The organism is Chitinophaga sp. CB10 (assembly GCA_001870995.2).
Taxonomy (GTDB): domain Bacteria; phylum Bacteroidota; class Bacteroidia; order Chitinophagales; family Chitinophagaceae; genus Chitinophaga.
In genome coordinates, this window is record MLAV02000021.1 from 57,672 (window position 1) to 114,762 (window position 57,091).

A 57,091-nucleotide genomic window follows, 5' to 3' on the forward strand; every position below is an offset into this window, starting at 1 on the left:
TTGTTTTTACAAATAATACAAAAGCCAAATATTTCTTACGTTTGCATTGCTTATAGCAAAAATTTGATAAACCCATGAAAAAGATCGCACTTTCCTTTTCTGTCGCAGCAGCCTTCCTGTACGGATGCTCCAGCGTTCCCATTACAGGCAGAAAGCAATTGAATTTACTCCCCGAAAGTACCATGGAGTCAATGGCGCTCCAGGAATACCAATCCTTCCTTTCCTCCAATAAAGTAGTAGCGCAATCTACCAGCAAGGACGCGGAAATGGTGAAAAGGGTAGGCCAGCGTATAGCCGCCGCCGTTACCCAGTATATGAACCAGAAGGGGCAGGGCGCTTCCATTGCGACCTACAAATGGGAGTTCAACCTGGTAGACAGTAAAGAAGTAAACGCCTGGTGTATGCCCGGCGGTAAAGTAGTGGTATATACAGGCCTGTTGCCTGTGACGCAGAACGAAACGGGTTTGGCCACAGTAATGGGCCACGAAATTGCGCACGCCATTGCCCGCCACGGTAACGAGCGCATGAGTCAGCAAATGGTTGCCCAGGGCATCCAGGTAGCCGGCGCAGTAGCGCTGGGTAAAAATCCCCAGGCAGTAAACCTCTTCAACCAGGCTGTAGGCGTTGGCGGTAACGTAGGCTTACTCGCATTCTCCCGCCAGAACGAGCTGGAAGCGGACCACCTGGGCGTCATCTTCATGGCAATGGCCGGTTACAACCCGCAGGAATCCATTCCTTTCTGGCAGCGTATGGCTAACCTGAGCGCCAGTTCCAGCAAACCGCCTGAGTTCCTCAGCACCCACCCGAGCGATGAGCGCCGCGTGGCCCAGCTGAAACAACTCATGCCGGAAGCAATGCAGTATTATAAACCTGCCGGCAGGTAATTCTTTTCCATAAAAAAGGCGACAGCCCAATCACACGAAGTGCGGAACCTTACGCGGCAAAATAGTTTTACCGTCTGCCGGGTTCCCCGCTGCATGCGGTTGGGCTGTCGTCTTTATGTGCTGGAACGCGTTTAATCGTTCATTATCTCGATGACCTTCTTGTTTTTCTGCACCCTCATCTTCTCCGGCACATGTGCCAGTATTTCGGTCTTAAACGCCTCAATCAGCGCCTGTTTGATGAAGTGCCTGTGGGTGACCAGGCTGATCTCGCGGACCGGCTCAGGAGCCTTAAAATAGCGCACCATGGACAGCTGTTTGGACGAGAGGTCCTGCAGGGATAACTCCGGCAAAATAGTATAACCCTCGTTGAGGTCTACCATGCGTTTGAGCGTTTCCACACTGCCGGTGTTGTATTCCAGGTTCTTGTACTCGCCCATGGTGAATTTATCCTTACAGATATTCAGCACCTGGTTGCGCATGCAGTGGCCTTCGTTGAGCAGCCACACTTCCTTCACGTCCAGGTCCTCCGGGCGGATCACCTTCTTTTCGTACAGGGCATGGTTGCGGGAGGCATACACGACAAACGATTCATAGAAAAGCGGATGCTCTTCCAGGTGCGGATTGTGCAGCGGCGTAGCCAGCAGGCCACAGTCCAGCAGCTCCTGCTTGAGTTGCTGCACGATTTGCTCGGTAGGATATTCCCAGATTTCCAGTTTTACTTTCGGGTATTTTTTCATGAACCCGGTCAGTATCCGGGGCAGCAGGTAAGGGGCCAGGGTAGGGATAATACCCACTTTCAGGTTGCCCTGTACTTCTTTTTTTTGATCGGCAATGATTTCGCGGATACGGGCATTCTCCTTCAGGATGATCCTGGCCTGAGAAATTACTGCCGTACCGATTTCCGTTGGTACCACCGGCAATTTACTGCGGTCAAAGAGTTTGATCCCCAGTTCATCTTCCAGCTTCTGGATCTGCATGCTCAGTGTTGGCTGTGTTACAAAACACTTCTCTGCTGCTACTACGAAACTTCTGTAAGTATCTACCGCAACAATATACTCCAATTGTACAGTCGTCATTTCCCTTGCTTTGAGGCTGTAAAGGTATTGATAAAATCTATATAACCTTAAAAAGAAATCGGGGATTTAAGAAGGCGTTAACTTCTTAAATCCCCGATCACTTATGATAATAGCTTTCGTTTAGAAGATCCTGTACCGGTACTTGATCTTTTCAGTATTCTGATACAGTTCCCGGATATTGATAGAGGCCTGGATCTCCTGCACGGCTTCGGTTTTCAGGTTCCTGAACTCCGCCTGCTTGTTGTCGATCACGCTCTTTTCAGCGAGGTTGTTGTCCTGTGCAATTTTCAGGGAGTTGTTTACCTTGGCGTAATAGCTGTCCAGCAGGGTAAAGTACTCATTGTACAGGTTCTCGAAACGTTTGGTTTGCAGCACCAGGTCTTCCAGCTGGTTGTTCACCTCTTTAAGGTTCGGGTTTTCGCGCAGCAGCGACTCATAGTCGATACGCTTGCCCTTACCGGTATATTTGGCTTCCAGCTGATTGAAGAAATCTACTACCTTTTCTTTTTTAAAGTCAAAGAAGTAGTCGTTCAGCGTTTGGCTCAGCGGCTTGTTGCCTTTCTGCGGCGGCGCAAACTTGAGGCTGGTAGCGGTAAACGACAGGTGGTCGAAAAGGTTGTCCTGCAGCAGTCCTAACTGATCCTTGTTGAAGTTGAGGCCATACTCAAATTTCTGGTTTGCATCGTTCAGGGCGGTGTAATAAACCACGTACTTATTCAGTTCCTTTTCGAATTCCTGCAGTGATTTCTGGTTAATCTGCTTGTTGTTCACGCTCACGCTGTGCAGGAAGTTCATCACAGAGTTGGCGATGGCCAGCGGCGGCGTAAGGCTCGTGAAGCTCTGGAAGATCGGGCTGTTGATGATGGACTTGGTAGATTCCACGATCTTGCTGTTTTTCTCACCCTTTTCGTCCTTGTTCTTCAGGATGATCTTCTGCACCAGGTCCACAATGCGGTCGCTCAGCGAAAAGCCGAGGGCCTTGCTTTCCGGGTTGTTCAATGACGTGATGAATACGTCCAGGTTGTTGGTAGTGGTACGTGATTTCAGGTCAATGATCTTCTTGTTCAGCAAATAATATGTTTCGCTGGCATTAATGATGTTGGACTTTATCAGCTCATATTTACTGATATTATCCAATTCCTTACCCTGCAGCAGGGCCTGAATGGAATTGGAATTCTGCCGGTCGCTATCGGTGATACGCTGTAATTCCTCAATAATGTGTTTGATAGTAGTATCCTGCGTTTTTACCGTTGGCGAGGTAGTGGCTTTGATCTCCGGGTCCTGCGCCTGCGCCCGGAATGAAAATAAGGTGAGGAAAAGAGCGGGGACTACTAGCAACCATTTTTTAACACTAAGTTTTTCAGCCAGATACACTAACGGTAATGCCTCTCCGTGTACGGGTGAAGACCCATTCTCTTGCAGCACTGCCGTTGGTAGGTGTTTTAACATGCTTTTTTGCTTTTTGTTAACAAATTTTAAAGAAAATATGATGCCAAAAACATCAACAAGCAAAGATAAATAATAAATAACAGTTAATATTAAATCATGATGGATGGCAGTCTATTATATTTTGAATTATCATCAGGTAAGTTACCTTTGCAGCTCTAAACCTACAATTAATATCCACTTTCATGCTGAATCAGAAAAAGATAGTGGTAGTGTTACCGGCCTACAACGCAGCACTTACGCTGGAAAAGACATTCCGGGAGATCCCTTTTGATATTGTTGACGAAGTTGTCCTGGTAGACGACTGCAGTAAAGACGACACCATTGAGGTGGCGAGGCAATTGGGAATCAAACATATCATCCGCCACGACAAGAACAAGGGCTACGGCGGGAATCAGAAGTCCTGCTACAACAAGGCCCTGGAACTCGGGGCGGACATTGTGGTGATGCTCCACCCGGATTACCAGTACACCCCGATGCTCATTACCGCCATGTGCAGTATTATTGCAAATGGCGTGTACCCCGTGGTGTTTGGCAGCCGTATCCTCGGCAAAGGCGCCCTGAAAGGGGGGATGCCCATTTATAAATACATATTCAACCGCTGCCTGACCCTGGCACAGAACATACTGATAGGGCAGAAGCTGAGTGAATACCATACCGGGTACCGCAGTTTTTCGGCAGAGGTGCTCCGCAACATTAACTATATGGCCGATAATGACGATTTTGTGTTCGACAATGAAATGGTTTCACAAATCTTCATGAAAGGTTACGAAATTGCCGAAATTACATGCCCGACCAAGTATTTCGATGAAGCCTCGAGCATCAACTTTAAACGCAGCGCCATTTACGGCCTGGGCGTACTGAGGGTGTCCTTGCAGCATCGCTTACATATGTGGGGCCTGATCAAAGGAAAAATTTATTTAAACTAATTATAAGAATCAGTGAGTTTAGCGCAACAGTTTTCAGTAGCCGGCAAATACCTGCGGTACTATTTGACAGCGGGCAACCGTCATGATGTTCATTCCCCGTTTGTATATTCCCTGACAGAGGAGGTACTGCGCGATAAAAAGCCGCAGGCCGCCTTTGAGGAAATTGAACTGTTGCGCAAACAACTGCTGAAAAGCCCGGATACCATCAGCGTGACGGACCTCGGGGCCGGCTCCATCGTATCCGGCGGCAACGAACGCCGCATTGCGGATATTACCCGCTACGCCGCCAAACAACCCAAATTCGGACAATTATTTTACCGGCTTATCCAACACCTGCAACCGCAGTATCTCGTGGAGCTGGGCACCAGCATGGGGTTATCCTCTTCCTATATGGCCAAAGCAAACCCTAACGCCACCGTATATACGATCGAAGGCTGCCCGAATATTGCCGCCAAAGCCCGCTCCAATTTTGACCAGCTGGGCATCCGCAATATTGAGCAGCGCGTGGGTAACTTTGATACGGTGCTGCCGGAGCTGCTGCCGCAGCTGCCCCGGCTCGACTGGATGTATGTGGACGGGAACCACCGCAAGGAACCGACCTGGAACTACTTCCTCCAAGCCCTGCCCTATGTGCATGAAAACACCGTACTGATATTTGATGACATCCACTGGACGCCGGATATGGAAGAGGTATGGCGCCGGATTCAACAGCACGAAGCCGTTACCTGTACGATAGACTTGTTCTTCATCGGCCTGGTCTTCTTCCGTAAGGACTTTAAAGTCAAACAACACTTTACGCTCAAATACTAAACTTGCAATAACCCGCCTTAGGTAGTATATTCGGTAAAACATTCCCAATATGCGCTACCTCAAGCTAATGCTGTGTTTGCTGGTAACTTTGGTAACCATTGACACCCGGGCACAAACCCCCGATGCCGGCCTGCAGGCCATTGACTCCGTTTTTAGTTATGAATCGTTTATCCGTCAGGGTGATACGCTGCGTTACCGCATGCTGACCCCGCTGCATCACGATATTCATAAGCAATATCCCCTGGTAATTTTCCTCCATGGCGCCGGCGAGCGCGGGAGCGATAACAAAGCCCAGTTGAAGCATGGGGGCAAATGGCTCGGCAGCGACAGCCTCCGGGAAAAGTTCCCGGCCTACGTCCTGTTCCCCCAATGCCCGGTGAATGAAACCTGGGCGCCGATGAAAGTAAGGTTCGATTCGGCCGGCAAACGGATGAGCTTTGAATTCCCGCTGGATGCTCCGCCCACTAAGCCGGGCGGTATGCTCAAACCGCTGATCGACAGCCTCGTAGCCAGCGGCAAGGTGGACCCGAAGCGGATTTACATCGGGGGCCTCTCCCTCGGCGGCATGGGCACCTTCTATATGATCACGAAATACCCTGACCTGTTTGCCGCCGCATTCCCTATCTGCGGTTCCGGCAATGCAGCCGCAGCGGCAAACTTCGCGAAAAAAGTACCGGTATGGATATTCCACGGCGGCGCTGATCCGGTGGTGCCGGTGCAGGCCTCCCGCGAGTATGATCAAAAACTGAAAAGCCTGGGAGCTGAATATAAATACACAGAATACCCCGGGGTAGGGCACGATAGCTGGAACAACGTCTTCGTAGAGCCGGGCGTGTTAGAGTGGCTCTTTGAGCATAAGAAACAGTAATATTTTTGCAGCCCTTTCCTTGAACAGAAAGGGCTGCTTTTTTTATGGTTTATTTTAACCAAACAACCTGTTGATGGGATTCATGGGGCTGCCCGATGATATCCCGGTAGAGGTCCGGCCTGCGGGCCTTCATATACCGGTAGCCGCCGGCCTGGGTTAGCTTCTCCGGCGTAAGTACGGCCAGAGCTATATCATCCCCCAGCTTTTTGCACTCGTCCAGGATGTTCCCAAAGGGATCGATGATCATGGAGCAACCGTTTTTCAGCTGATCATCGTCCATACCAATCGGGTTCGAAAAAACGACGTAGGCCGCATTATCGTATGCCCGTGCAGGTAACCACTTCATCAGCCAATCCCGGCCCTTCATACCTTCAAATTCCAGCCGCAGGGAAGTAGGGTCATTTTCCCGGTTTTCCCAAAGCGCTGGCGCCACAAAGCCGGCGCCCGGCCTGGTGGAAGGCGTACACATCGTCACATGCGGCATGAAAATAATTTCTGCTCCCAGCAGCCTGGTAGCCCTGACGTTTTCGATGATATTATTATCATAGCAGATGAGAATACCGCACTTCCAGCCATAGAGGTCGAATACGCAATAGCTGTCTCCCGGCAGCAGGTGCGGATTAATAAACGGATGCAGTTTGCGGTATTTCGCTATCAACCCGGTTTTATCCACACATACATAAGCTTTGAACAGCCGGTCCCCGCTGTCTTTTTCAAAAAGGCCGGCCAGGATGGCGATGTTGTGCTTTGCGGCTATCTTCATCAGCGCCTGTACGGAAGGCCCGTCAGGAATAGGTTCTGCGAGGTCCAGCATTTGCTCTTTGGAGAGCTTGCGGGCAAACGTATAGCCGGTAATGGAGCACTCGTGAAAGGCAACGGCCTGCGCGCCTTCTGCGGCGGCTTTGGCGGAGAGTTCGTCAATCCTTGAAAGATTATATGCTTTATCACCGCTTTTATTTTCAAACTGGGCGGAAGCGATTTTTAGTTTTTCCATAACGCAAAGCTATTGAGCTGCGGGGTATGCAGTTGTTAAATTGTATAAAGCTAAAGTTAAAAGTAAATTTTATAACTGCTTTCCCCACTGCAAAAAAACAGGGCCGGCCCTGAAGTATGTTACTTCCTGACCAGCCCCTTGCTGTATGTGTTATGCGCCTCTTGATTGCATTTAATTCCCACCCAGTGAGCGGTACAGGGTGATCATACCCTGGTACACGTTCCTGCGGGTAGTCACCAGCGTGAGTTCCGCTTCCAGCACGCTTTTTTGTGCGGTGATCACTTCCAGGTAATTGGCGTAGCCGGTGGTAAACAGGAGGTTGGAAGTGGCCACGGCATCCTGCAGTACGGCCACCTCTTCGCGCTTCAGCTGCCAGGTCGCCTGCTCATTTTCCACTTTACTCATGATGGAAGAAACTTCCGCATAGCCATCCACAATGGCTTGCTGATAGCGGTAGAAAGCCGTCATCGCTTCCGCCTGGGTGATATTGAACTGCGATTGCAATTGCTTTTGGTTAAACACCGGCATGGTAAGGCCGCCCAATGCGCCCCATGCAATGGATGCCGGCTGGAATAATAATCCCGCCTTAAAGGCATTGAAGCCGGTATAAGGCGTGATGGTCAGTGAGGGAAAGAAGGCAGCCCTTGCGGCTTTCACATCCGCTTTGGTGGCGGCCAGGTTCAGTTCCGCCTGTTGGATGTCCGGCCGGCGCAGTAGCGTTGCAACGGGGATGCCCTTTTGAATCGCCGGCGGAATGGCATTGGTGGTATCCGCCGTCCGCGGGACGGGCTGTGGCAGGCGCCCCAGCAGTGCGTTCAGCTGATTTTCCGTGGCTACGATCTGCTGTTTGACGTTATTTTCCAGTGCCCTTGTACTCAGCAGTTGCGCTTTGAACTGCTGTACCGCCAGCTCTGTTGCGCGCCCGCCGGCCTTTTGCACTTCCACCGTTGCTACGGCCTTTTCCTGCAGGCCAATGTTGCGGTGGATGATTTTCAGCTCGTGGTCCAGCGCTACGAGGTCATAATACAGGGTAGCCACCCCGGCCACCACCTGGGTGCTCAGGAGCCGGCGCCCTTCCGTGGTGGAAAGGTACCTGTTAAGCGCTGCTTCCTTCTGCGCCCTGATTTTGCCCCAGAGGTCTATTTCCCAGCTGCTGCGGAAGCCCACAAAAAACTCCGGCGTAGGGCTGGTAGGTATTTTCTGGTCTTTATCAATATTGGGCGAGAGGTTTGTATCGTAGTTGCCGACGCCGTTGAGGGTATAATCGCCATAGCGGTCCACCCCTGCGCTCGCCACGCCGTTCACCGTGGGCAGCCAGGCGTTTTTGGCCATGCGCAGTTGCGACTGCGCCACGATCACCCGTTGCGAAGCCGCCAGCAGGTCAAAGTTGGAGGCCAGCGCCGTATCGATCAGCGCTTTCAGGTACGGATCGTTGAACACCCGGGTAAAGCTTTTTACATCCAGTGTATCCGTAACCGTAGTTTCAGGGAGCGCCACCGGCGGCGGCGTAGTCAGTTGCTTTGGCGCGCTGCAGGCACTAACGCCCGTTGCGAGCGCCAGTGCATACAGTCCTTTGCGTATATCAAGTTGATGCTTATTCATTCGTATAGTTATTTAATTCCACGCCGGCCTTTTTACGCGTCATGGAGGCAAAGAGTACGTAGAGCCCTGGAATGACCAGTACCCCGAAAATGGTTCCGATGAGCATACCGCCTGCGGCAGCCGTACCAATGGAACGGTTACCCATAGCGCCCGCGCCGCTGGCGATACACAGCGGTATCAGACCGGCGATGAATGCGAAGGAGGTCATGAGGATAGGCCGCAACCTGGATACTGCGCCGGTAATGGCGGATTCCAGTATGCTGGCGCCATGCTTGTTTTTCAGGATCGCGAACTCCACGATGAGAATGGCGTTCTTACCCAGCAAACCAATGAGCATCACCAGGGCCACCTGTGCATAAATGTTATTTTCCAGGCCCATTAATTTGAGGCTGAGGAAGGCCCCGAATATACCCGCCGGCAGGGAAAGGATAACCGGCAGCGGCAGCAGGAAGCTTTCGTATTGCGCTGCCAGCAGCAGGTACACGAACACCAGGCAGATAGCGAAGATGTAGATCGCCTGGTTACCGGACAATATCTGTTCCCTCGTCATACCGCTCCATTCGTAGCTGTAACCACGTGGCAGCGCTTTTTGCGCCACTTCCTCCACGGCGGCGATAGCCTGGCTGGAACTGTATCCCGGCGCGGCGTCGCCATTGATCATAGCGGCGGTGTACATGTTGTAGCGGGTCAGCTGGTCAGGGCCGTACACCCGTTCCAGTTTGATGAAGTCCGCATAGGACACCTGTTCCCCCTGGTCATTTTTTACATAAAGGGCCAGCAGGTCTTCCGGCTTGCCGCGGTATTTCGGATCCGCCTGTACCATCACCTTGTACATCTGGCCAAAGCGAATGAAGTTGGAGGCATAGTAGCTACCCATCAGCGTTTGCAGGTTGCTCATGGCATTGTCGATGCTCACGCCTTTTTTGGCGGCCATGGCCTGGTCCACATGGATCATATACTGCGGGAAGCTGGCGTCGAAGCTGGTGAACGCGCTCCCTATTTCTTTCCGTTGCTTCAGCGCGGCGATGAACTTATCCGTTACATCAGCGGTTTGCTTGATATCCCCCGCGCCGGTTTTATCCAGTACGCGCAGTTCAAAACCGGAGCTGTTACCAAAGCCCGGAACGGTAGGCGGCGGGAAGAATTCAATCTGCGCATCGCCGATATCGGAGGTTTGTTCCTGCAATCGCTCGATGATGTCCTGCACGGAAGCCTCACGGTCTTCCCAGGCCTTCAGGTTCACCATGCCCATACCGTAGGAGGCGCCGGCTACTTCGTTGAGCAGGGAGTAACCTGCCAGCGTGGATACGGATTCCACTTCCTTGGACTGGGCGGCAATTTCCTGGATCTGGTCCAGCACTTCTTCCGTACGTTCCACGGTGGCGCCGGGAGGCGTAGTCACGTTTACGTATATCATCCCCTGGTCTTCCGTAGGAATGAAGCCGGAAGGGAGGATGGCGCTGATGCCCCAGGTGGCCGCAAAGAAGAAGATCAGTGCGGCGAGGGTCACCAGCCGGCGGCCGGCAAATCTTTTGATCAGTGCCGCATATTTATTTTCAGTGCCGGTGTACACCTTGTTGAATCCCCGGAAGAAGCGCTGCAGCAGGCTTTTGCGGGCGGGCATACTTGGGTTGTGCTTCAGCATGATGGCACAGAGTGCAGGCGTCAGCGTTACCGCGTTAATACCCGAGATCACGATGCTGATGGCCAGCGTGAGGGAGAACTGCCGGTAGAATACCCCTACGGGGCCGGAGAGGAAGGCCACCGGTACAAACACGGCGGACATTACCAGCGTAATTGCCACGAGGGCGCCGCTGATCTCCTTCATTGCGGCGAGGGTGGCTTCCATCGGCGGGAGGTGTTCTTCGCTCATTTTTACATGGACGGCCTCCACCACCACAATCGCGTTATCCACCACGATACCGATAGCCAGTACGAGGGCGAACAGGGTGAGCAGGTTGATGGAGAAGCCCATCATCTGCATGAATGCCAGGGTGCCGATGAGGGCTACCGGCACGGCCAGTGCGGGTATCAGCGTGGAGCGGAAATCCTGCAGGAAGATGAATACTACGATGAATACGAGGATGAACGCTTCGAAGAGCGTGCGTACCACTTCGTGGATGGAAGCGTCCAGGAAGCGGGATACGTCGTAGTTGAAGTTATAGGTCATGCCGGGAGGGAAGGACGTATTTTTCATCTCTTCCATCTTGGCTTTAATGTTGGCGATTACATCGCGGGCGTTGGAGCCGGGGCGCTGTTTGATCATGATGGAAGCGGAAGGCTTGCCATCCGTTTTGGACACCATGCTGTAGGTGAGGGAGCCGAATTCGATATCGGCGATGTCCTTCAGGTGGAGCACGGAGCCATCAGCGCCGGCGCGCAGCACGATATTTTCGTATTCTTTCGGTTCAAAGAATTTACCGGTATAGCGCAGTACGTACTGCAGCATATTCGGGTCCTTATCGGAGCTTTCGCCGGTTTTACCGGGGGCCGCTTCGATGTTCTGCTTACGGATCACCTGGATCACTTCATCGGCCGAAACGTTGTAAGCGAGCATCCGGTCAGGTTTGAGCCAAACGCGCATGGCGTATTCCTTAGCGCCCATGATTTCGGCGCGGCCCACCCCGTCGATACGTTTCAGTTCCTGTAATACGTTGATGTCGGCAAAGTTGTAGATAAACTGTTCGTTGAGGGTGGTATCCTCACTCATCACGTTGAGGTAGAGCAGCATGGAGTTTACCTCTTTTTCCGTGGTTACCCCTGCTTTGATCACCTCTTCCGGCAGCTCGTCGATGACGGTGGCTACGCGGTTTTGCACGTTTACGGCGGCCTGGTCAGGATCGGTGCCTACCTGGAAGAACACCTGGATGACGGTGATACCGTCGTTACTGGATACGGACGACATATAAGTCATGCCCGGCACCCCGTTGATAGCGCGTTCCACGGGAGTGGCCACGGCTTTGGCGCACACTTCCGCGTTAGCGCCGGTATATTTAGCCGTTACCGTTACCGATGGCGGCACGATATCGGGGAATTGGGTCACCGGCAGCGTAAACAGCGCCAGGAGCCCTACGAGTGTGATAATAAGAGATATAACCAGTGATAACACCGGTCGTTTGATAAATGTCGAGAACATGGATTGTCAGTTTCGGTAATGCAGATTTTTTATAAACTCAGTAAGCTGTCCATAGCCACAGACCTTGGTGTGATCTGCATGCCGTCGCGGATGTTTCGTACCCCTTCGGTTACAATCCTGTCCCCTGGCTTGAGGCCGGACTGGACAATGTAGAAGTGTGCGAAACGGGTTTCAGGAATGAAGTTTTTCATCTTCACATTACCTGACTGGTCTACGACAAAAACATAGTTTTTGTCCTGCATTTCGAAAACGGCTTTTTGCGGAATGATCACTGCGCTATCCATTTCGCTGGCGAGTTTCACTTTGCCGCTGGCGCCATGTTTCAGTAATTTGGATGGGTTAGGGAAGCGGGCGCGGAAGGCGATGGAGCCTGTATTTTCTTCGAACTCGCTTTCCATGGTTTCGATTTTGCCCGGGTGGCTGTACGGCGTACCGTCCGCCAGTTCCAGTTCTACCAGGTTGGAGCCGGCAGCGCCTTTGGCTTGTTCCTTCTGGTAGTGGAGGTATTCGGTTTCGGATACGTTGAAGTAGGCATATACTTCCCGGTTATCGGAAACGGTGGTGAGCAGTGCGCCTTCGGTGATGAGGCTACCTTTCTTGAGAGGTATGCGGTCGATAATACCATCGAAAGGCGCGCGGATGCTGGTATAGGAGAGGCGCATTTCCGCATTGGCTACGGCGGACTGGGCTTCGTCGATCCGGGCTTTGGCAGCGGCTACTTTTGCTTTGGCTACTTCCAGTTCGGAGGCGGCGATTACTTTTTTCTCCGTGAGTATTTTCACGCGTTCCAGTTCCAGCGCGGCGGATTTGGATTCAGCCATGAGGCTGCTGAGGGCGGCTTTGGCTTTCGACAGCTCGGCCCTGTATTCTGCATCGTTGATGCCAAATAAAAGCTGACCTTTCTTTACTTCCTGTCCTTCATCCACATAAATTTTATCAAGGAACCCGTTTACGCGGGCGCGGATTTCCACGTTCTGAACTGCCTGGATATCGGCTACATAAGCGCGATGCAATACAGTGTCTTTGGCAATGAGTTTGGCTACCGGTAATGTTTTAAGATCTTCTTTCTTTTCAGCTTTTGTGGCGCAACCGGCCATAAAAAGTGCGATCAGCGATGTGTAAATCCCTGTGTATTGACGCATAACAATAAAGTATTGTACCGCAGTGGCGGTAAAAGTTTTTAAATACAGCAAATAGAAATGCAGTACCGTTCATCACGGCGTGCAGATGTGGAAAATATAAAGGTTAAACGAGGCGGGTTGCTGTACTCAAAATGGAGTAAACCTGAAAAGGAAGGAGTAATAGGCTGGCTTGTAAGGCTTGCCCAATAAGTATCTGCCGGTTTTTACCGGGGAGATGTAAATGCTTTCCTGCGCGCCGGCAGTGTCTATATAGGTGATCCTGTTGGCAACGCTGAATTGCTGGGAGGTAGCGGAAAGGTAGTATTTGGTTTTGCGCCTGTTTTTGGTGGTATGTATAGATTCCGGCGCATCTTCCTCCACATCTGTATGCAGGCGCATGTTGGCAAAGAGGTCCTCGAAATATTCCTCGCGGGCCTCAGCCAGGTCTATCTTCTGCAACAGGGTGAGCGGGTGTTTCTGGTTGGCATAACTGCGCATACCAATACCTGCCTGCATGCTCAGCAGGAGTATGGAAAACAGTATATAGCGAACCTTCAACATAGGTACAAAAATAATAAGTTATGCTTAATTTTTCCGCGCTAATGTGGTAAGCGGCAAGCGGAAAAACACAAAAACCGCTTCATACGAAGTATGAAACGGTTTTACCCACTCAGCACAGGATTGAATTGTTAACTATTTGATCGCCTGCATGGCCGATTTAGCGGCTGCGATGGTAGCGTCCAGGTCTTCGGTGGTCAGCGCATTGCACATGAACCAGCTTTCGAAGGCGCTGGGCGGCAGGTACACACCGCGTTCCAGCATGGCGTGGAAGAATCGTTTAAAGAGTTCGTTGTTGGCAGCGGAAGCAGATGCGAAATCCACGATAGGATATTCGGCAAAGTGAGCGCTAAGCATGGAACCAATCTGATTGATATGGTGCACTACGCCGGCGCCGCCGAATGCTTCGCGTAAACCGTTTACCAGGTAAGCGGCTTTTTCCGCCAGTTGCTGGTAAATTACAGGATTGTCATTGAGTGTTTTAAGCAGGGTGTAACCGGCGATCATTGCGATCGGGTTTCCGCTCAGGGTACCAGCCTGGTACACTTTACCGGCCGGAGCCAGATTTTCCATGATTTCCTTAGGTCCTGCTACGGCGCCTACCGGCATCCCGCCGCCGATAATTTTGCCAAAGGTAACAAGATCTGCGCGTATTCCCAGCAATTCCTGCGCGCCGCCGCGTGCGAGGCGGAAGCCCGTCATCACTTCATCAAAGATCAGCAGCATGTTGTGCTGGTCGCACAGCTGGCGCAAACCTTCCAGGAAGCCCGGCTGTGGCAGGATGCAGCCCATGTTGCCGGCAACGGGTTCTACGATGATGGCGGCAATCTGATCCGGATTTTCAGCAATCAGCTGCTCTACCGCAGGGAGGTTGTTGTAAGGAGCGGTCAGGGTGTCCTGCGCCACCGTGGCGGTTACGCCAGGGATGGACTGGATGCCCAGCGTTGCCACGCCGCTGCCTGCGCTGACCAGGAATGCATCCGCATGGCCATGGTAGCAGCCTTCAAACTTGATGAATTTATTTTTACCGGTATAGCCCCTGGCCAGGCGGATAGCCGTCATACAGGCTTCCGTGCCGGAGTTGACCATACGGACCATGTCGATATTCGGCACCATACCGGTGATCAGCTCGGCAATGGTGATTTCCAGCGCTGTAGGCGCGCCGAAGGAAGTGGAGCGGGTCGCATAGTCCTGGATGGCTTTCACCACCGGCTCATACGCATGCCCCAGGATCATCGGGCCCCAGGAGTTGATATAATCAATGTATTTATTACCGTCTACATCGTACATATAAGCGCCCTGCGCGCGCTCCATAAAGATAGGAGTGCCACCTACGCTCTTAAATGCCCGCACCGGAGAGTTGACCCCACCGGGGATCACTTGCTTCGCCTGCTCAAAAAGGTTTTCGCTTTTGCTATACATGCGGTGAATATTTTGATTTATAAGGATTGCATCTTAAACAGGGATGCAAGTTAATTAAAAATAATATGTCAGCCTTACTGTTGCAGCAGTTTAACGGCATCTTTCGCGAAGTAGGTCGCGATGAGGTCAGCGCCGGCGCGTTTGAGCCCGGTTAAGCTTTCCAGGATGGCTTTTTCTTCGTTTAGCCAGCCCATTTTAGCCGCTGCTTTGATCATGGAGTACTCGCCGCTCACATGGTAGGCACTAACCGGAACGGTCGTACGATCTTTCAGGATGCGGATGATGTCCATGTAGGCCATGGCTGGTTTAACCATCACGATGTCGGCTCCTTCTTCAATATCCATCATCGTTTCGCGGATCGCTTCGCGGGAGTTGGCGTAATCCATCTGGTAGGTTTTCTTATCGCCGAAGCCGGGAGCGGAATCCAGCGCATCGCGGAACGGACCGTAGAAGCAGGAAGCGTATTTGGCGCTGTAGGCCATGATGCCTACCTTGTCAAAGCCGTTGGCCTCGAGGATGTTGCGGATCGCGAGGATACGGCCATCCATCATATCGCTGGGCGCTACGATGTCGGCGCCGGCCTGCGCATGGCTGAGACTCATACGTGCCAGCACTTCCACGGTAGCATCATTCACAATTTCGGTTCCTTCTACAATGCCGTCATGGCCGTAGGAGGAGTAAGGATCCAGGGCTACGTCCGTCATCACTACCATTTCAGGAATGGCGTTTTTGATGGCGCGGATAGCGCGTTGCATTAATCCGTTCGGATTAACGGCTTCTGTTCCTTTATTATCTTTTACACTGTCCGGTGCTTTTACAAACAGCAATACGCTTTTAATACCAAGGCTCCAGAGTTCTTTGGCCTCCTGTATGGTGAGGTCGAGGGAATAACGGAAATAACCTGGCATTGAACTGATCTCTTCCTTCACATTTTCTCCCTCGGTTACAAATAGCGGAGCGATGAAATCGCTCGGAGTAAGGATTGTTTCCGCTACCATTGCGCGAATGGCGGGAGAAGTTCTCAATATTCTGTTTCTACGGATCATCTTATAATATTTTAGAATTGTCCAAAGTTATTTTGCCCACTCTCTTGGCTTGAGGTATTCTACCAGCTGGGCTTCCGGGCTGCCCGGCTCCGGGTGGAAGTCGTATTCCCAGCGGGCTACCGGCGGCAGGCTCATCAGGATCGACTCGGAGCGTCCATTGGTTTTCAGGCCAAAGAGGGTGCCCCTGTCGTGTATGAGGTTGAACTCCACATAACGGCCGCGCCTATACGCCTGCCAGCTGCGGTGCGCTTCTGTATAAGGCAGGTGCATGGTTTTTTCTACTATAGGCAGGTAGGCTTTCAGGAAGGCTTCGCCGTTGGCTTTGGAGAAGGCGAACAGCGTTGCTGCCGGCTTTTCCGCGCTGGGGCGGAGGTAATCGTAGAAGATGCCGCCAATGCCGCGAGCTTCGTTATTGCGGTGTTTATTGACGAAATATTCGTCGCAATGCTTTTTATATTTCGGGTAAAGATCGGCGCCAAACGGGTCGCAGGCATTTTTGAATGTCTGGTGGAAGTGGATACCGTCTTTTTCATCGAGGTAATAAGGCGTGAGGTCCGCCCCGCCGCCAAACCAGCTGTCTTTCAGGTGGCCGTCCTTATCATAGAGTTCGAAATACCTGAAGTTGGCGTGTACGGTAGGTACAAACGGGTTGCGGGGGTGTATCACGAGGGAGATACCGCAGGCCATGAAGTTGCTGTTGGTAACGCCGAACTGCTGGGCCATTGCTTCCGGTAATTCGCCATGTACGATGGAGGTGCTGACACCGCCTTTTTCAAACACGTTACCCTCGGCAATCACGCGGGATTTGCCGCCACCGCCGCCCGGGCGCTCCCAGAGGTCTTCGCGGAATTTCGCTTTCCCGTCGATGTTTTCGAAGGCCTGGCAGATGTCGTCCTGCAGCTGGTGTATGAAGGTGATGAAATCGTTTTTGATACTCATGATGAATTAACCGTGTGCTTTTACAGTTTCAACGAATGCTTTTGCGTGATCTACCGGTACGTTCGGGAGGATGCCATGGCCGAGGTTAGCGATATAACGTTGTCTGCCAAAGCCTTTGAGCATTTCCTTCACGGCTTTTTCGATTTCCGGGATCGGGGCGAGCAGTTTAGCCGGGTCAAAGTTGCCCTGGAGCGTTACGTTGTCGCCTGCAAACTGGCGTGCCAGCTGCGGTTTGATAGCCCAGTCGATACCGAGGCCGTGGGCGCCGGTAGCAGCCATCTCTTCCAGGGCAAACCAGGCGCCTTTGGCGAATACGATGGTAGGGCAAACGTCTTTCATGGCGGCTACGATCTGGCGGATGTAGGCCAGGGAGAAGGTTTCGAAATCAGCAGGGCTGAGCAGGCCGCCCCATGAATCGAATACCTGTACCAGATCCGCGCCGGCGGCTACCTGTGCTTTGAGGTAGGCGATAGTGGTATCGGTAATCATTTGCAGCAGCTGGTGGGCTACGGCAGGTTGCTGGTAGCAGAAGGCTTTGGCTTCATCGAAAGTTTTGGAGCCTTTGCCCTGTACCATATAGCAGAGGAGCGTCCATGGCGCGCCGGCGAAGCCGATGAGCGGAACGCGTCCTGCGAGTGTTTGTTTGGTGAGTTTGAGCGCGTCGAAAACGTAGTGGAGTCTTTCATGCACGTCCGGCACTACGAGGCGGGAGAGGTCCGCGGCGGATTTCACCGGCTGTGGTAACAGCGGGCCTACTTTTTCTACCAGTTGTACTTCCATGCCCATGGCCTGTGGCACCACGAGGATATCGGAGAAGATGATTGCTGCGTCCACGCCTACCTGGTCAACAGGCATTACAGTGATTTCGGTGGCCAGCTCCGGGTTTTCGCAGCGTTCAAAAAAGGAATATTTATCACGCAGCTTGATGTAATCAGGCAGGTAGCGGCCGGCCTGACGCATCATCCATACCGGGGTACGGGAAACGGTTTCACCTTTGAGGGCTTTCAGCAGTAAGTCATTCTTCAATGCGCTCATTCTAAGAGTTATTGTTGTTAAAGTATGATATAGATGTTTGCACCATACTGTTGGCGTCAACGTCGGTGCTAATAATGATTTTGTTGTTGGTAGCTTCTTTCAGGGCAGCGGCGGTAGTGGCGCCGATGGCAAAGCATACGGTGTCCGCGGGAATGCTGTTGGCTGAAAAGTAGCTGCTTACAGCGCTGGGGCTGAAGAAAAAGATGCCGTTGTAGTGGCCGGTCACTTTTTCGGGCATGGGATCATTGCGGTAGATCACGAATTCATTCACACGGATGCCGGCGCTGGTCAGGGTGTCCGGCAGTTCTTTGCGGTGGATGTTGCCGCAGAAGAAATTGACCGCTTTGATATCCCCACGCCGGATGATGGCTTGCGCCAGTTCGATACCGTAAGGAGCGGCGGCGATGACGGGCGATTGTGGAAATGCCTGTTCTGCGGCGGTCCGGGTGTTGCCGGAGATGCAGCAGATGTTGTTGCGGACTTCCGGCGTACCGATCATTTCCCGGAGGATGTTGACTGCGTGCGCGCTGGTAAACACCATGGGGGTGTTTGGCTGGAACGCGTGCTGTTGTAATTCCGGGATATTGATGGGCGAGATCCGTATGAATTCCTTTACCTGTATATCAATACCATGGCCGGCCGCATCCGCTATGAGCGAAGCAGGGATTGGTCTGGTGCATAATATGCGGTAATGGTCATTTGGCATTTCTTATCTGTGCTACTATTTCGGCGCCTCCTTTGGCCAGGATTTCTTCTGCTGCGTCTTTGCCGAGGCCGGCGGCATTACCTGCGGCGGACTGGCGGGAGGCGCTGTAGAAGCTGGTTCCATCAAGGTTACAAATTTCGCCTTCGAAGAAAACGGTATCGTTTTGTATATAAGCGTAGGCGCTGATAGGGGTGGTACAACCGCCCATGAGCGTACGTAAAAATTCTCTTTCTATTTGTGTGGAGAGAGCGGTGGGCGCGTGATTGAAAGGAGCGCATGCCTGCAGGCAGTACGCGTCATCCTCACGGCAAACGGCTACCACGGCGCCTTGTGCGGGCGCGGGCAGCATCCAGTCCAGCTCTATGGAAGTAGCTGGGCGTACGTTGATGCGTTCCAGTCCGGCGGCGGCGAAGATAGCGCCATCCCAGTTTTCAGCGGCCAGTTTTTGCAGGCGTGTGTTCACGTTTCCGCGTAGGTTGTGCAGCTGATGTTTAGGGAATTTACGGAGCCATTGCGCTTTGCGGCGCACGCTGCTGGTAGCGATGTTGGCGATATAATCCGGCTGATCCAGAAAATCAGTATTGGTTTTATACACCAGCAGGTCCTTTACAGGTCCTCTTTCGAGGATGGCGGCGGTAACGATGGATTGCGGGAGTTGTGTAGGTACGTCTTTGAAGGAGTGTACGGCTACGTCTATACGTCCGTTGAGGAGCGCAATGTCGAGGCTCTTGGTGAAGATGCCCTGTACGCCTATTTCGTACAGGGGTGTAACCAGGTCAATATCGCCTTCACTCTTAATGGGCACCAGCTCTGTTCTGTATCCCTGTGCGGTCAGCAGATCATTTACCTGGCGCGCCTGCCATAGTGCCAGCTGGCTTTCTCTTGTGCCTATCCTGATAACTTTATCCATTGTGTTATTCCTGGTTAACTCCTGTCTCGAAAATATCATTGATCATGGAGATGTAAAGGTCGCTCTTGTCTGTTTCCTTGCGTACTTTACCTGCCATGAGATTAATCATTTTTTGAATGATGCGGCCGGATACCTGTTCCATATCTTCCAGGTTGTAGGCGGCGCCGTTCTTTTGCTGCTGGATTTCCCGCATGTGTATTTCATGCAGTTTTTCCTTTACGGCTTTGAGTACAACGGCATGTTTGCGCATCTTGTACCAGTAGAGGAATTCCTCCATGTGCTCATTAATAATGGCAATGGCTTTAGGTACTTCGTTCATCCTGTTTTGCAGGGTTTCGTCCTGTACCTTGGAAAGTTCATCCACGTTGACGAGGGTGATATGTTCCAGTTCTGCAACCGCAGGATCTACGTTAAACGGTATAGAGAGGTCTATTACCAGTTTGGGCGTAGTGTTTTGCAGATGCTCTGCCAGCAGGGTTGGATGCGGGGCATTGGATGCCACGAGGATCACATCTGCTTCCCGGATTACCGGCAGCATATTTTCGTACGGCGCGGCTTTGAGGCCGTGCTGGGTGGCAAATTCCTCTGCTACCAGCAACGTACGGTTGATGAGCGTTACTTCTTTCACGCCCAGGTATTCGATCATGTTTTTGGTGGTGTTACGGCCGATTTTGCCGACACCCAGCAACACGATCTTCTTATCCTTGATATCAGGCACCATGCGTTCGAGCATGCGTACGGTGGCAAAGGCCACGGATACGGTGCCGGCGCTGAGTCCTGTTTCTGTTTTAATGAGTTTGGAAACCTGCAGTACACTGTTCACCAATCGCTCGAGAAAACTTCCCAGTGCTTTTTCATTTTTCGCAAACCTGGCTGCATTCCTGATCTGGCCTATGATTTCATAGTCGCCGAGGATCTGGCTGTCGAGCCCTGTTCCTACCTGGTACAGGTGTTTGATCGCTTCTTCGCCGGACTTGGTATAAGCCAGTTCCAGCAGCTGATCCCTGTCGCCATTGGTTTGTGAACACAGCAAGTCAATGAATTGCCCCGGGCTTGCGGCAAAACCGTATATTTCCGTTCTATTACAAGTGGAGAGTACAAAGAGATCGTCTAATTGCACAGTCCTGGCATGCTCCAGGAGTTGTTGGTACTGGGCCGGATTGATGGCGTATAATCCCCTGATAGCAGCGTCTGTTTTCTTATAGTTGATTCCAACGATATGAAAATTTGCTATTTCTTTTGAATGACTGACCTGCATGTTCGTGTATAAGCTTCCGGCTGCAAAAATACTGGCATACGCTGCAAACAACTGGTTTAGGCTGTCATTAGTGTGTCATTTCTACTACTGGTAATCAATACGATGAAAAAATGATTTTTATCAGGTTTTGTGTTGAAGCGTTGCAAGCAGGTGTTCAGCTACAGCGAGTTTTCGAAATAATTATTTTCCCGTGATACAATCATTACAAACGGATGACATTAGCGGCAGCTATCAGTTTCCTCTATACAAAGGTCGGCACTTTCTATCATAGTGGCTGGATTGTTTATGCAAGAAACAAGCTAAATTTGCGGCAATCTTAAAGAATAGCATGGTCAATAAATCTGAAGTAGGAATAGTTTTGATGAATCTGGGTTCTCCTGATTCAACGGCAGTACCTGATGTGAAGAGGTATTTGATGGAGTTCCTGATGGACAAGCGGGTCATTGATTACCCCTGGCTGTTCCGCAAATTGCTGGTGGGCGGCGTGATTGTACCGAAGCGCGCTCCGAAGTCGGCCGAGGCTTATCAATCCATCTGGTGGGAAGAGGGTTCGCCATTGATCGTGCTTACCAAACAATTACAAAAGGCGGTGCAGAACGATATGCAGATCCCCGTGGAGATCATGATGCGCTACGGCAATCCTACACCGGAAGCGGCGTATGACAAGCTGCTGGCGGATAATCCCGGCCTCAGGGAGGTGATCCTGCTGCCTTTGTATCCGCATTACGCCATGTCGTCCTACGAAACGGCGGCCGAATATGCCAAGGATATCTATCGCAAAAAGAAATACAAATTCAAGCTTAGTGTTATTCCTCCTTTCTACGATGAACCGGATTACATCCAAGCGGTAGCGGAGAGTATGCGCCCTTACCTGCAGGAGGACTTTGACTATGTCCTGTTCAGCTATCACGGCGTGCCGGTAAGGCATATCAAAAAGGGGGACATCACGGGCAAGCATTGCCTGCAGGTGGCGGATTGCTGCCACGTGAAATCGCCGGCCCACGAGTTTTGCTACAGGCACCAGGTAACCATTACTTCCGAGCTGGTGGCGGAAAAACTGGGATTGCCGAAGGAGAAGTGGGGAATGTCGTTCCAGTCGCGCCTGGGCCGGGAGGAGTGGCTGCAGCCTTACACTGCCGCACGCTTCGAGGAGCTGCCTAAAGAGGGCAGGAAGAAATTACTCGTGGTATGCCCCGCCTTTGTATCCGACTGCCTGGAAACGCTGGAGGAGATTGCCGTGGAAGGTAAGCATTCCTTCATGAGCAATGGCGGCGATAGTTTCAAAATGATTCCATGCCTGAATGTGCATCCGCTGTGGGTAAATGCGATCGTGAAGTATTGTACCCAGCTGATTGAAAAATAGATAAATTCCGAATCCTCATGCCAGAGCAACCCGTTTTAATTGTTGGCGCCGGTATTTCCGGGCTGAGCATCGCCTATGAACTGCAAAGGCAACAAGTGCCGTACGTGATTATGGAAGCCTCCGGCCGTATTGGCGGGGTGCTGAAATCCTTGCATGTCGATGGTTTTGAGCTGGACGCAGGGCCAAATTCCATTGCGGCTTCCCCGGAAATGCTGCAATACCTGGAAGACCTGGGTTTAGGCGATAAGATACTTGTAGCGGCAGCGGCCAGCAAAAACAGGTTCCTGGTAAGAAACAAGCAGTTGCATGCGGTATCTCCCCATCCGTTTAAAATCCTCGGTTCAAAATATCTGAGTGGCGCAAGCAAGTGGAAGCTTTTTTCGGAGCGTTTCCGCAAATCGGCGCCTGTGAAGGAAGAAGAAAGTGTGAGCGAATTCATTGGGCGCAGGTTCAATAAGGAAATTGCCGAGTATGTATTTGACCCGGTATTATCCGGGATTTACGCCGGCGATCCTGACAGGCTCAGTATTGCGGAGGTATTGCCGATGTTGCCTAAGTGGGAGCGTACTTATGGCAGCGTGACAAAGGGTTTGATGAAGGAGAAGGGAGCGCTTGGAGGAAGGAAAATTATTAGCTTGAGCGGGGGCAACGGCATGCTCGCCATGGCACTGGCCAGCCGTTTAAGCGTTCCCGTACGATTGAATTGTGCCGTCAGCGCAATTAGATCTGCCGAAGGCCAATACAAAATTACCTACATAGAAAACGGCCAGCAGGCCGAAATATCCGTGGCACGGGTGATACTGACTACCCCAGCCTATGCTACGGCCGCTATGCTGCAAGGGCTGGATGCCCCGCTGGCAAACCGTTTGAAGCAGGTGGAATACCCTGAAATGGGCGTGCTGCACGTGGGATATAATGCCGCCGCGGTGGCCAGGCCGGTGGATGGCTTTGGTTTTCTGGCGCCGAATGCAGAGCATTTACATTTCCTCGGGGCTATTTGCAATACGGCAATTTTCCCGGGAAAGGCGCCGCAGGGCAAGCTGTTGCTCACCGTTTTCACCGGCGGGGCGCGGTTACAGCACCTGCTGCGGGATACGAACGATGCCGTTCTGCAGCAAAATATCCTGGGAGAGCTCAGCGCTATACTGGGTATCAGCGAAGCGCCGGTGATGCAGCACTTTGAGGTATGGCAGCAGGCCATTCCACAGCTGAATGTGGGCCATGCCCGCCTGCGTGAGCAGGTGCGGCAGTTTGAGGCAGCCCATGCCGGTATTCATATTGCGGGCAATTATCTCCATGGGGTGGCGGTGCCTGCGCTGGTGCAATATGCGGCTTCCCTGGCTGCTACTATTGCAAAAAATTAATCATAGAAAATTTATTGAGTTATAGCTTTTTTTCTTTAAATTTCCTTATAAACTTCCACCAGATGATTGTAGGAATTTTAAAAGAAAAAAACAGGGAAACCCGTGTGTCACTAGTCCCCGAAATAGTGAAACAATTGCAACAGATGTCGGTAACCGTGTGGGTGGAGCAAGGTGCAGGCGACCATGCGTTTTACGAGGATTCCCTTTATACCGCTGCCGGCGCGGAGGTAGCGCCGCTGTCGCAGCTGCTGGAGCAGGCGGATATGATCTGCTGCGTGAACACACCGGACGCCGAAACGCTGGCTGCCATTAAGCCCGGCAGGGTGCTGGCCGGCACTTTACAACCCCTGTACAACTTATCCGCCGTGGAACAATGGGCGGCAAGAAATATCACAACCTTCAGCCTGGATACGATTCCCCGTACCACCCGTGCGCAGAGCATGGATGTGCTTAGTTCGCAGGCCAATATCGCGGGTTACAAGGCGGTATTGCTGGCGGCGTATAGCTATAGCCGTTATTTCCCCATGTTTATGACCGCTGCCGGCAGCATTGCTCCTGCCAAGGTGCTGGTGCTGGGGGCAGGCGTGGCGGGCTTACAGGCCATTGCTACCGCGCGCAGGCTGGGCGCTGTGGTGGAAGTGTTTGATACCCGGCCGGCCGTAAAGGAAGAGGTGATGAGCCTGGGCGCAAAATTCGTAGAGGTGGAGGGCGCAGCCGATGCCTCTGCCGCCGGCGGATACGCCGTGGAGCAATCGGCCGATTACCAGCAGAAGCAGCAGCAACGGATTGCGGAGAGTATTGCGAAAGCGGATATTGTGATCACCACCGCGCAGATTCCCGGGAAGAAGGCGCCCCTGCTGGTGACAAACGCCATGCTGGATAACATGCGTGCCGGCGCCGTGATAGTGGACCTGGCGGCCGCCACGGGAGGCAATACGGAAGTGACAAAGAACAATGAAACCGTGCATTACAAAGGGGTGACCATCATCGGTAATTCCAACCTGGCCGCTACTATGCCGGCGGATGCCAGTAAGCTGTACGCCAAAAACCTCTTTAATTTCCTGAAGTTAATTTTGACAAAAGAGGGCGCGCTGGCGCTCAATTTTGAGGATGATATTGTAGCAGGCGCCTGTATTACTTATAATGGGGAGATAGTAAACCAGCGGGTGAAAAGTCTCATGCAGCCTGCCTAATCAGCCGTTAGCCTATTTCCTGTTTTATCATTCCACCGGAACAACTAAAAAACAACAGCCATGGAACAGCTCTCCGTATTCATTCAGCAGCATATAGAGATGATATATGTTGTGATCCTGTCTATTTTCCTGGGTATAGAAGTGATTTCCCGCGTGCCTTCGGTACTGCACACGCCGTTGATGAGCGGCGCCAATGCCATTCACGGGGTGGTGATCATCGGGGCCATCATTGTGATGGGCAAGGCGGAAGCCGGTAACTACCTGGCGTTAATACTGGGGTTTTTAGCGGTGATACTGGGTACGGTGAACGTGGTAGGCGGCTTTGTGGTGACGGACCGGATGCTGGAGATGTTTAAAAACAAGAAGGATAAAAAATAAAACCTATACCATATGTCCAGCATACTTTCAATAATCTATCTGACAGGCTCTGTTACGTTCATATTGGGACTAAAGATGTTGAGTAAACCGGATACTGCCCGCAAAGGCAACCTGGTAGCGGCTGCGGGCATGGCGCTGGCAATTTTGGGCACCATCTTTTTGTATGAATCGGAAGGAGCGAAACTGCATAATTACGGTTGGATTTTCGCGGGGCTGCTCATTGGCTCGGTAATAGGCGTGATGGCGGCGAAGAAGGTGAAGATGACGGCCATGCCGGAGATGGTGAGTATGTTTAACGGGATGGGCGGCGCCTGTGCGGCGTTGATATCCATCATTGAGTTTGGCCATCTTGCGGGAGATAGTGGTTCTGCGGGTGCGGCGGCGATGATGAACCTGCATCGGGCAGGGGAGATGATGGAGCAGCTGGGTAGCAGCAGTCGCGAATTTATCGAGCAGCGGGAGTTGATACAATCCATGTTTAGCGTGGATTACCGGGGCACGCTGCTGATTATTTTACTGGGCCTGATCATTGGCTCTGTATCCTTTGCCGGCAGCGTAATTGCCTGGGGCAAGCTGAATGGCCGTGTGAAGGATTTTGCGTTTCCGGCCCAGCATATTGTGAACCTGATTGTATTGGGGATTATTGTGATCCTGGCGGCGGCGCTGCTGATACACGTGAACGATGTGTACCCGTTATGGGCGCATGGTGGCGGACGGGCAACGGGTTTTAGTTTGCTCTTCTATGGCGTGCTGGTATTGTCGCTGATCTACGGGGTGTTGTTTGTGTTGCCGATAGGCGGCGCGGATATGCCGGTAGTGATTTCTTTGCTGAACTCTTTTACCGGTGTGGCGGCGGCTTTTGGCGGATTTTTATACGATAATCCCGTGATGCTGACGGGCGGTATCCTCGTGGGATCTGCCGGGACGATACTGACGATACTGATGTGTAAGGCCATGAACCGTTCGTTGAAGAACGTGCTGATCGGCTCTTTTGGCGGCAGTAAAGCAGGTGCGGCTGCCGGTAAGGAGCAGGGCGCCTATAAGGAAATTTCCCTGCCGGATGCGGCCGTGGTACTGGCATATGCCAACAAGGTGATGATAGTGCCGGGGTATGGGCTGGCCGTAGCGCAGGCCCAGCATGTGTGTCATGAGCTGGAAAAGCTGCTGGAGGAGAAAGGGGTGGAAGTGAAGTACGCGATACATCCGGTGGCGGGGCGTATGCCGGGGCATATGAATGTTTTACTGGCGGAAGCGGATGTATCGTATGATAAGCTCCTGGAAATGGAGGAAGCCAACGCGGAGTTGCCCACAACGGACGCCGTGCTGGTGTTGGGTGCGAATGATGTGGTGAATCCGGCTGCTAAAACAGACGCCACGAGCCCGATCTACGGGATGCCCATATTGGAAGTGGAGAATGCCAAAGTAGTGATCGTAAATAAACGCAGTATGAAACCGGGATATGCCGGGATTGAAAACGACCTCTTTTTCCAGCCAAAAACCTCGATGTTGTTTGGTGATGCCAAGCAGGTATTACAGCAGCTGGTAGCGGAAATTAAGCAGGTGTAAAATGCGGTGGCGCAAATGTTTTATTTACATTTGCGAAAAACATTTCGTTGTCTAATACATTACCATCAGAACTTATCAATTCGCTGGAAGGATTGCCTGGTTTCAACAGGGAATCCTTTTTGCGTGTGCATGCGGCTGCCGATAAAATTACCAGTATTCGTCTGAACCCCTCGAAGCTGAGTGGCGATAAAGCTGCGCAGGTGCTGGCTTCATTGTCCGCCGGGGGCGTGACGAGGGTGCCATGGAGCGCGCAGGGATATTATTTGCCGCAGCGGCCTTCCTTTACCTTTGATCCGTTTTTTCATGCCGGGGCATATTATGTGCAGGAGGCCTCGTCGATGTTCGTGGAGCAGGCGTTGCGCGCGTTGGTGGATTTGACGCAGGACCTGAAGGTGCTGGATTTATGCGCTGCGCCGGGTGGGAAGTCGACCTTGTTGCAATCGCTGATCAGCGAGGGCAGCATACTGGTGGCCAACGAGGTGATTAAGCCGCGGGCAGCCGTGCTGGCGGATAACCTCACCAAATGGGGCAGTGCGAACGTGGTGGTAACGAATAATGATCCGCGGGATTTTTCCCGCCTGCCGGGGTATTTTGATGTGATGGTGATTGATGCGCCGTGTAGCGGATCGGGATTGTTCAGGCGGGAGCCGGAATTGATCCCGGAGTGGTCGCTGGAAAATGTGGCGTTGTGTAGTCAGCGCCAGCAGCGGATTTTGGCGGATGTATTGCCGGCGCTGAAGGAAGGAGGGATATTGATTTACTCGACCTGTTCGTTTTCCCGGGAGGAAGATGAGCAGATCATGGACTGGCTGCTGGGGAATTTCGAGTTAGAGAATATTCCCGTGCCGTTGCAGGAGAGCTGGCATATTGTGCCGGCATTTTCCGGGGAATATAACGGGGCCGGGTATAGGTTTTACCCGGATCAGCTGGAAGGGGAAGGATTTTTCATCAGCTGTTTCAGGAAGAAGAGCGGGGAAGCGGGGCGGAAGGTCAAAGAGCAGAAGAATACTTTTCTCACCGCGAAAGAAGCCGGGAAAATGGCTAACTGGATTGCCGGACCGGAGCAGTATGAATATTTGCTGCACCAGGAAGAGGTGATGGTGTTGCCAAAAAATTTAGCAAAAGATATTTCATTGTTGCAGCAACAGTTGTATATTCGCAAGGCAGGTGTGAAAGCAGGACAGTTAGGACAGAAGGAATTAATACCTGATCACCAGCTTGCGGCCAGCACATTGGTATCGGCCAACATACCAGGCGTTAACCTGAGTTTACAGGAAGCATTGCTCTATCTGCGAAAGGAGGATCCGGGGATTACCACGGATGTGAAGGGATGGGCGCTGATGCGTTACGAAGATATGAATCTGGGATGGGCGAAGATGCTGCCTAACCGGATGAATAATTACTACCCGAAAGAACTCCGGATATTAAAGGAAATCAGCGGAATGTAGTCATACTACGGGCCGTGGAATTTTCGTTTTTATCAGGTGAATTACCAGGAATTAAGTATTTTATTGCCCGAAAAAGTATAAACAGAGTTGTATGTTAAAAAGGATTTTTTCAATTGCCATCTTAGGTTTGTGCGTAGGAAGCGTGAAGGCACAGGACATGCTGCAGGCGCAGGGCCATGGTCCGGACCTGTATATTAACCATACCGTAAAGAAAGGCGAAAACTTTTATAGTATTGGCCGTGCCTACGGGGTATCGCCGAAACAAATTGCGTCTGCCAACAATACTACTTTGGACAAGGGTTTGCAATTGGGCCATGAACTGCATATACCGCTTACGGCGGCTAACTTTTCGCAGAAAGCGGATGCTTCCGGCACGCCGGTATATCATAAGGTGACGGAAAAGGAAACTTTATACCGGGTGAGTGTGAACTTTAACAAGGTGCCGCTGGATAACATCCGTCAGTGGAATAATTTCAGCGGGGATGGATTGAAGAAGGACAGCTACCTGATCATCGGGTATCTTACTACCGGTGGCAGCGGCGCTCCTGCGGTGGCGCAAGCGCCTAAGAAGCCTGCGCCGGCGCCTGCGGTTGAAGAGCAAACAGCTACGGAGAGAGAACCGGTAGCGGAGCAACCGGCGTTACCATCTCCAACGAAAGACGGCGGTAAGAAGACAGAATCACGTCCTGTGCAGGAGCAGCAGCAGCCGGAGCAGATAGCGGAAGCGCCTATCACTACTGCGCCGCCTGCGCCAAGGCCAGCGCCTGTAGCTACCGGCGATAATTTTGAGGAAGTGTATAACCAGCAAACCAATAACGGTAGGAAAGCTACTTCAGAAAAAGGCCCTGGTACCTGGTTTAAGAGTAACGCAGTAGGTAAATACTATGCACTGCACAACACGGCGCCACGTGGTACTATTCTGAAAGTTACCAACCCGCTGAATGGGAAGTCTATTTATGCGAAAGTACTGGATGTGATTCCTCAGATGAAAGCCAATGCCGGATTGATTGTGAAGCTGAGCGATGGCGCGCAGCAGGCGCTGGGTAGTGAGGAATCGAAATTTTATTGTGAGCTGAGTTACGAGAAGTAATTTTTTTGATATTGAAATGGGAAAGGACTGTCTTTTTAAGGCAGTCCTTTTTTTGTGGCGGAAGATAAGTTGGAGGTGTAAAGTGTTGGGGATGTGAAGGTGATGGCTGCGTTAGCAGGTGGATTGGGCGGGATTAATTTTGTGGTAGAAGCCCGGAAATTTGTCGACCTATATGAGTAATGTTATCCCTGTGGTTTAGTTGAGAGCTGATGTAAGTAATAAAACTGTCCTAATGCCAATGTTAATATCTACCAAAAATCGTTCGTTAATTGTTGACTGTATTGCTTTGCTGTTCATCCTGGTATTCGTATATGCTTCCTTGAGTAAGCTGGGTGATTATCAAAAGTTTCTATCACAATTAGGTCAATCAGAGATATTATCTGCTTACAGTATGCAATTTTCAATAGTTATTCCATCGTTTGAACTATTGATTTGCGCTTTGCTGTTTTTTAATCGTACTAAGTTGCTGGGGCTTTACGGCAGCTTTGGAATTATGGTATTGTTCACGTTATACATCGGGAGTATTCTAGTTCTCACGGAAGATATTCCGTGTGCATGTGGTGGGATTCTGGAAATGCTTTCGTGGGAGGCACATATATGGTTTAATATGGGATTAATAGTGCTTGCAATGATTGGAGTATTGTTGTATAGAAGTGATGTTTTTTAACTATCTAAATCTTTTGTTATGAAACAATTTAAATTTTTTGCTGTGATTATTGTATTCGCCGTATTTGGAATGGTTGCGGCGACTGGCGTTGCAAAAAGTGGGAGTGGGGCCATACCATATATTGGTTATTACAAGGCCAGCCCTGTACAATATTGGTGCGACTGGGGGTATTATGATTGGGGGTACGACTGTGACCACTGGGCATTTGGAGAAACTTGTACGATTTCTGGCTATGCGGCATTCGATGTATATGAGTATTGCACTTTTGACTATGGATCTGCCTATTACGCCAAACGTATATATTAAAAGAAAGGGAGTATGAAGAAAAAAGTGCTCATATTGACGGTAATATTTCTGAGTATTTTCTTATCATACTCTATTTATTTTTATTTAAACAAAGCGCAAAGATCCCGGCAGGGCCAATTTCAAAGAAATTTTGTGACTCCCCCTAAAGAATTGTTGAGGAAGGATTTAGACCCTGCCGGTGTTTATTATTTCGCTGGTAAAGACGAGAACTCAATATGGTTAGGGAACGAAAAGGCCCCTTTAGAATTATTGACAATAGCGATTGATAAGGGGTTTTCTGTGATTGGTAAAACTTTGCCTATACGTGCATCATTTGAGCGAGGACAATTAGCCTATGTAAATTATCCCTTTTATATTTTTATTAATGGGAGAAAGCGCCTGGTTCAATCCGGAATGTTGACCTCGTCTCAGCCAATTCATACAGATACAATTAGCCTAAGTTTCGATGTTGCCGGTGCTGCTGCTGATTCTGCTTTTTGGCTTAGAGTATCAACTGATAAGGGATTTCAATTAGGCTATTACAAACTTGGTCATACGCTTAAAGAAACCAGTGCATTAACAACTAGGGGATTGTCCGCATTGAGTCGTGATGGTATCTTATTGTATGATGAGAGGATGCATTTATCTGCCTATGTATATTTTTATCGTAACTCTTTCTTATTATTCGATAAAGAAGGAAAAGCCTCTAAAGCAGTTAATACAATTGATACTGTTTCTTTCGCGCAGGTTGATCTTGGTAAGCCAGATATGAAAGGTACTCGTAGGAAAAATACGTCCACACAATCCATCAATTATCGGGCTGATATCAGCAATAGTTATATGTACATTTATTCCAGGGCGAGAACTTCTGCTCAGGCCGATGTAAACCGTGATTCAATAGTAATCGATGCTTATGCTGTAAATGAAAACAGATACGTGTATAGTTTCCTTGTACTCAAGAAATTTAATAATGAAGTAATTCAGGATCTTCGAATTGTATATCCCTACATTTTTTTATTGGTTAAAACTAAAGTTATTATATTGAAAATGTGATTATCGTATATAGTTGATAATCAAATTATAATTTGGTGGAATCAGGAAAATGAACTTTTTTTGAAGTGTTACGTTATGAACTCTGACTCAGAGTTCCATTGCAGATTTTTCAAACGTCCATATGATTCCTCATGAGATTTCTTATTGCAGTTTTCGGAATGCTATTCCCTCAAATAATCAATGCAGCAGGATGGCAATTGTCGGACCCAGGACTAAAGATTTATACGGATAAGTTAGTGTACGCTGTAGGGGAAAAAATTTGGTTTAGTGCAATTCTAACTAAAGCAACTGTGGCTGACACTGCCGTATCTTATCGTGTTCTATACTTGTCGTTAATTAACTCTAAAGATAAATCTGTAATTAACTCTTCCCGTTATGTCATCGAGTACGGATGTTCGTCTGGTTCGTTTGAGATACCAGATTCTGCTGGTGGTAAGGAGCTTATCCTGCTGGGATATACAAATAATCTGACAAGAGATCCATCTGAGAAACCATTTATTCAAGCCATTTCTGTAAATATCCCATTGCGTCATGTTGCTTATGAACAAACAAAATCTCAACCTAATTCAACTGTAAAACTTCATACAAAGCTGCTGTGTGATTCCCTGAATTACAATAGAAGATCTAAGGTGACTTGTCGGCTGAAAATCCGGGATTCCCTGAATAACCCACTAAAAGGAATATTCTCTTTTAGCTGTGCCAGAGATCGGGTAGTTCCTATAATTGTTGATAATTACAATGATAATAATAGTCTTTTTTTGGAAGATACCATTCGAACTCAAATTGATAATAAACTGAGTGGATTATGGTTTCCCAATAAAGGTGTCGTTCAGTTATTCGGAAAACCGGTTAAGAAAAGGCAAAAGTTGGTTTATAATCATAATGGTAGAATGAAAATAATAGAGACCGCCGCTAATGGAGAATTTGAATTAAGTTTTCAGGAGTTCCTTGGTAATGATACCACCATCGCGTATTTCAGCCCAATAGGGAATATAGCTTACAATGATATGAGAATTATGCTGCCGCATGATGAAGATCGTTTAAATAACTTGATTGCCAGGCTACCGGGATTAATTATGCAACCTGTGTTAACGCAAATGCCCAAAGAAGTTGTGGATTCAAAGTTTCTTGCTGAAAATAGCAAACAGCTGAAAGAGGTTAAGATTTTGGGTAAGAATTTAAGCGATCACAGGTACTCGTCTCTAGTAGTAGACACAGGATGTGAAACGATGGTATGCACAAACCGCATTATAAATTGTGGATGCAGTAATCCTCACACTCCCGCAATTAAAGGGCAATATTATTACAAAATGTTATCACCTGATGGGCGCACAGGAGGTATGACAACTGTTAAGTACATTGGATGCAATGGCGTAACAACCAAAAGAAGTAAAGAAGTCAGGTTGATTCAGCTCCCCGAGCCATATATTGGTCTTGATTCTGTTTCCATATCAAGTCCCGAGTCTTTCAAATCCACCACCGTCTTCTGGTCACCTCTCATCGTCACCGACGACAACGGAGAAGCAGAGGTAACCTTCTACACCAACGACCTCCCCGGCAACTTCATCTGCACCGTCCGCGGACTTAGCACCTTAGGGGAATTCAAAGCGCAAACCATGTTTACTGTCAAAATGGAATGAAATCCTGGCCAAAACACCCTTGGAATCCCTGCAAATAAGTAACTCAAAAAAATGATAGCACCATTTCCGGGGGTAATGATCCTATATTGCTTATCGCAAGAACCGTTGACAACGGCATTCTCATCCGCTACTCATAAAAAAATGCCGATGCACTAATACGCATCGGCATTTTCTTTCTCCCCCTAAAAAAAATTAAAACCTATACCCCCTCAAAAATTCCACTACTCCCATTCTCTTCTTCCCTTCCAGCTGAATCTCATCCAGCACCAGCCACCCGTCCGCAGCAGCGATCTTCAGGTAAGTTTTCTGGTCTGTTTCAAACTCGCCGGGGGCAACCGTTGGTGGGGTAAGCTCTTTATGCGCTTTGTAAATCTTCAGCGTTTTGGATTGGAAGGTAGTCCATGCGGCGGGGTAAGGACTGAGGCCGCGCATGAGGTTATACACCTGGTCAATGGGTTTTTGCCAGTCCAGCTTACAGGTATCCTTAAAAATTTTAGGCGCATGTTTGATATCAGCCGGCGCTACGTCTTTCTGCGGGGTGCCTTTGGCAGTGCCGTCAGCGATGGATTTCACGGTTTTCAGCAGCAGTTCCGCACCGGTGTGCATGAGGGCGTCATGCAGTTCGCCGGCGGTTTCATCTTCTCGGATAGGCACTTCCTGGCTGTAGAGGATATCGCCGGTATCGATTTCGTGTTGCAGTTTGAAGGTGGTGACGCCGCTTACTTTCTCGCCGTTGATGATGGCCCAGTTGATAGGAGCGGCGCCGCGGTACTGCGGTAACAGGGACGCATGTACGTTAATGGTGCCTTCCTGCGGCATGTCCCATACCAGTTCCGGCAGCATACGGAAGGCTACCACCACTTGCAGGTCCGCTTTAAGAGCGCGCAATTCTTCAATAAAGGCAGGGTTTTTCAGCTTCTCCGGCTGCAGGACTTTCAGGTTATTGGCCACCGCGTATTTCTTTACGGCGCTTTCCTGCAGCTGCAAGCCGCGGCCAGCGGGCTTGTCCGGCGCTGTGATCACGCCCACTACATTAAATCCGTTCTTTACCAGTATATCCAGCGACGCCACGGCAAAGTCGGGCGTGCCCATGAAAATTATTCTCAGATCTTTAGCCATGATGCAAAAGTAAAGTTTTGCCGCCTATTCTGCATACAACAGGTATTTGGCGCGGGTAGCGCGGAATTTGGCCAGGCCAGGCTCCCAGGTCTTGCGGATCTCGGCTTCGCTCATGCCGGATTTGATCTGCTGCACCAAAATATTGTTGCCGGCCAGTTTGTTGAAGAAGGAGGTAAAGAACCTGCTCTTATCCGGCGCTTCGTTATAGGCTTTGATGATCCATTTCAACTCCAGCCTGCGGCCTGGCGCGGGTACCGTTTCCGGGGCGTTGGATAGGTCTTCCCCGTAGCAAAGCGTATCCTTCAGCGGAGGGTTTTTAGCGCCCGGCGTGCTGCACGGGGTGAAAGAGAAGCCTGTATTGGGTTGTTTCGGGCCGCCATAGACCTGGAATGGCTTGTCGGTGCCGCGTCCCAGGCTCAAAGTGGTGCCTTCAAAAAAGCATACGGAAGGGTAGAGGTTTACCGCTTTCATATTGGGGATATTGGGAGATGGCGGTACCGGCAGGGCATAATACGTTTTATGTGTATAGCGCTTGCAGGCGATCACTTCGATATCAGCTTTTACGCGGCCTTTCAGCAACTTCTCGCCGTTCAGGAAACGCGCATATTCGCCCACCGTCATGCCGTGTACCACCGGAATGGGCTGCATGCCTATGAAGGAGCGGTAGGCGGTGTCCAGGATAGGGCCGTCCACATAATCCCCGTTAGGGTTGGGGCGGTCCAGGATGAGGAGTTTTTTATGGTTCTCGGCCACGGATTCCATGATTTCCTGCAGGGAGGAAATGTAGGTATAGAAACGTGCACCTACGTCCTGGATATCAAAAATCACGATATCCACATCTGCCAGGTCCGCTGCGGTGGCTTTTCTGTGCGCGCCGTATAAGGACACGATTTGCAGTCCGGTAGCGGCATCCTTGCCGCTCGCTACCTTTTCACCGGCATCCGCCGTACCCCTGAAACCGTGCTCAGGGCTGAAAATTTTGCGGATATTTACCTTCAGTTTCAACAAGCTGTCCACCAAATGTGTATTACCTATGGTGGCGGTTTGGTTTACGAGCAGTGCCACACGTTTACCTTTCAGTTTTGGCGCCCATTCTGAAATACGGTCTGCCCCGGTAGTAACTTCACTATACTGGGCCTGTACAGCCGGAATCAGCGCCATGGCCAGCAAAGCAAATAAAATAATCCTTTTCATGACCGGAATATAGCATAAAAAAATGGTGATTCCGGATGCTTTGCTTACCTTGCGGGTATATTCTATTAACACTAAACAATTTTTTATTATGCAAGCTGTTAAAAACGGGGATACAATTAGAGTGCACTACCACGGCCGTTTAACTAACGGTACAACCTTCGATTCTTCAGAAGGAAGAGCCCCATTGGAGTTCAAGGTAGGCTCTGGTATGGTTATCAAAGGTTTTGACAATGGTGTGCTGGATATGAAAGTGGGTGACAAGAAAACCATAGAGATCCCTGTTGATCAGGCTTATGGTCAGAAATCACCTGAGTTCATCATCGATTTCCCTAAAGCCAACATCCCGGCTGATCTGAACCCGGAAGTGGGTATGCAGCTGCAGATGAGCGGCCCTGAGGGTCAGGTGATTCCTGTACGCGTAGTAGCGGTAGGTGCGGATACTATTACATTGGATGGTAACCACCCGCTGGCTGGCGAAGACCTGATCTTCGATCTGGAACTGGTTGAAATCGTATAATCAGTATATGAAGTGCTTTGAAGGGCTGTTTCTTTAGGAGCAGCCCTTTTTTTGTAACGTGCCGGGATCAGGCGCTTGTTGTTCCCGGGGACGTGCGCATCAACAGGTTTGATCTTCTCTCATCAACTCCCGGTAGCCCCTGGGCTATTCTCTTTCCCGCCTCGCTTCCTCCTTCAACACCCGGTAAGCCCTGCGGCTATTCTCCTTCCCGCCTCACCTCCTCCTTCAACGCCTCCAGGCACTCCCTGCACAGGCAGCCCTCATACCGCTCCCCGATATATACCCGCTCCTCCCCACTGAGGCGCACCGCCGTACACCAGCACTGGTGAATGTTTTCCGGCTCGCAAACCAACGGTTTCCCGCAGCGCGGGCAAATGCTGTTATTTCTTTCCTGACCGTCCATACCCAAAGGTAGCGAATCCCAAAATTACACTGGCGGCATAAGGGTATGACCGATTTTTCCTTACGTTTGCATAATGTTTACAAACTATAACTACACCGTAGATGAACGCTTTAAGCGTTACGTACAGATAGACACGCAGTCCGATCCCCTGAGCAGCAGCTTTCCTACTACCGAAAAACAGAAGGACCTGAGCCGCCTGCTGGTGGAAGAATTAAAAGCAATGGGCATTACCGACGCAGAGCTGGATGAACATGGTTATGTATTCGCTACCATTCCCGCCAATACCGATAAAAAAGTGCCCGTGATCTGCTTCTGCAGCCACGTGGATACCTCGCCTGACAGCAGCGGCGCCAACGTAAAACCGCTGGTACACCGCAACTACGACGGTAAAGATATACAGCTGCCGGACGATCCTTCCGTGATCATCCGCGCCAGCGAACACCCTTACCTGGCCAGCAAGAAGGGCGATGATATCATCACCGCCAGCGGCCTGACCCTCCTCGGCGCGGATGATAAAGCCGGCGTGGCCGAAATCATGGACGCCGCCCACTTCCTCATGACCCACCCGGAAGTAAAACACGGCGCTATCCGCATCCTCTTTACGCCGGATGAAGAAGTAGGCCGCGGGGTGGAAAAACTGGATATGAAAAAACTGGCGGCCGACTTCGGATACACCATGGACGGGGGCGAACTGGGATCGCTGGAAGATGAGAACTTCTCCGCCGACGGCGCAAAAATCGTTATCGACGGCGTGAGCGCCCACCCGGGAGCCGCCAAGAATAAACTGATCAGCGCTATCAAAATCGTCAGCGAAATCGTTGATGCGTTACCGAAAGACAGCCTTTCCCCGGAAACCACGGACGACCGCGAAGGTTTCATTCACCCGGTTCGTATAAGCGGTACCGTAGAACAGGCGGAAATCGACTTCATTATCAGGGACTTCGAAACCAACGCCCTGGAACTCCACGAAGCCTACCTGCGCCGCATCATGGAAAAAGTATTGGCAAAATATCCCGGCGCAAAAGGCGTTTTAAGGGTCAAAGAACAATACCGTAACATGAAAGAGGTGCTGGATAAGCACCCTGAAGTAACTGCCTATGCTGCTGAAGCCATCCGCCGCGCAGGCGTGCAGCCGCTGAAAATGAGCATCCGTGGCGGTACGGACGGCGCCCGTTTATCCTTTATGGGACTGCCATGCCCGAATATTTTCACCGGCGAAATGGCCCTCCACAGCAAACATGAGTACGTAAGCATCCAGGATATGCAAAAAGCCGTTCAGACAATTGTATATCTGGCACAGCTTTGGGAAGAAAAGGCATAATTTGTAATTATTTACTATTTTAACCGTTATTAGTTTAAAATCAAAACATGTTGTTAGGACTTATCACGTTATTACAGGATTCTTTATTGCTTCCCAAAGCAGATACAGTAGCGCAGGGCGTGAATGCGGCTGCCCAGGCAGCAGATAAACATATTAGCCTGCTGGAATTGCTGAAGAATGGTGGTGTGCTGATGATTCCCCTGGGATTGCTCTCCCTGATCGCGGTTTTCGTATTCGTGGAAAGATGGCTGACCATCTCCAAAGCCGGTAAGATCGAAGACAACTTTATGCCCATGATCCGTGACCAGATCATGAACGGCAATGTGCAGGCTGCCCGCTCCCTGGCGAAAAATACCAACAGTCCTATCGCACGCATGATCGATAAAGGCATCCAGCGTATCGGTAAACCAATTGAAAATATTGAGAAATCCATGGAAAATGTCGGGAAACTGGAAGTGTACCGCATGGAAAAGAACCTCGTGATACTGTCCATCATCGCCGGTATCGCCCCGATGTTCGGCTTCCTTGGCACCATCGCCGGTATGATCCAGACCTTCTTCAATATCTCCATTACTTCCGATATTACCCTGGGAACTATTGCAGGAGGTATCTACGTGAAAATGATTACGTCCGCCACAGGGCTGATCATCGGTATCATCTCCTTCATCGGATATAGCTTCCTGAACGCCCAGATAGATAAAGTTGTAAATAAAATGGAGACCGCTTCCGCAGAGTTCATCGACATTCTGCAGGAACCTACCCGCTAAAATAACGGATATGAATCTACGCAGTCGCAACCGGAAGCACGTGGAAATGGACAAGTCGGCACTGAACGATATCCTGTTCATCCTGCTGCTGTTCTTCCTGATCGTTTCCACACTGGCCAATCCGAATGTCATCAAACTGGCCCTGCCCAAAGCTACCAGCAATACCAAAGCTAAGCAAACGGTGGTGGTGAGCATTAACAGCAATCATGAGTTTTTCGTAGGTACCAACAAAGTACCCTTCGAAGCCCTGCAGCAAACGTTGGCGCCGGCGCTCTCGCATGAATCCGTAGACCCTACGGTGGTGATTAATGCCGAGAAAACCGTTCCGATCGAAGATGTGGTAAGCGTGATGGAAATTGCCCGTTCAATAGGCGCAAAAGTAGTGCTGGCAACAGCCAAGAAATAAACCGGCATGGGGTCGCGGTTATCCCGCGATCCCTGCTTTTATCATACGATCTTTCCCAAAGAAGTCCTGTTTGAGTTCGACCCCTTCAAATCCGAGCCCCTGCAATAAGGCCACTACCTCTTTCCCAAAGGCCTCATTGATCTCAAAATATAAAAACCCACCCCTGTTCAACTTTTCCAGGGCCGTAACGGCGATATGGCGGTAAAACAGCAAGGCATCGTTATCCGGCACAAACAAAGCCAGCGAAGGCTCAAAGCCCCATACCTGCTGCTGCATCTCTGCCTGCTCTTTCTGCGTGATATACGGCGGGTTACTGATGATGATGTCGTACTTGTCCAGGGCCTGCATCTGCTGCGGGTTTAAGGCATCCAGCTCAAAAAAGCTGACCTCCAGCTTCAATTCCCTGCTGTTGGTGCGGGCCACTTCCAGCGCCTCCGGGCTCACATCCGCCCCGCTCACCGTGGCGGCCGGCAGGGCCGATTTCACGGCAATCGGGATGCATCCGCTGCCGGCGCCAATGTCCAGGATGTGCAGGTTGCTTTTGCCGGCTGCATCTTTGACCACCCATTCCACCAGTTCCTCCGTTTCCGGCCGGGGAATAAGTACTGCCGGGGTGACCTTGAACTCCAGCCCGTAAAACCAGGCGGAGCCGGTGATGTACTGGATGGGTTCCAGTCGCTGTAAAGCCGCTATGGCATGTTTTAAGGCATCGTGCTGCTCCGGGGTCAACGTACGTTCTTTATGGACTATCCTGTCCAGCTTACCAAGTCCGGTGATGTGTTCCAGCACCATGTGCGCAATGCTGGCGGCCTCCCGCGCATCGTAAATATCGCCCAGGGCGCCGGTAATAAATGTGAAAGCCGATTGTATAGTCAATGCTAAAAACAATATTTTTGCAAACATACTTATAACGCTGGGGATTATGGATAGCACTTTCAATGAATTTTTTATGCGGCGATGCCTGGAGCTGGCGGCTATGGGAGCAGGTCATGCTGCGCCCAACCCGATGGTAGGGGCGGTACTGGTGCATCAGCAACGCATCATAGGGGAAGGGTACCATCAGCAATACGGGCAGGCCCACGCTGAAGTGAACTGCATCAACAGCGTGGCCCCGGAGGATAAAGACCTCATCGGGCAGTCCACCATGTACGTTAGCCTGGAACCCTGCGCCCACCATGGTAAAACGCCTCCCTGCGCTGACCTGATCGTCGCCCACCGCATCCCCCGCGTAGTCATAGGTTGCCAGGATACCTTTTCCAAGGTGGCCGGGAAAGGAATAGAGAAGCTGAAAAACGCCGGCATAGCCGTTACCACCGGCGTGCTGGAACAGGAATGCCGCTACCTGAACCGCCGTTTCTTCAATTTCCATGAAAAGAAAAAACCCTACGTTATTCTCAAATGGGCCCAAACCCGCAACGCCCTCATGGCGGCGGATGATGGCAAACCGGTCCGGATATCCAACACCTATACGGACCGGCTCGTACACCGCTGGCGCAGCGAAGAGATGAGCATCCTCGTGGGCACCGGTACGGCCATCCACGATAATCCCAAGCTCAATACCCGCCTCTGGCCAGGGAAAGACCCGGTGCGCCTGGTGATCGATAAGGCGCTGAAAGTACCGCACGAATACCATGTCTGGGACGGCAGCGTGCCTACTATTTTTATTTCAGGCCGCACGGGCGATACGGAAGGCCGCTCCGAAATCATGCAGCTGGACTTCTATGACGACCTGCTGCCGCAACTCCTGGAACAGCTCTATCATAAAAATATCACCAGCGTGCTGGTGGAAGGAGGTCCGCACGTGCTGGAACAGTTTATTGAAATGGACCTCTGGGACGAATGCCGCATCATTACCGGCAACGGCACGCTCAAAGGCGGCAAAGCAGCGCCCGTACTCACCAATGCCCTGCTGGCAGCATCCAGCGTCATTGGCACGGACCGCGTGGATATCTATCATCGCCACGCCGGCGGGATGTAATTTTTTGGTTTTTCTAAATTTTATTGATGGAGGTTTATTTTACTATAGATAAAAGTGCAGTAGCAGAATTTAAGGACAGGGGCAGCAAGTTTCTTGCTTTCGCCTTCCCGGTTAAAACAACGGACGATGTAAAAAATTGCCTGAACGAAGTTAAAAAGGAACACCCCAAAGCTACCCACCATTGTTATGCCTACCGCCTTGGTACGGATGGATTGCAGTTCCGCGCCAACGACGATGGGGAACCTTCCGGCAGTGCCGGCAAACCCATCCTGGGCCAAATTGATTCCAAACAGCTGACAGATGTACTGGTGATTGTGGTCCGCTATTTCGGTGGTACCTTACTCGGCGTGCCTGGCCTGATCAATGCTTATAAAATGAGTACGGCCATGGTGCTGCAACTGGTGCCGGTGATCCAGAAAAATGTGGAAAAGCGCTACCACCTTAGCTTTGATTATACGATCATGAACGAGGTGATGACAGTGGTAAAGCAACACAATGTGACCGTACTGTCCCAGGAGATGCAGCTCTTCTGCACGATGGATATTGGTGTACCCAAAAGCACAGAAGAGCTTTGTTTGTTGCGGTTGCAGGATATTCGCGGGTTGGAGGTGCGGCCGGTGAAATAAGCTAGCCCTCACTCTGACCTCAAACTCTTCACCGGATTCATCAGCGCTGCCTTGATCGCCTGGTAACTTATCGTAAACAAAGTCACCACCAAAGCGCTGACGGCCGCTATGATAAAGACGGACACACTAATGTCCACCCGGTAATCAAACTGTTGTAACCACCGGCGTACAAAGTAAAATGCCAGCGGCGACGCCAGCAGCGCGCTTGCCATCACCAGCAATACAAAGTCTTTCGAGAGCATGGCCCATATCTGCGCCACAGAAGCGCCGAGCGCTTTACGGATGCCTATTTCCTTAGTGCGCTGCTCCGCGGTAAACGCAGCCAGGCCCAGCAGCCCCAGGCAGGAAATGAATATGGCGAGGCCGGTAAAGAGAGTGGACAAGCGGCCGATCAGCACTTCCTGCCGGAATTTTAAATTGTATTCATCATCTGTAAACTTATAGGAGAAGGCGCTCTCAGGGCTGAATGCCGCAAAGGCTTTTTCAATCTCCTGCACGGCGGTATGCGGATTCACGTTAGCGGCTAAACGAAAGATGCCCCAGCTTTTTTCCGTAGTGATCGGTATAAACATGCTTGGCTCTGGCCTGGCGTACGGGGACTCCATCAGCGCGTCACTCACCACGCCGACAATAGCGAACCGCCGGCCCGCCCAGGAAATAGTCTGGTTCAATGGGTCTTTCAGGCGCAGGCGTTTTATAGCCGCTTCGTTCAGGATAACGGAGAGGCTGTCGGTAGCAACATCCCGGAAGTCGCGCCCGGCAACGACCTTCATGCCTACCGTCTTGAAATAATTATTGTACACGAAGAAGTTCGCCATCTCTACGGTTTCGCCCGGCAGCTTACCGGGGAATGCATCGAGGTCGTTATGGCTATAAATGGCTGTTATGGGAGAGGAGGCGGCGGTGAGGTTGGTGACCGCGCCGGATTGTATGAGCTGATGGCCGAAGGCATCGTAGTGCGCTGCCACTTCTTTTGGCAGTGGGGCTTGTATCAACAGGTCTTTATCGTAACCTACGGACCTGTTGCGGGCATAATCCACCTGGTTGTGGATAACGATGGTAGCGATGATCAACGCAATGGAGCAGGTGAATTGCGCAATCACCAGCGCCCTCCTGGAGTTGCTGCTGGATTTTCCTATCCGTAAACCTTTCAGGATCTTCACCGGGCGGAAGGAGGAGAGGATGAAGGCAGGCCTTGCGCCGGCAATCACGCTCACCACCACTACTGCCAGCAGCAGGATGACGTAGAGCAGGGGAGCGGTATAGGGGATCCTCACCGTAGTAGCCGCCATGCGGTTAAACAGCGGCAGGGCCAGCGCTGTCATTACGCAGGCAATGATGGCAGCAATGCCGGTGGTGATAAAAGATTCCACCAGGAACTGGAAGATGAGGAGCTTTCTTTCAGCGCCTACCGCTTTGCGGATACCTACTTCCTTGGCGCGTTTGGCGGACCTGGCGGTGGAGAGGTTAATGAAGTTGATGCAGGCGATCAGCAGTACCAGTAAGCCTACGATGGAGGCGGTGCGCACATTGTCGATCAGGCCGCCGGAATCTACTCCCTTCTCATATTTCCTGTAAAGGTGCCAGCGTTCCAGCGGTTGTAATATCACCTCTGAGTTCATCGCATTCGTAGAGGTAGTTTCTTTTTTTTCGATGTTCTTTATTTTGGCGGAAAACTGCTGCGGGTCCACGCCGGCCCTGAGCTTTACGAACAGCTGGAAGCCGTTGTCCCCGAAGCCGCTTTTGCGGGCTTCTTTCACATAATCGTAGGCCTGTTCCATCCGGCGCAGGGTCAGCAGGTAGGTGAACCGGAAGGTGGAATTTTCAGGAAGGTCTTTTAGTATGCCCGTTACCGTTAGGTCGTCGGTATTGTCAATACGGACAGTTTTTCCCATGGGGTCGGCATCGCCAAAAAGCGCGCGTGCAGCCGTTTCGGTAAGTATAATGCTGTAGGGGTCTTTAACGGCGGAGTTGATATCGCCGCGGATCATCGGGTACTGGAAGATGTGCAGGAATTCGTCGCCCACATGCGCGCCGTCCAGTACCACCTTTCGTTCTCCCGCTTTGAGGTTGTGAAATCCCATCCAGTCAGATTCTGCCAGGTATTCGATCTCCGGCATGTCGGATTTCAGCGTAGTGGCCAGCTTCAGGGATACGGCGTTGAAGGTGAGTATTTCCCCGTTGCTGTTGAAGTTCCTTTTTACCTGGAACACCCGCTCCTTATCAGGCACCTGGCTATCATAGGACACTTCATGGTAGGCCCACAGCCCGATGATCATCGCTATGGCAAGCCCCGTTGCCAGTCCCAGGATATTGATAGCGCTAAACCCTTTGTTGTTGCGCATATTCCGGTATGCTACCTTAATATAGTTGTTGATCATAAACAAGAGTTGGATGTGAGCGAGGATACTAACGGGATGCCAGAGTTAAGGCATGCTGATAATCAACATAATAGCATAAAAAAGCGAACGGTAACTGTCCGGTTTTGGTACAGTCGCCGTTCGCATTCGAATATAATAAATTTACCGGGAGAAGCGGTCGCTCACCACCAGGTCCTTACTGCCCGGGGTGTACTTATAAAATCCTTCGCCGCTTTTTGCGCCCAGGTAACCGGCTGTCACCATGTTGACCAGCAGCGGGCAGGGGGCATATTTCGGGTTGCCAAAGCCGTCGTGCAATACATTCAGGATGGAGAGGCATACATCCAGGCCAATGAAATCCGCCAGCTGTAAAGGCCCCATCGGGTGCGCCATACCCAGCTTCATCACCGTGTCAATTTCATTTACGCCGGCCACGCCTTCGTACAGGGAGTAGATGGCTTCGTTGATCATCGGCATGAGAATGCGGTTGGCAATAAAGCCCGGGTAATCGTTTACCACGCAGGGTACCTTTCCTAATTTTTCGGAGAGGGTAACGATGGTGGCGGATACTTCTTTTTCAGTGGCGTAGCCATTGATGATTTCCACCAGTTTCATTACCGGCACCGGGTTCATGAAGTGCATACCGATCACTTTACCGGGGCGTTTGGTGGCAGCGGCAATTTTGGTGATGGAGATGGAAGAGGTGTTGGTGGCCAGGATAGCGCCGGCAGGTGCAAACTGATCAAGTTCCTGGAAGATTTTCAGTTTCAGCTGTACATTTTCAGTCGCAGCTTCCACTACCAGGTCCACGTTTTGTACACCCTGTTCGATAGAGGTGAAAGTGCTGATGTTGGCCAGGGTGTCAGCCTTTTGGGCTTCGGTGACAGTGCCTTTGCTGACCTGCCTGTCCAGGTTTTTACCAATGGTCTGCAAAGCTTTTTGCAGGGCCGCATCGGCCACGTCGATCAGATTTACTTTAAAACCGTTTTGAGCAAATACGTGCGCAATACCATTTCCCATAGTACCTGCGCCGATGACTGCGATTTTTTGCATGGTGTATGAAACGTTTATTCGTTTATAGGATGAGATGCAATTTATGGGGTCCTCCTCTTAATCCTCTTTCCTTTTAAAATCCCCGCGCTTCCACGCCTGTATAAACTGCGCCCACGACAGCGGGTTAAAGATATTCTGGGGAGGCGGCTGGCCGGCGTAGTAGAGCGACTGGGCCTGGCGCCGCATGTACATGTTGGTGGCTTCGCGGCCGTCTACCGGCGTAATGCGGGCCAGTGCGCGCAGGTGATGCGCCTCGGTATTTTTGCGTGCGCGCTCATAGGCATCGTCCGGGATGTCCATAGTAGCAAAGGCACGTTCAAATTCTTCTTTGGTAAGATAAGGCCGGATGATGGTCGCCGGCAGGTACATGGTATCCTCCACCATCAGCTGGATCATGGAGTACGCATTGCCCGGCAGGTTGACGGGTACCTTATAGTGCTGTTTCTTAAAGCCTACGGCGGAAAAGGTAAGGGTATCGCCCTTGAATACCACGATGGAAAATACCCCCTGTTTGTTGGAGATCGTACCACGGCCCTGGCCGCGTACCATAATACTCACGGCAGGAATCGCCTTCAGGCTGTCCGCCGTCATCGTGATACCCGAAATCTGTATAATGCTGTCTTTAAATTCCGTGATCTGCGCTCTCAGGAGTACAGGAGATAAAAGGAAAATAATCAAAAGTGACAGTATGTAGGATCTTTTCTGCTCCATTGTCGCTCTAAGATATAGAAATTATTTTAAGTGTTATAATCGTACTTCCTGCGAGTTACGGAGAAGTAAATCAGAGTTGTAAATTAAGCCCCAATTGGGTTAACTTTGCCCCCTGGAATCTAATTTAACAACAATTTATGATGACTAAAGAGCAGATTTTACAAGCCCTGAGCAACGTTGAAGAGCCGGATCTGGGGAAAGACCTGGTAACGTTGAATATGGTGAAAGATATAGAGATAGACGGGAATAAGGTGAAATTTACTGTTGTGCTAACGACTCCAGCCTGTCCTTTGAAGGAGCTGATCCGCAGTGCATGTGTGAATGCCATTCACATGCTGGTAAATAAAGAAGCTGAAGTGGAAGTGGTAATGACTGCCAATGTGAGCAGCAAACGCACTGGCAACGGTGCGCTTCCCGGCGTTAAAAATATCATCGTGGTAGCCTCCGGCAAAGGCGGCGTAGGTAAATCCACCGTGGCGGCCAACCTCGCCCTGGCCCTTGGCCTGGATGGCGCTAAGGTAGGCCTCATGGATGCAGATATCTATGGTCCTTCCGTGCCCATTATGTTCGGCGCCCGCGGCGAACGCCCGATGATGGTCAGCGTAGACGGTAAAGGCATGATTGAACCGATGGAAAAATTCGGTATCAAATTCATGTCCATCGGCCTGCTGATCGAAGAGCGGGAAGCGGTAGTCTGGCGCGGACCTATGGCCAGCAGCGCCTTACGCCAGTTTGTAACGGATGTACACTGGGGCGAGCTGGATTACCTCGTAATCGATATGCCTCCCGGCACCGGCGATATTCACCTGACGCTGGTACAAACCGTACCTGTCACCGGCGCCGTAATCGTGACCACTCCGCAGGACGTTGCCCTTGCCGACGCCAAAAAAGGTATGGCCATGTTCATGGGCAAACAAATCAATGTGCCTATCCTCGGCCTCGTGGAAAACATGGCGTACTTCACACCTGCTGAACTGCCAGAAAATAAATATTACATCTTCGGTAAAGACGGCGGCCGCCGCCTCGCTGAAGAAATGGATGTGCCTTTCCTCGGCCAGATCCCGCTGGTGCAGAGCATCCGCGAAGGGGGCGACTACGGTACCCCTATCATGGCCTCCGAAGATAAGGTGACCCGCAAGGCATTCCTGGATATTGCCGGCGCCACCGCCCGCAGCATCGCCATGCGGAACGCCAACATCGCACCTACCAAAATAGTGGACGTAGTAGTATAACTACATCCCTCACATAAAAAAATATGCAGGTAATCCGCCAGACAGCGAAGCGCCTGCATATTTTTTTTGTATTTTACTGACCAATCCCAATTGTATGCTCACCGCCAAATTGAATCAGGAAACCGACTGGAACAAGATCGAAGCATTTATGCGCGAATTCAGCTTTGCGCTGGTCGTGGATACGGACGAAAATAATGTGCCACAGGCATCGCACCTGCCGCTGGTGCTCAAGCAAAAGCCCGATGGCAAATATGTGCTGCAGGGCCACGTAGCCAGGGCTAATCCCCAATGGCAGTACTTCGGCAGGCAGGATACCCTCGTCGTATTCTCCGCGCCACATGCGTACATCTCTTCGTCCTGGTATGAAAAAGAAAGAATTCCTACCTGGAACTATATGGCCGTTCACGTGCATGGCAAAGCCAGGATACTGACAGATGAAGAGCTGCACCAAAATCTCGATGAACTCGTAACACATTACGAAGCCGCTTCTAAGTGCCCTGTCAGCATTACAGATATAGATGAGAAAACTTATGCTAATAACTTTAAAGCCATCGTAGGTTTCGAAATTGAAGTGAGAGATATTAATGCAAATTATAAACTGAGTGCCAATAAAAAGGATAAAGACTACTTTAATGTCATCGCCAATCTGAAAGAAAAAGGAGATGAAAATAGTCTGCGCATAGCCGCTGAAATGCAATGCAGGCGGCCTCAAACGAATGACTAAAAAAATTTTGACCCCGGCTGGCGCTTATCAGGTTAAAATGAAATATCTTTAATTGGGCCACTTTTGCTTACCTTTGCGCCCCAAATTATACCGACTATGAATCGACAGGAATTGGTGAATCTGATTAAGGAAAGGCAATCTTATCTGTGTGTAGGTCTTGACACAGATTTGCAAAAGATTCCAAAACACCTGCTCTCTCATGCAGATCCGGTGTTCGCTTTTAACAAGGCTATCATTGACGCCACTAAGGATCTTTGTGTTGCCTACAAAATCAACACAGCTTTCTACGAAAGCATGGGTATCCGCGGCTGGGAAAGCCTGCAGCGTACGATTGAATATATTCCTTCCGGCATTTTCACCATTGCCGATGCAAAAAGAGGGGATATAGGCAACACTTCTACCCAGTATGCGAAAACATTTTTCGATACTTATAATTTCGACTCCGTTACCGTAGCGCCTTATATGGGTCGCGACAGTGTGGAGCCGTTCCTGCAGTTCCCTGAAAAATGGGCCATCATGCTGGGACTCACTTCCAACGAAGGCAGCCAGGATTTCCAGCTGCAGCAGTTTGGAGATGAATACCTGTTTGAAAAAGTACTGAAAGCCGGTATGCAGTGGGGTACGCCGGAAAACCTGATGTTTGTCGTGGGCGCCACCCAATCATCCCAGCTGGGTTATATCCGCAAACTGGTACCGGATCACTTCTTCCTCGTGCCTGGCGTGGGCGCGCAGGGCGGCAGCCTGGAAGAAATTTCCCGTCAGGCCATGAATAGGGATTGCGGCCTGCTGGTAAATGCCAGCCGCGCTATTATCTATGCCGGTAACGGTGAGGATTTCGCGGAAGAAGCCAGGAAAGTAGCCAAACAATACCAGCTGGAAATGGCCTCCTATCTGAGCCAGATCGCAGTAGGTTCACTCTGATTTTTTTTTGAGAGAAAGATAAAGAGCAGTGTTGCACAAGGCATCGGCCTTGCAGCATTGCTCTTTGTGCTTTATGCCGGTTATTTAAATACGCAGTTTTTGGCAGTCCACCAGGGTTTTATTTCGAAGGAAAGCCGCCCCGCAATTACCGCCGGGTCCGTATTCACCAGTGATACCGCTTCCAGGCTATCCTTGCAGTCCATTATGAAAATGCCCCGCAGGTTGCCATTATCCCCAAAAGGACCGGCTACCACAATTTTACCCGCCTCGGCGAGTTTGCCAATGTTTTCCAGGTGCTGACGCTGGATCTCCGCCGCAACTGCTTCGGATTGCGTTCTGTTTGGACCGGTTTTCAGGAAAACCATCCAATACCGCTTCATTTCATAGTCTGGTGCAGGTTTAGCTTTGCCCGGCAGGGCAGTTAAAGCAATGGATCGTAAAGGGGTTGGTCGAAACGATAACATTACAATGACTAAAAATCCCAACAGCAGCAGCGCAGGAATTACTTTGCTTGCCATAGCTCTCGAATTTGTACCGAATGTACTAACTTCTTATAAATTAGCGTGTTAATATTCGGAAAAATACTGTTCCTTCAAATTATTATAACTCGTATATTGCTGTAAACCAAAACCAAGGCAGTTATGAAACAAGACCTCTTTCAATCGCCCGATTACTTTAACCTGGACGCCCTGCTCACCGAAGAACACCTGTTGATCCGCGATGCAGTTAGGCAGTGGGTGAAAAAGGAAATCTCCCCGATTATTGAGGACTGCTGCCAGCAGGCTAAATTCCCGTCGCATATTATTCCCGGGCTGGGCAGCATCGGCTGTTTCGGGCCTACCATTCCCGCGGAATACGGCGGGGCAGGACTGGATTACATTTCCTACGGGCTCATGATGCAGGAGCTCGAACGGGGGGATAGCGGTATCCGTTCTACAGCCTCTGTCCAGGGCTCGCTCGTCATGTATCCCATCCATGCCTTCGGCAGCGAAGCCCAGAAGGAGTGGTATCTCCCCAAATTAGCCAAAGGAGAACTGATGGGCTGCTTCGGGTTAACCGAACCGGATCACGGCTCCAACCCCGCAGGCATGACTACCAACTTCCGGGAAGATGGCGATCACGTGATCCTCAACGGCGCCAAGCTCTGGATCTCCAACGCCCCGTTTGCGGACATTGCGGTGGTTTGGGCTAAGAACGAAGAAGGCGTAATACAGGGCCTGATTGTAGAGCGCGGTATGCCCGGCTTCTCCACCCCTGAAATCAAGGATAAATGGAGCCTGCGCGCCAGCGCCACCGGGGAACTGGTGTTCGACAATGTGCGCGTGCCCAAAGAAAATATCCTGCCCGGCGTGAAAGGACTGAAAGGGCCCCTGAGCTGCCTTTCCTCCGCCCGCTACGGGATTGCCTGGGGCGCCATCGGCGCGGCCATGGATTGCTATGATACGGCCCTCCGCTATGCAAAGGAAAGGGTGCAGTTTGGCAAACCCATCGCGGGTTTCCAGCTGATACAAAAAAAGCTTGCGGAAATGGTGACGGAGATCACCAAAGCCCAGCTGATGAACTGGCGGCTCGGCGTATTGAAAAACGAAGGCAAAGCCACCCCGGCGCAAATCAGTATGGCTAAACGCAATTCCTGCGAAGTAGCCACCAACATCGTGCGGGAGGCGCGCCAGATACTCGGCGGCATGGGCATCACCGGGGAATATTCCGTGATGCGCCATATGATGAACCTGGAAAGCGTTATTACCTACGAAGGAACGCATGAAATTCACCTCCTCATCACCGGTATGGATATCACCGGCCTCGATGCATTTAAATAACCACATGATGAAATGTTTGATAGGAGCGGCGTTGCTGCTCTTGTGCGCCAATAGCTTTGGGGCGCCGCGTATAGCCGGCAACGTTAGTGATACCGCGCAGCTGAAATTGATTACCTGCCAGGGCAAAGCGCAGGGTACTTATTTTGTCGTTAAATATCTTGCTGCTGATACCACTTCCCTGCAACCGGCTATCGACTCCCTGTTTGCCGTGATCGATCAATCGCTTTCCCTGTACAAGCCGGGGTCGCTGATCAACCAGTTCAACGCTGCGGGCAGCGTAGTGATGGACGAGCATATGAAAGCCGTCGTCCAAAAGGCGCTTAGCACCAATGCCATTACCGGTGGCCTCTTCGATATCACGGTGCAGCCGTTAGTGTACCTTTGGGGTTTTGGCGTACAAAAGCCTTCGTTCAAAGGCATACCCCCGGCGGACAGTGTGAAAGCCGCGCTGCGGCTCACCGGGAGCGTTTATCTCTCCCTGAAAGGGAATAAATTAACCACGACCAAAAAAGGGGTGAAAATAGATTGTAACGGCATTGCGCAGGGCTATACGGTAGATGTGATTGGCAAGTTGCTGGAGCAGCGTGGTATTCAAAACTACCTTGTTGACGTTGGCGGAGAGCTGTACGCGAAAGGTTATAACCAGCAGCATAAGCGCTGGGGCGTAGGCATTGAAAGGCCGGCCCCGGGGGATACCACGTATGAGCCGGTGAGCGGCATGGTGCGGCTCGCAGAGGAAGGTATAGCCACCAGCGGCAATTATCGCCGGTTTTTTGACCAGGGGAAAACCAGGTATGCGCATACGATCAATCCCCTGACCGGGCAGGCTTTGCACAATCATATCATCAGCGTGACGGTACTTGCCCCGGACTGCTTTACTGCTGATGCATTTGATAATCCTTTAATTTTAATGGGGGTGAAAGATGGAATTGCCTGGCTGGAAAAGCACCCGGAACTGAAGCTGGAAGCGTTATACATATTCCGTGGCAACGATGGCACGATACGGGAAGCCTTCACGAAAGGATTCGGCGCAAGATTGCAGTAAAAAAAATCCCGCAGCGCTAAACCAGCTGCGGGACGCCATTCTCACAATTGCCCTTCTTAGAATATGGATAAAAGTTAGTTGAGGTGAAACTTAAATCCCACGCTGTACTGCAGGGAATTAAAGTTGGTGATATCGCCCATTTTGTACGGGCTGTAGTTATATCTTACGTTAGCATTGAACAGTACCGGCGAAGCCTGCCCAAACGGGATGTTGATACCCAGTTCAGGGCTTACCATAAACTGCCAGCTGTTATCTGATTCCACGAATTCTCCCCAGTATTTTTTGTAATCCATATTGGCCACGCCCACGCCTACGGCAGCGTAAGGGATCACGGGCTTATCAGGCTTGGTGAAGGCCCAGCCGGCAGTAGCCTGGATAGGGATTACCTGTAAAGTGCGGGTTTGTACGGCGGATACATCGCCTAACTTATCCGGATATACGGCGCGTGGCAGCTTCTCGTTGAAGTCCTGGAAACCGGTTCGGAGTCCTACTGAAAACTGGTCGTTCAGCATATATTGCAATCCTGCCGTCCAGCCCCTGAAGCTGGTTTTGCCGGAATAATCCTGCAGGGAACCGAGCGGGGAAGCTACGGAGTAATTCACATCAATTGACAGCGGCGGGCGCACCTGTGCAGATACTGCCTGTGCGGCAAATACGCCGGCAAAAATCATCATCCAGTTGAATATCTTTTTCATCTTCCGATCAATTTTAAATGCTTAATACTATTGATTATTTGTTGGTCAGGTATGGGGACTGATCAAAGGAAGCCTGCACCATGCTGGCTACGTTATCCGTGTTCCATACGCCTGAGCCCCTCCACAATGCGTTCCATACGGAAACGTACTTATTGTCCGCATTCGGATTTTTGAGGTCGAAGACATCAATAGCAGTTTGTTTTTCATTTACCTGGTACACTACATAGTAGCTGGGCCAGTACCATCCGCCGGGATATCCCCAGTAGCCGGGGCTCCATACGCCGCCCCACCAGCCCGGGTTCCAGGCTACGTTGGTAAACGAGTTGTCGATACGTGTAAGCGCCACCGCGAGGTCCGGTTTGGCAGCTTTATCCACCAGCGTATAACCGCGGGATTGCATAGCCTGTGATACGGATGAAATGAGCTGTTTATCGTAATCCGTCAGCGCTTTTTTAGCCGTATCGTTACGGTTACTTAATACGGCAACGGAATCCACGATGCTGAAGGTGTTATAAGATTTAAAGTTTGCCTGGCTGTCGTGGTTGGTAATGTAAATCCTGGATTCCTCAGGCGTCATATCTTTTAAGGGGTCCTTGCCGCAACCACTGAAAGATATCAATGCTGCCAACGCAGCAATGCTGCTGAGTAAATAAATTGTCCTTTTCATAATCCTAGCGTATTAATTTCTAATTATGGTTTCCTTTCGAACTAAACGAAACGGGTCAACGGAAATTTCACGTTTTATATACTGTTCAACGCTTTAGATAGTGCAAAGTTACAGCAGGTTTATCCTGCAACTGTTAATGGAATCTTAAAATAGGAGGTGGGTTAACAGTGGTAGTTGTTTACATATTACGCAGAAAATTTAATTCAGAATTTTCTTATGCATCAATTCATTTTTGAGTTGGTTGGCGCTGGTAAAATGTATGCTGTCGATCCCGACATTCCGGGCGGCGGTTACATTGCGCAAATTATCATCGATAAACAGCGATTTTTCAGGCCTTTCCTGGTAGCGGTCCAGCAGCAGTTTATAAATGGATGGAGAAGGCTTGCGTTGTTTCTCCCTGCCGGACACCACGATGCCGTCAAACCATTGCAAAAACTGGTATTGTACCAGCGCCAGCGGAAAGGTTTCGTTGGACCAGTTGGTGAGCGCGTAGAGTTTGTATTTACCGCTTTCTTTTAATTCTTTTAACAAGGCTACGCTGCCGGCAATCTCGCCGCCCAGCATTTCCTTCCAGCGGCCGTAATAAGCCCGGATTTCCGCCTCGTATTGCGGATGCTGGCTGATGAGCAGCTCCGTAGCGTCCAGCAGGCTCCTGCCGGCATCCTGTTCCTCGTTCCAGTCAAACGTGCATATCTGTTGCAGGAAGTAGTCTACCTCCGCTTCCGAACTGAATATTTTCCTGTAGAGATAGCGTGGATTCCAATCTATAAGTACGGCGCCAAGGTCAAATATGATGGCCTGGTATGCCTGCTCCGGATTTTGCATAGGTCACTTAAAATGAATAATAATCATCTAAATTAATAATTATTTACACATTTGAATAAAATTAATGGATTAATCCGCCAGGTCGTCCGCCGCATCTTCCAGTAATTTCATGTCTACGCTGTCGCTACCGGCAATGCCTTCGATGGAACCGTGGATGTGCGCGGCGTTGAGCAATACCTTTTCCAGTTGTTTTTCGCGGGCTTTCCAGATTTTTTCCATGGCATCCCTTTCCTTTTGTATGGAGAGTTTGAGGGACATGAATCCTTCCCGGATGGCCTTCCACTGCTCGGCAAATTCGCCGCTGGTGAGGTAGGCGTAAAGCATGTGCATTTTGTCGCCCTTGTTTTCCTGGGTGCTGATGGCGCTGTACACTTTGATAATGCCATCCCGGAGCACGTGAGCGAGGGCTTTTACTTCAGTGAAGGTACAGATCCATACGCCATCTCTTTCTCCGAATTTATCCATCCCTTTGGGCATGGTTTGGGTAACGAGGATGGCTACGTCAATACCCTGGGAGCGCATATCTGCTTTGAGTTTTTCGATCCAGCCCTCGGTGAATTCCTTGGTGCGTTTACTTTCGTAGATAATGCGGCCGCATTCCTGCCCGAAGCGGTTGCGGACCAGCTGGATACAGTCGGCCCCGCGTACGCCTTTGCCTACCGGCGCTACTTCATCAAACGGAAAGCTGTTGCGCAGCATTTCTTCCAGGACGAGTTCCTGTACTTCTCCCTGCAACTGCATGGACCCTTGTTCGGCCCGGCGTTTCATTTCTTCGGCGAGTTTGCGCTGGTCTTCCAGTTGTTTTTCCAGCTCCCGGAGGCGCAACTGGTGTTCGGTATCACGCAGGGCATGGCGCTCGGCTTCTTCCTTGCGGATGGCTTCCTGCATTTGCGCCCGGGCTTCCATGAGCCTTCTTTCAGTGGCCAGTTCCAGCTCCGCTTCGCGGTTTTTGAGTTCCTGTTCCTTACGGAGGAATTCCAGTTCTTTTTGGCGGGCTTCGCTCAGTTTGGCTTCTTTTTCCAGGTTGGCCTGCTCCAGCATTTTAACCTGGTTGTCGAAATCGGCCATAATGCTTTTGCGCAGCTCCTGCGCCAGGGATTCCTGCAGCTGTTGCTTCTCCTGCCGGACCCGTTTTTTTATTTCTTCTTCCTGTTGCAGGCGCAGCGCTTCCATCTGCTGGCGCTCCGCCGCAATTTTATTTTTTTCCGATAAGAGGGTGTTTTTTTCAGACTGAAGTTCATCCAGCTTCTTGCGCCATTCGGTAGCCATTTTACCGCGCATTTCCCTTTCAATATCCGCTGCGAAGGCGTCTTCCATTACAAACTGGTGTTTGCAATTCGGACAAGTGATTGATGTACCCATAGTTGTCTTTCAAAATTATGTAAAGATACGGTTTACCTCCTTTGCAGTACCCGGTGCGGATAAATTGTGCTAAACCTCCGCGCATGCCGTTGTCAGCGGTGTTTCGTATATTTGTGTTGATTGTAACCCCGGACTGATTAACTCCAAAACCCCAGAAAATGAAAAACGCTTATCCTGAGAAGCCGATGCTTCCATTCCGTCGTACTGCCGTCAGTATGGACACCGTGGTGGCCATCATACGGAGCATGGGCTACCCCCCTGAAGTAAAGCGCGCCTGTTACATGATTTTCCGCAAAGAAAGCGGCAACGGCCGTAGCGGCATCAATGAAAATTATTCCGGTTTCCAGGCGGATGCCGGCCGCTGGCCGCCGAAGTACGATCCGCTGATCGCCGGCGTGGTACTCAAAACGGAAAACGGTACCAACAAACCCAGGCTGTTCCTCGCCTTTCAGCATGCCTCCGGCTGCCTGACCATGCTGCTGGACAGGGTGCAGCAACGCGGCCTTTACATCGGCGGGCATACCACTAAGATTGTGGATATGGAGGTGAAAAACGTAACGGACTTCGCCCGCGCCTACAAAAAGGAATGGGCCGCCGGTAGCCCGCTCGCCGAGCCTACCCCGGAAGATGTAAACGGCTTCGCCAGCATGTACCGGCAGGCTGCCGGATTTTTTGTATAGGCTTTTCCGGGTCATTACATTATTTGGTAACTTAAAGTACCTTATCAAATTTGATTGTTATGATCCGGAAAATTCTATTGGGCTGTTTACCCATGCTGCTCCTGTTTTCAGCCGTACCTGCGCCTCCCGGCGGGTACCTCCTGCTTAAAGACGCCAATGTAATAGATGGTAAAAGCGCCGCCGCCATGCCTCATACGGACATCCTCATACATGACGGGAAAATTGTGAAAACCGGGAAAAACCTTTCCGCTGCCGGGGCCCGCGTCGTCAACCTCAGCGGCAAAACGGTCATGCCGGCGCTTATATGCGCGCACATGCATATTGGCATGCTGAAAGGCACCCAAACCTCCGGGGAAAATTATACCCGCGAAAATATTTTACGGCAGTTGAAACGCTATGAAGATTACGGCGTGTTGAACGTGCTTTCCCTGGGTACGGACCGCCCATTCCTGTACGAACGCCATTTGTACGACTCGCTGAAGAACGGCCTGCTGCCCGGGGCGCGGCTCTACTCCGCCGCCTATGGCTTTGGCGTGCCCGGGGGCGCCCCGCCGGCGGAAATGGGTATGAATAAAACCTACCGCCCAATGAGCGATGAAAAGGTGGCCGCGGAAATGGACAGCCTGGTGAAGCTGCAGCCGGTAGCTATTAAGCTCTGGCTGGACGACTTCGGAGGTTCGTTCAGGAAGATGGATAGCGCCACCTGGCAGGCGATTATCCGGGAGGCGCATAAACATGGCTGGAAGGTAGCGGCGCACGTGTACTACCTGTCCGATGCGCGGAAGCTGGTGCAAAGCGGGGTGGACATCCTCGCGCACAGCGTGCGGGACAGCGTTATAGACGATGCGCTGGTGCAGGAAATGAAGCGGCGTAACGTGGTGTACATCCCCACGCTGTCCCTCGATGAATACGCCTATGCCTACGCCGGCACGCCGCAATGGCTGTCCGATCCGTTTTTCCTGCGCGCCGTGGAACCCGGCGTGGTGGCGATGGTGAGCGACCCCGCCTATCAGCAGAAAATTAAAAATGCCCCTTCGTATAACCGTAACCGTATCGCGGTGGAAAATGCCGCCAGGAATGTGAAGAAGTTGCATGACGCAGGCGTAGTCATTGCCATGGGCACGGATTCTGGCGCGCAGCCTGTGCGCGTGCAGGGCTTCTCCGAACACCTGGAACTGCAGCTGCTTGTCCGGGCGGGCCTCCAGCCTGCGGAAGCTTTGAGGGCTGCCACCACAGGCGCGGCCAAAGTGCTGGGTATAGGCGACCGCTACGGCACGCTGGAAGCCGGCAAAACGGCGGACCTGCTGGTATTATCCGCCAATCCGCTGACGGACGTTGCCAACACCCGGCAGATCGAAGCCGTGTATAAAGCCGGGGAAGCGGTATATCAGCGCTAATCCAGTTTGATGAACATCTGGTCGAAGTTGATGGTCATTTTCCCGAATTGTTTGATCACATCCTGGCCGATGTTGCCATAGCCGGTTTCGTTGCTGATGTTATCCCGAAGGAGGGAGATGTCCGTCAACGGCACGCTGCGGCCGTTGATGGTAAAGGTATGCTTGATCTTGAAGCCCGGCAGCACCGTATGACCGCCTGCGCCGCCAAAGCTCACTTTGGTGAGTTTGTAGGATTTATCGATACGGGCTTTGTGCTGCCGGTAGAAGGCGGCGTAGAGGATGGTATGATCCGCGCCGGTATCGAAAGTAAAGTTCATATCGTCGATATAAATCAGCGGCGTGAGTCCGTCAATAGCGAGGTTGGAAGCGCCGGGCATGGCGGTTTCCTTCAGCGGGATGATGAGATAATCGTCAATCGTCAGCTGTACTTCCCGCAACGCTTCGATCACAGGAAAGCCCAGTATGCCGTGGATCTGGTAGC

At 50.9% G+C, this 57,091-nt stretch carries 55 protein-coding genes (1 of these 55 running past the window's edge); 28 read left to right on the forward strand and 27 right to left on the reverse strand.

The genetic code is table 11. The features are described 5' to 3' along the window. The first annotated feature begins 74 nt into the window (after positions 1 to 74). Positions 75 to 884, forward strand: coding sequence for a M48 family metallopeptidase (locus BOC67_RS22940; protein ID WP_291914085.1), 810 nt, complete (start codon positions 75 to 77; stop codon positions 882 to 884). Positions 885 to 1,015: 131 nt separating this feature from the next. Here BOC67_RS22940 and BOC67_RS22945 read toward each other — a convergent pair whose 3' ends face one another. Together BOC67_RS22945 and BOC67_RS22950 are read right to left on the reverse strand one after the other, a co-directional pair. After that, positions 1,016 to 1,960, reverse strand: coding sequence for a hydrogen peroxide-inducible genes activator (locus BOC67_RS22945; RefSeq protein ID WP_291914087.1), 945 nt, complete (start codon positions 1,958 to 1,960; stop codon positions 1,016 to 1,018). A gap of 120 nt (positions 1,961 to 2,080) precedes the next feature. Beyond that, positions 2,081 to 3,409: a hypothetical protein gene (locus tag BOC67_RS22950; RefSeq protein ID WP_291914089.1), complete on the reverse strand. Its 1,329-nt coding sequence runs from the start codon at positions 3,407 to 3,409 to the stop codon at positions 2,081 to 2,083. A 182-nt stretch (positions 3,410 to 3,591) separates the two neighbouring features. Between BOC67_RS22950 and BOC67_RS22955 the strand changes: the two genes are divergently transcribed. The 3 genes from BOC67_RS22955 to BOC67_RS22965 are packed head-to-tail and all read left to right on the forward strand — an operon-like array spanning position 3,592 to position 6,013. After that, complete coding sequence (locus BOC67_RS22955; protein ID WP_291914091.1) at positions 3,592 to 4,335, forward strand: glycosyltransferase family 2 protein; 744 nt, start codon at positions 3,592 to 3,594, stop codon at positions 4,333 to 4,335. 12 nt (positions 4,336 to 4,347) lie between these two features. Then, positions 4,348 to 5,145 (forward strand): O-methyltransferase, encoded by a 798-nt coding sequence (locus BOC67_RS22960; protein ID WP_291914093.1) that lies wholly within the window; start codon positions 4,348 to 4,350, stop codon positions 5,143 to 5,145. A 49-nt stretch (positions 5,146 to 5,194) separates the two neighbouring features. Continuing rightward, positions 5,195 to 6,013, forward strand: coding sequence for a prolyl oligopeptidase family serine peptidase (locus BOC67_RS22965; protein WP_291914096.1), 819 nt, complete (start codon positions 5,195 to 5,197; stop codon positions 6,011 to 6,013). A gap of 49 nt (positions 6,014 to 6,062) precedes the next feature. Here BOC67_RS22965 and BOC67_RS22970 read toward each other — a convergent pair whose 3' ends face one another. From BOC67_RS22970 to hemA, 12 genes are all read right to left on the reverse strand, one after another. Continuing rightward, on the reverse strand, positions 6,063 to 7,007 hold the full coding sequence (locus BOC67_RS22970) for a nitrilase family protein (RefSeq protein ID WP_291914098.1): 945 nt from the start codon (positions 7,005 to 7,007) through the stop codon (positions 6,063 to 6,065). A 171-nt stretch (positions 7,008 to 7,178) separates the two neighbouring features. Beyond that, entirely contained in the window at positions 7,179 to 8,609 is a 1,431-nt protein-coding gene (locus tag BOC67_RS22975; protein WP_291914100.1) for a TolC family protein, read from the reverse strand. Continuing rightward, positions 8,602 to 11,745 carry an efflux RND transporter permease subunit gene (locus tag BOC67_RS22980; protein ID WP_291914102.1) on the reverse strand — a complete coding sequence of 1,048 codons (3,144 nt, stop codon included), beginning with the start codon at positions 11,743 to 11,745 and terminating at the stop codon, positions 8,602 to 8,604. The genes BOC67_RS22975 and BOC67_RS22980 overlap by 8 nt, the downstream gene beginning before the upstream one ends. 29 nt (positions 11,746 to 11,774) lie before the next feature. Then, positions 11,775 to 12,887, reverse strand: coding sequence for an efflux RND transporter periplasmic adaptor subunit (locus tag BOC67_RS22985; protein WP_291914104.1), 1,113 nt, complete (start codon positions 12,885 to 12,887; stop codon positions 11,775 to 11,777). 126 nt (positions 12,888 to 13,013) lie between these two features. Continuing rightward, on the reverse strand, positions 13,014 to 13,427 hold the full coding sequence (locus tag BOC67_RS22990) for a hypothetical protein (RefSeq protein WP_291914106.1): 414 nt from the start codon (positions 13,425 to 13,427) through the stop codon (positions 13,014 to 13,016). 132 nt (positions 13,428 to 13,559) lie between these two features. Then, entirely contained in the window at positions 13,560 to 14,846 is a 1,287-nt protein-coding gene (gene hemL / locus BOC67_RS22995; RefSeq protein ID WP_291914108.1) for a glutamate-1-semialdehyde 2,1-aminomutase, read from the reverse strand. A gap of 74 nt (positions 14,847 to 14,920) precedes the next feature. Then, the gene (hemB, locus tag BOC67_RS23000; protein WP_291914111.1) at positions 14,921 to 15,892 is read right to left on the reverse strand and encodes a porphobilinogen synthase; all 972 of its coding nucleotides are present in this window, start codon (positions 15,890 to 15,892) and stop codon (positions 14,921 to 14,923) included. Positions 15,893 to 15,919: 27 nt separating this feature from the next. Continuing rightward, positions 15,920 to 16,831: an oxygen-dependent coproporphyrinogen oxidase gene (gene hemF / locus BOC67_RS23005; RefSeq protein WP_291914113.1), complete on the reverse strand. Its 912-nt coding sequence runs from the start codon at positions 16,829 to 16,831 to the stop codon at positions 15,920 to 15,922. Positions 16,832 to 16,837: 6 nt separating this feature from the next. Beyond that, on the reverse strand, positions 16,838 to 17,866 hold the full coding sequence (gene hemE / locus BOC67_RS23010; RefSeq protein ID WP_291914115.1) for a uroporphyrinogen decarboxylase: 1,029 nt from the start codon (positions 17,864 to 17,866) through the stop codon (positions 16,838 to 16,840). A gap of 1 nt (position 17,867) precedes the next feature. Next, complete coding sequence (locus tag BOC67_RS23015; RefSeq protein WP_291914117.1) at positions 17,868 to 18,572, reverse strand: uroporphyrinogen-III synthase; 705 nt, start codon at positions 18,570 to 18,572, stop codon at positions 17,868 to 17,870. Further along, positions 18,562 to 19,482 (reverse strand): hydroxymethylbilane synthase, encoded by a 921-nt coding sequence (gene hemC / locus BOC67_RS23020; protein ID WP_291914119.1) that lies wholly within the window; start codon positions 19,480 to 19,482, stop codon positions 18,562 to 18,564. The genes BOC67_RS23015 and hemC overlap by 11 nt, the downstream gene beginning before the upstream one ends. 4 nt (positions 19,483 to 19,486) lie before the next feature. Then, positions 19,487 to 20,740, reverse strand: coding sequence for a glutamyl-tRNA reductase (gene hemA, locus BOC67_RS23025; RefSeq protein ID WP_291914121.1), 1,254 nt, complete (start codon positions 20,738 to 20,740; stop codon positions 19,487 to 19,489). A gap of 328 nt (positions 20,741 to 21,068) precedes the next feature. Here hemA and hemH point away from each other — a divergent pair, with 328 nt between their 5' ends. The 11 genes from hemH (at position 21,069) to BOC67_RS23080 (ending at position 32,787) form a co-directional block, all read left to right on the forward strand. After that, on the forward strand, positions 21,069 to 22,103 hold the full coding sequence (gene hemH / locus BOC67_RS23030; protein WP_291914123.1) for a ferrochelatase: 1,035 nt from the start codon (positions 21,069 to 21,071) through the stop codon (positions 22,101 to 22,103). A 17-nt stretch (positions 22,104 to 22,120) separates the two neighbouring features. After that, positions 22,121 to 23,467, forward strand: a complete 1,347-nt coding sequence (hemG, locus tag BOC67_RS23035; protein ID WP_291914126.1) for a protoporphyrinogen oxidase — start codon at positions 22,121 to 22,123, stop codon at positions 23,465 to 23,467. A 62-nt stretch (positions 23,468 to 23,529) separates the two neighbouring features. Next, positions 23,530 to 24,660: a Re/Si-specific NAD(P)(+) transhydrogenase subunit alpha gene (locus BOC67_RS23040; protein ID WP_291914128.1), complete on the forward strand. Its 1,131-nt coding sequence runs from the start codon at positions 23,530 to 23,532 to the stop codon at positions 24,658 to 24,660. A 60-nt stretch (positions 24,661 to 24,720) separates the two neighbouring features. Continuing rightward, positions 24,721 to 25,038, forward strand: coding sequence for an NAD(P) transhydrogenase subunit alpha (locus BOC67_RS23045; RefSeq protein WP_291914130.1), 318 nt, complete (start codon positions 24,721 to 24,723; stop codon positions 25,036 to 25,038). Positions 25,039 to 25,050: 12 nt separating this feature from the next. After that, positions 25,051 to 26,604, forward strand: coding sequence for an NAD(P)(+) transhydrogenase (Re/Si-specific) subunit beta (locus tag BOC67_RS23050; protein ID WP_291914132.1), 1,554 nt, complete (start codon positions 25,051 to 25,053; stop codon positions 26,602 to 26,604). Between the two features lie 47 nt (positions 26,605 to 26,651). Next, positions 26,652 to 28,052 (forward strand): RNA methyltransferase, encoded by a 1,401-nt coding sequence (locus BOC67_RS23055; protein ID WP_291914134.1) that lies wholly within the window; start codon positions 26,652 to 26,654, stop codon positions 28,050 to 28,052. Positions 28,053 to 28,143: 91 nt separating this feature from the next. After that, entirely contained in the window at positions 28,144 to 29,142 is a 999-nt protein-coding gene (locus tag BOC67_RS23060) for a LysM peptidoglycan-binding domain-containing protein (RefSeq protein ID WP_291914136.1), read from the forward strand. Positions 29,143 to 29,374: 232 nt separating this feature from the next. Then, positions 29,375 to 29,809 carry a MauE/DoxX family redox-associated membrane protein gene (locus tag BOC67_RS23065; protein ID WP_291914138.1) on the forward strand — a complete coding sequence of 145 codons (435 nt, stop codon included), beginning with the start codon at positions 29,375 to 29,377 and terminating at the stop codon, positions 29,807 to 29,809. Positions 29,810 to 29,827: 18 nt separating this feature from the next. Continuing rightward, entirely contained in the window at positions 29,828 to 30,115 is a 288-nt protein-coding gene (locus BOC67_RS23070) for a hypothetical protein (protein ID WP_291914140.1), read from the forward strand. Between the two features lie 12 nt (positions 30,116 to 30,127). After that, positions 30,128 to 31,147 (forward strand): hypothetical protein, encoded by a 1,020-nt coding sequence (locus BOC67_RS23075; RefSeq protein ID WP_291914142.1) that lies wholly within the window; start codon positions 30,128 to 30,130, stop codon positions 31,145 to 31,147. A gap of 131 nt (positions 31,148 to 31,278) precedes the next feature. Beyond that, entirely contained in the window at positions 31,279 to 32,787 is a 1,509-nt protein-coding gene (locus BOC67_RS23080) for a hypothetical protein (RefSeq protein ID WP_291914145.1), read from the forward strand. Between the two features lie 192 nt (positions 32,788 to 32,979). On the opposite strand, the gene fmt is transcribed toward BOC67_RS23080, so the two are convergent. Next, a complete protein-coding gene (gene fmt, locus BOC67_RS23085) occupies positions 32,980 to 33,906 on the reverse strand; it encodes a methionyl-tRNA formyltransferase (RefSeq protein WP_291914149.1) in 927 nt (308 codons plus the stop codon). Positions 33,907 to 33,930: 24 nt separating this feature from the next. Beyond that, positions 33,931 to 35,100 (reverse strand): DUF1343 domain-containing protein, encoded by a 1,170-nt coding sequence (locus BOC67_RS23090; protein WP_291914152.1) that lies wholly within the window; start codon positions 35,098 to 35,100, stop codon positions 33,931 to 33,933. 22 nt (positions 35,101 to 35,122) lie between these two features. Between BOC67_RS23090 and BOC67_RS23095 the strand changes: the two genes are divergently transcribed. After that, complete coding sequence (locus BOC67_RS23095; RefSeq protein WP_291914154.1) at positions 35,123 to 35,617, forward strand: peptidylprolyl isomerase; 495 nt, start codon at positions 35,123 to 35,125, stop codon at positions 35,615 to 35,617. A gap of 196 nt (positions 35,618 to 35,813) precedes the next feature. Here the strand turns inward: BOC67_RS23095 and BOC67_RS23100 are convergent, their stop codons facing one another. Next, positions 35,814 to 36,020: a cysteine-rich CWC family protein gene (locus BOC67_RS23100; RefSeq protein WP_291914156.1), complete on the reverse strand. Its 207-nt coding sequence runs from the start codon at positions 36,018 to 36,020 to the stop codon at positions 35,814 to 35,816. A gap of 73 nt (positions 36,021 to 36,093) precedes the next feature. Here BOC67_RS23100 and pepT point away from each other — a divergent pair, with 73 nt between their 5' ends. Genes pepT through BOC67_RS23115 form a run of 3 tightly spaced genes read left to right on the forward strand, consistent with a single transcriptional unit; the run spans position 36,094 to position 38,514 of the window. After that, on the forward strand, positions 36,094 to 37,341 hold the full coding sequence (pepT, locus tag BOC67_RS23105; protein WP_291914159.1) for a peptidase T: 1,248 nt from the start codon (positions 36,094 to 36,096) through the stop codon (positions 37,339 to 37,341). Between the two features lie 47 nt (positions 37,342 to 37,388). Next, positions 37,389 to 38,108 (forward strand): MotA/TolQ/ExbB proton channel family protein, encoded by a 720-nt coding sequence (locus BOC67_RS23110; protein ID WP_073087315.1) that lies wholly within the window; start codon positions 37,389 to 37,391, stop codon positions 38,106 to 38,108. Positions 38,109 to 38,118: 10 nt separating this feature from the next. Continuing rightward, positions 38,119 to 38,514: a biopolymer transporter ExbD gene (locus tag BOC67_RS23115; RefSeq protein ID WP_291914163.1), complete on the forward strand. Its 396-nt coding sequence runs from the start codon at positions 38,119 to 38,121 to the stop codon at positions 38,512 to 38,514. 18 nt (positions 38,515 to 38,532) lie between these two features. Here the strand turns inward: BOC67_RS23115 and prmC are convergent, their stop codons facing one another. After that, positions 38,533 to 39,390, reverse strand: coding sequence for a peptide chain release factor N(5)-glutamine methyltransferase (prmC, locus tag BOC67_RS23120; protein WP_291914165.1), 858 nt, complete (start codon positions 39,388 to 39,390; stop codon positions 38,533 to 38,535). A gap of 46 nt (positions 39,391 to 39,436) precedes the next feature. On the opposite strand from prmC, the gene ribD reads away from it, so the two are divergent. After that, positions 39,437 to 40,492, forward strand: coding sequence for a bifunctional diaminohydroxyphosphoribosylaminopyrimidine deaminase/5-amino-6-(5-phosphoribosylamino)uracil reductase RibD (gene ribD / locus BOC67_RS23125; RefSeq protein ID WP_291914166.1), 1,056 nt, complete (start codon positions 39,437 to 39,439; stop codon positions 40,490 to 40,492). A 26-nt stretch (positions 40,493 to 40,518) separates the two neighbouring features. After that, positions 40,519 to 41,118: a YigZ family protein gene (locus tag BOC67_RS23130; protein ID WP_291914168.1), complete on the forward strand. Its 600-nt coding sequence runs from the start codon at positions 40,519 to 40,521 to the stop codon at positions 41,116 to 41,118. An 8-nt stretch (positions 41,119 to 41,126) separates the two neighbouring features. Here BOC67_RS23130 and BOC67_RS23135 read toward each other — a convergent pair whose 3' ends face one another. The 3 genes from BOC67_RS23135 to BOC67_RS23145 form a co-directional block, all read right to left on the reverse strand. After that, positions 41,127 to 43,499 carry an ABC transporter permease gene (locus tag BOC67_RS23135; protein ID WP_291914170.1) on the reverse strand — a complete coding sequence of 791 codons (2,373 nt, stop codon included), beginning with the start codon at positions 43,497 to 43,499 and terminating at the stop codon, positions 41,127 to 41,129. Between the two features lie 141 nt (positions 43,500 to 43,640). Then, a complete protein-coding gene (locus tag BOC67_RS23140; RefSeq protein WP_291914173.1) occupies positions 43,641 to 44,531 on the reverse strand; it encodes a 3-hydroxybutyryl-CoA dehydrogenase in 891 nt (296 codons plus the stop codon). Between the two features lie 57 nt (positions 44,532 to 44,588). Continuing rightward, entirely contained in the window at positions 44,589 to 45,209 is a 621-nt protein-coding gene (locus BOC67_RS23145; protein ID WP_291914176.1) for a carboxypeptidase-like regulatory domain-containing protein, read from the reverse strand. A gap of 170 nt (positions 45,210 to 45,379) precedes the next feature. Here BOC67_RS23145 and BOC67_RS23150 point away from each other — a divergent pair, with 170 nt between their 5' ends. The 3 genes from BOC67_RS23150 to pyrF all read left to right on the forward strand — a co-directional run bounded on the left by BOC67_RS23150 (position 45,380) and on the right by pyrF (position 48,119). After that, complete coding sequence (locus tag BOC67_RS23150; RefSeq protein WP_291914179.1) at positions 45,380 to 46,474, forward strand: Mrp/NBP35 family ATP-binding protein; 1,095 nt, start codon at positions 45,380 to 45,382, stop codon at positions 46,472 to 46,474. Positions 46,475 to 46,568: 94 nt separating this feature from the next. Beyond that, entirely contained in the window at positions 46,569 to 47,198 is a 630-nt protein-coding gene (locus BOC67_RS23155) for an FMN-binding negative transcriptional regulator (RefSeq protein ID WP_291914181.1), read from the forward strand. Between the two features lie 96 nt (positions 47,199 to 47,294). Then, positions 47,295 to 48,119 carry an orotidine-5'-phosphate decarboxylase gene (gene pyrF / locus BOC67_RS23160; protein WP_291914183.1) on the forward strand — a complete coding sequence of 275 codons (825 nt, stop codon included), beginning with the start codon at positions 47,295 to 47,297 and terminating at the stop codon, positions 48,117 to 48,119. Positions 48,120 to 48,199: 80 nt separating this feature from the next. Here the strand turns inward: pyrF and BOC67_RS23165 are convergent, their stop codons facing one another. Beyond that, positions 48,200 to 48,637 (reverse strand): YciI family protein, encoded by a 438-nt coding sequence (locus BOC67_RS23165; RefSeq protein ID WP_291914187.1) that lies wholly within the window; start codon positions 48,635 to 48,637, stop codon positions 48,200 to 48,202. Between the two features lie 123 nt (positions 48,638 to 48,760). Between BOC67_RS23165 and BOC67_RS23170 the strand changes: the two genes are divergently transcribed. Together BOC67_RS23170 and BOC67_RS23175 are read left to right on the forward strand one after the other, a co-directional pair. Next, positions 48,761 to 49,939 (forward strand): acyl-CoA dehydrogenase family protein, encoded by a 1,179-nt coding sequence (locus BOC67_RS23170; RefSeq protein ID WP_291914189.1) that lies wholly within the window; start codon positions 48,761 to 48,763, stop codon positions 49,937 to 49,939. A 4-nt stretch (positions 49,940 to 49,943) separates the two neighbouring features. Then, complete coding sequence (locus tag BOC67_RS23175) at positions 49,944 to 50,984, forward strand: FAD:protein FMN transferase (RefSeq protein ID WP_291914190.1); 1,041 nt, start codon at positions 49,944 to 49,946, stop codon at positions 50,982 to 50,984. A gap of 74 nt (positions 50,985 to 51,058) precedes the next feature. Here BOC67_RS23175 and BOC67_RS23180 read toward each other — a convergent pair whose 3' ends face one another. From BOC67_RS23180 to BOC67_RS23195, 4 genes are all read right to left on the reverse strand, one after another. After that, positions 51,059 to 51,679: a porin family protein gene (locus BOC67_RS23180; protein ID WP_291914192.1), complete on the reverse strand. Its 621-nt coding sequence runs from the start codon at positions 51,677 to 51,679 to the stop codon at positions 51,059 to 51,061. Between the two features lie 34 nt (positions 51,680 to 51,713). Further along, positions 51,714 to 52,346, reverse strand: a complete 633-nt coding sequence (locus BOC67_RS23185; RefSeq protein WP_291914194.1) for a DUF4136 domain-containing protein — start codon at positions 52,344 to 52,346, stop codon at positions 51,714 to 51,716. A 198-nt stretch (positions 52,347 to 52,544) separates the two neighbouring features. Continuing rightward, on the reverse strand, positions 52,545 to 53,171 hold the full coding sequence (locus BOC67_RS23190) for an HAD family phosphatase (RefSeq protein ID WP_291914196.1): 627 nt from the start codon (positions 53,169 to 53,171) through the stop codon (positions 52,545 to 52,547). A gap of 69 nt (positions 53,172 to 53,240) precedes the next feature. After that, complete coding sequence (locus BOC67_RS23195; protein ID WP_291914198.1) at positions 53,241 to 54,533, reverse strand: DUF2130 domain-containing protein; 1,293 nt, start codon at positions 54,531 to 54,533, stop codon at positions 53,241 to 53,243. Positions 54,534 to 54,691: 158 nt separating this feature from the next. On the opposite strand from BOC67_RS23195, the gene BOC67_RS23200 reads away from it, so the two are divergent. Both BOC67_RS23200 and BOC67_RS23205 read left to right on the forward strand, forming a co-directional pair. Beyond that, complete coding sequence (locus BOC67_RS23200) at positions 54,692 to 55,213, forward strand: hypothetical protein (protein ID WP_291914201.1); 522 nt, start codon at positions 54,692 to 54,694, stop codon at positions 55,211 to 55,213. Between the two features lie 59 nt (positions 55,214 to 55,272). Then, positions 55,273 to 56,610, forward strand: coding sequence for an amidohydrolase family protein (locus tag BOC67_RS23205; protein ID WP_291914205.1), 1,338 nt, complete (start codon positions 55,273 to 55,275; stop codon positions 56,608 to 56,610). On the opposite strand, the gene BOC67_RS23210 is transcribed toward BOC67_RS23205, so the two are convergent. Continuing rightward, on the reverse strand, positions 56,607 to 57,091 hold the end of the coding sequence (locus BOC67_RS23210) for a retropepsin-like aspartic protease (RefSeq protein WP_291914208.1). 799 nt of this gene lie beyond the right edge of the window; 485 of the gene's 1,284 nt are visible here — the last part of the coding sequence; its start codon lies beyond the right edge, outside the window — the gene reads right to left on this strand; the stop codon is at positions 56,607 to 56,609. The genes BOC67_RS23205 and BOC67_RS23210 overlap by 4 nt on opposite strands.

Excerpts from the sequence above, each read along its gene's own strand:
- hemL (WP_291914108.1), bottom strand. The coding sequence starts at position 14,846 with ATGTATAGCAAAAGCGAAAACCTTTTTGAGCAGGCGAAGCAAGTGATC.
- BOC67_RS23130 (WP_291914168.1), top strand. The coding sequence starts at position 40,519 with ATGGAGGTTTATTTTACTATAGATAAAAGTGCAGTAGCAGAATTTAAG.
- BOC67_RS23070 (WP_291914140.1), top strand. The coding sequence starts at position 29,828 with ATGAAACAATTTAAATTTTTTGCTGTGATTATTGTATTCGCCGTATTT.
- BOC67_RS23080 (WP_291914145.1), top strand. The coding sequence starts at position 31,279 with ATGAGATTTCTTATTGCAGTTTTCGGAATGCTATTCCCTCAAATAATC.
- BOC67_RS22940 (WP_291914085.1), top strand. The coding sequence starts at position 75 with ATGAAAAAGATCGCACTTTCCTTTTCTGTCGCAGCAGCCTTCCTGTAC.
- BOC67_RS22970 (WP_291914098.1), bottom strand. The coding sequence starts at position 7,007 with ATGGAAAAACTAAAAATCGCTTCCGCCCAGTTTGAAAATAAAAGCGGT.
- BOC67_RS22950 (WP_291914089.1), bottom strand. The coding sequence starts at position 3,409 with ATGTTAAAACACCTACCAACGGCAGTGCTGCAAGAGAATGGGTCTTCA.
- hemE (WP_291914115.1), bottom strand. The coding sequence starts at position 17,866 with ATGAGCGCATTGAAGAATGACTTACTGCTGAAAGCCCTCAAAGGTGAA.
- fmt (WP_291914149.1), bottom strand. The coding sequence starts at position 33,906 with ATGGCTAAAGATCTGAGAATAATTTTCATGGGCACGCCCGACTTTGCC.
- BOC67_RS22985 (WP_291914104.1), bottom strand. The coding sequence starts at position 12,887 with ATGCGTCAATACACAGGGATTTACACATCGCTGATCGCACTTTTTATG.
- BOC67_RS23100 (WP_291914156.1), bottom strand. The coding sequence starts at position 36,020 with ATGGACGGTCAGGAAAGAAATAACAGCATTTGCCCGCGCTGCGGGAAA.
- BOC67_RS23065 (WP_291914138.1), top strand. The coding sequence starts at position 29,375 with ATGCCAATGTTAATATCTACCAAAAATCGTTCGTTAATTGTTGACTGT.
- BOC67_RS22980 (WP_291914102.1), bottom strand. The coding sequence starts at position 11,745 with ATGTTCTCGACATTTATCAAACGACCGGTGTTATCACTGGTTATATCT.
- hemC (WP_291914119.1), bottom strand. The coding sequence starts at position 19,482 with ATGGATAAAGTTATCAGGATAGGCACAAGAGAAAGCCAGCTGGCACTA.
- BOC67_RS23095 (WP_291914154.1), top strand. The coding sequence starts at position 35,123 with ATGGTGATTCCGGATGCTTTGCTTACCTTGCGGGTATATTCTATTAAC.
- BOC67_RS22965 (WP_291914096.1), top strand. The coding sequence starts at position 5,195 with ATGCGCTACCTCAAGCTAATGCTGTGTTTGCTGGTAACTTTGGTAACC.
- BOC67_RS23110 (WP_073087315.1), top strand. The coding sequence starts at position 37,389 with ATGTTGTTAGGACTTATCACGTTATTACAGGATTCTTTATTGCTTCCC.
- BOC67_RS22955 (WP_291914091.1), top strand. The coding sequence starts at position 3,592 with ATGCTGAATCAGAAAAAGATAGTGGTAGTGTTACCGGCCTACAACGCA.
- hemF (WP_291914113.1), bottom strand. The coding sequence starts at position 16,831 with ATGAGTATCAAAAACGATTTCATCACCTTCATACACCAGCTGCAGGAC.
- BOC67_RS23205 (WP_291914205.1), top strand. The coding sequence starts at position 55,273 with ATGATCCGGAAAATTCTATTGGGCTGTTTACCCATGCTGCTCCTGTTT.
- BOC67_RS23015 (WP_291914117.1), bottom strand. The coding sequence starts at position 18,572 with ATGCCAAATGACCATTACCGCATATTATGCACCAGACCAATCCCTGCT.
- BOC67_RS22975 (WP_291914100.1), bottom strand. The coding sequence starts at position 8,609 with ATGAATAAGCATCAACTTGATATACGCAAAGGACTGTATGCACTGGCG.
- BOC67_RS23140 (WP_291914173.1), bottom strand. The coding sequence starts at position 44,531 with ATGCAAAAAATCGCAGTCATCGGCGCAGGTACTATGGGAAATGGTATT.
- hemA (WP_291914121.1), bottom strand. The coding sequence starts at position 20,740 with ATGCAGGTCAGTCATTCAAAAGAAATAGCAAATTTTCATATCGTTGGA.
- BOC67_RS23060 (WP_291914136.1), top strand. The coding sequence starts at position 28,144 with ATGTTAAAAAGGATTTTTTCAATTGCCATCTTAGGTTTGTGCGTAGGA.
- BOC67_RS23045 (WP_291914130.1), top strand. The coding sequence starts at position 24,721 with ATGGAACAGCTCTCCGTATTCATTCAGCAGCATATAGAGATGATATAT.
- pepT (WP_291914159.1), top strand. The coding sequence starts at position 36,094 with ATGTTTACAAACTATAACTACACCGTAGATGAACGCTTTAAGCGTTAC.
- BOC67_RS23135 (WP_291914170.1), bottom strand. The coding sequence starts at position 43,499 with ATGATCAACAACTATATTAAGGTAGCATACCGGAATATGCGCAACAAC.
- BOC67_RS22945 (WP_291914087.1), bottom strand. The coding sequence starts at position 1,960 with ATGACGACTGTACAATTGGAGTATATTGTTGCGGTAGATACTTACAGA.
- ribD (WP_291914166.1), top strand. The coding sequence starts at position 39,437 with ATGGATAGCACTTTCAATGAATTTTTTATGCGGCGATGCCTGGAGCTG.
- BOC67_RS23050 (WP_291914132.1), top strand. The coding sequence starts at position 25,051 with ATGTCCAGCATACTTTCAATAATCTATCTGACAGGCTCTGTTACGTTC.
- BOC67_RS23170 (WP_291914189.1), top strand. The coding sequence starts at position 48,761 with ATGAAACAAGACCTCTTTCAATCGCCCGATTACTTTAACCTGGACGCC.
- BOC67_RS23040 (WP_291914128.1), top strand. The coding sequence starts at position 23,530 with ATGATTGTAGGAATTTTAAAAGAAAAAAACAGGGAAACCCGTGTGTCA.
- BOC67_RS23115 (WP_291914163.1), top strand. The coding sequence starts at position 38,119 with ATGAATCTACGCAGTCGCAACCGGAAGCACGTGGAAATGGACAAGTCG.
- BOC67_RS23180 (WP_291914192.1), bottom strand. The coding sequence starts at position 51,679 with ATGAAAAAGATATTCAACTGGATGATGATTTTTGCCGGCGTATTTGCC.
- BOC67_RS23165 (WP_291914187.1), bottom strand. The coding sequence starts at position 48,637 with ATGGCAAGCAAAGTAATTCCTGCGCTGCTGCTGTTGGGATTTTTAGTC.
- BOC67_RS23075 (WP_291914142.1), top strand. The coding sequence starts at position 30,128 with ATGAAGAAAAAAGTGCTCATATTGACGGTAATATTTCTGAGTATTTTC.
- hemG (WP_291914126.1), top strand. The coding sequence starts at position 22,121 with ATGCCAGAGCAACCCGTTTTAATTGTTGGCGCCGGTATTTCCGGGCTG.
- BOC67_RS23200 (WP_291914201.1), top strand. The coding sequence starts at position 54,692 with ATGAAAAACGCTTATCCTGAGAAGCCGATGCTTCCATTCCGTCGTACT.
- BOC67_RS23155 (WP_291914181.1), top strand. The coding sequence starts at position 46,569 with ATGCTCACCGCCAAATTGAATCAGGAAACCGACTGGAACAAGATCGAA.
- BOC67_RS23150 (WP_291914179.1), top strand. The coding sequence starts at position 45,380 with ATGATGACTAAAGAGCAGATTTTACAAGCCCTGAGCAACGTTGAAGAG.
- BOC67_RS23190 (WP_291914196.1), bottom strand. The coding sequence starts at position 53,171 with ATGCAAAATCCGGAGCAGGCATACCAGGCCATCATATTTGACCTTGGC.
- BOC67_RS22990 (WP_291914106.1), bottom strand. The coding sequence starts at position 13,427 with ATGTTGAAGGTTCGCTATATACTGTTTTCCATACTCCTGCTGAGCATG.
- pyrF (WP_291914183.1), top strand. The coding sequence starts at position 47,295 with ATGAATCGACAGGAATTGGTGAATCTGATTAAGGAAAGGCAATCTTAT.
- hemH (WP_291914123.1), top strand. The coding sequence starts at position 21,069 with ATGGTCAATAAATCTGAAGTAGGAATAGTTTTGATGAATCTGGGTTCT.
- hemB (WP_291914111.1), bottom strand. The coding sequence starts at position 15,892 with ATGATCCGTAGAAACAGAATATTGAGAACTTCTCCCGCCATTCGCGCA.
- BOC67_RS23185 (WP_291914194.1), bottom strand. The coding sequence starts at position 52,346 with ATGAAAAGGACAATTTATTTACTCAGCAGCATTGCTGCGTTGGCAGCA.
- BOC67_RS23195 (WP_291914198.1), bottom strand. The coding sequence starts at position 54,533 with ATGGGTACATCAATCACTTGTCCGAATTGCAAACACCAGTTTGTAATG.
- BOC67_RS23090 (WP_291914152.1), bottom strand. The coding sequence starts at position 35,100 with ATGAAAAGGATTATTTTATTTGCTTTGCTGGCCATGGCGCTGATTCCG.
- BOC67_RS23175 (WP_291914190.1), top strand. The coding sequence starts at position 49,944 with ATGATGAAATGTTTGATAGGAGCGGCGTTGCTGCTCTTGTGCGCCAAT.